Annotated in this window: 51 protein-coding genes, 1 other RNA gene and 1 pseudogene (2 of these 53 only partly in view); 12 read left to right on the forward strand and 41 right to left on the reverse strand. The window is 32.3% G+C overall.

Features of this window, described 5'->3' with window-relative positions; all coding sequences use genetic code 11:
- Window positions 1-1,244: the 5' portion of a fumarylacetoacetase gene (fahA, locus tag CELAL_RS18305; RefSeq protein ID WP_013552381.1), read on the reverse strand. It extends 49 nt beyond the left edge of the window; the window shows 1,244 of its 1,293 coding nt (coding positions 1-1,244); its start codon is at window positions 1,242-1,244; its stop codon lies beyond the left edge, outside the window.
- Window positions 1,245-1,355: 111 nt separating this feature from the next.
- Between fahA and glyA the strand changes: the two genes are divergently transcribed.
- Entirely contained in the window at window positions 1,356-2,633 is a 1,278-nt protein-coding gene (glyA, locus tag CELAL_RS18310) for a serine hydroxymethyltransferase (protein WP_013552382.1), read from the forward strand.
- Between the two features lie 157 nt (window positions 2,634-2,790).
- Here glyA and CELAL_RS18315 read toward each other — a convergent pair whose 3' ends face one another.
- The 9 genes from CELAL_RS18315 to CELAL_RS18350 form a co-directional block, all read right to left on the reverse strand.
- The gene (locus CELAL_RS18315; protein WP_013552383.1) at window positions 2,791-3,456 is read right to left on the reverse strand and encodes a hypothetical protein; all 666 of its coding nucleotides are present in this window, start codon (window positions 3,454-3,456) and stop codon (window positions 2,791-2,793) included.
- Between the two features lie 150 nt (window positions 3,457-3,606).
- Complete coding sequence (locus CELAL_RS18320) at window positions 3,607-4,278, reverse strand: response regulator (protein WP_013552384.1); 672 nt, start codon at window positions 4,276-4,278, stop codon at window positions 3,607-3,609.
- A 17-nt stretch (window positions 4,279-4,295) separates the two neighbouring features.
- Window positions 4,296-6,338, reverse strand: a complete 2,043-nt coding sequence (locus CELAL_RS18325) for a tetratricopeptide repeat-containing sensor histidine kinase (RefSeq protein WP_169311411.1) — start codon at window positions 6,336-6,338, stop codon at window positions 4,296-4,298.
- A gap of 133 nt (window positions 6,339-6,471) precedes the next feature.
- Window positions 6,472-6,624, reverse strand: coding sequence for a hypothetical protein (locus tag CELAL_RS22415; RefSeq protein ID WP_013552386.1), 153 nt, complete (start codon window positions 6,622-6,624; stop codon window positions 6,472-6,474).
- A gap of 137 nt (window positions 6,625-6,761) precedes the next feature.
- Window positions 6,762-7,496 (reverse strand): LytR/AlgR family response regulator transcription factor, encoded by a 735-nt coding sequence (locus CELAL_RS18330; protein ID WP_013552387.1) that lies wholly within the window; start codon window positions 7,494-7,496, stop codon window positions 6,762-6,764.
- 132 nt (window positions 7,497-7,628) lie between these two features.
- Window positions 7,629-8,522, reverse strand: coding sequence for an IS1595-like element ISCal1 family transposase (locus CELAL_RS18335; RefSeq protein WP_013548995.1), 894 nt, complete (start codon window positions 8,520-8,522; stop codon window positions 7,629-7,631).
- 67 nt (window positions 8,523-8,589) lie between these two features.
- The gene (locus CELAL_RS18340; RefSeq protein WP_013552388.1) at window positions 8,590-10,104 is read right to left on the reverse strand and encodes a hypothetical protein; all 1,515 of its coding nucleotides are present in this window, start codon (window positions 10,102-10,104) and stop codon (window positions 8,590-8,592) included.
- Between the two features lie 9 nt (window positions 10,105-10,113).
- Window positions 10,114-10,506, reverse strand: coding sequence for an acyl-CoA thioesterase (locus CELAL_RS18345; protein WP_013552389.1), 393 nt, complete (start codon window positions 10,504-10,506; stop codon window positions 10,114-10,116).
- Window positions 10,506-11,549 (reverse strand): glutaminyl-peptide cyclotransferase, encoded by a 1,044-nt coding sequence (locus CELAL_RS18350; RefSeq protein WP_013552390.1) that lies wholly within the window; start codon window positions 11,547-11,549, stop codon window positions 10,506-10,508. Before CELAL_RS18350 ends, CELAL_RS18345 begins: the two co-directional genes overlap by 1 nt.
- Before the next feature lie 161 nt (window positions 11,550-11,710).
- On the opposite strand from CELAL_RS18350, the gene ffs reads away from it, so the two are divergent.
- The 3 genes from ffs to fsa all read left to right on the forward strand — a co-directional run bounded on the left by ffs (window position 11,711) and on the right by fsa (window position 13,395).
- An RNA gene (ffs, locus tag CELAL_RS21730) (signal recognition particle sRNA small type) lies at window positions 11,711-11,809 on the forward strand.
- 76 nt (window positions 11,810-11,885) lie between these two features.
- Entirely contained in the window at window positions 11,886-12,695 is an 810-nt protein-coding gene (locus tag CELAL_RS18355) for an SDR family oxidoreductase (protein ID WP_013552391.1), read from the forward strand.
- A 46-nt stretch (window positions 12,696-12,741) separates the two neighbouring features.
- Entirely contained in the window at window positions 12,742-13,395 is a 654-nt protein-coding gene (fsa, locus tag CELAL_RS18360) for a fructose-6-phosphate aldolase (protein WP_013552392.1), read from the forward strand.
- A 344-nt stretch (window positions 13,396-13,739) separates the two neighbouring features.
- Here fsa and CELAL_RS18365 read toward each other — a convergent pair whose 3' ends face one another.
- Window positions 13,740-15,119: a transaldolase gene (locus CELAL_RS18365; protein WP_013552393.1), complete on the reverse strand. Its 1,380-nt coding sequence runs from the start codon at window positions 15,117-15,119 to the stop codon at window positions 13,740-13,742.
- A 170-nt stretch (window positions 15,120-15,289) separates the two neighbouring features.
- On the opposite strand from CELAL_RS18365, the gene CELAL_RS18370 reads away from it, so the two are divergent.
- The gene (locus tag CELAL_RS18370; protein ID WP_013552394.1) at window positions 15,290-16,918 is read left to right on the forward strand and encodes an ABC-F family ATP-binding cassette domain-containing protein; all 1,629 of its coding nucleotides are present in this window, start codon (window positions 15,290-15,292) and stop codon (window positions 16,916-16,918) included.
- A gap of 73 nt (window positions 16,919-16,991) precedes the next feature.
- On the opposite strand, the gene leuB is transcribed toward CELAL_RS18370, so the two are convergent.
- The 5 genes from leuB to leuC all read right to left on the reverse strand — a co-directional run bounded on the left by leuB (window position 16,992) and on the right by leuC (window position 22,176).
- Window positions 16,992-18,047 carry a 3-isopropylmalate dehydrogenase gene (leuB, locus tag CELAL_RS18375; RefSeq protein ID WP_013552395.1) on the reverse strand — a complete coding sequence of 352 codons (1,056 nt, stop codon included), beginning with the start codon at window positions 18,045-18,047 and terminating at the stop codon, window positions 16,992-16,994.
- A 134-nt stretch (window positions 18,048-18,181) separates the two neighbouring features.
- Window positions 18,182-19,699, reverse strand: a complete 1,518-nt coding sequence (locus tag CELAL_RS18380) for an alpha-isopropylmalate synthase regulatory domain-containing protein (RefSeq protein WP_013552396.1) — start codon at window positions 19,697-19,699, stop codon at window positions 18,182-18,184.
- A gap of 54 nt (window positions 19,700-19,753) precedes the next feature.
- Window positions 19,754-20,350, reverse strand: a complete 597-nt coding sequence (leuD, locus tag CELAL_RS18385) for a 3-isopropylmalate dehydratase small subunit (RefSeq protein WP_013552397.1) — start codon at window positions 20,348-20,350, stop codon at window positions 19,754-19,756.
- A 43-nt stretch (window positions 20,351-20,393) separates the two neighbouring features.
- Complete coding sequence (locus CELAL_RS18390) at window positions 20,394-20,741, reverse strand: four helix bundle protein (protein WP_013552398.1); 348 nt, start codon at window positions 20,739-20,741, stop codon at window positions 20,394-20,396.
- 28 nt (window positions 20,742-20,769) lie between these two features.
- A complete protein-coding gene (leuC, locus tag CELAL_RS18395) occupies window positions 20,770-22,176 on the reverse strand; it encodes a 3-isopropylmalate dehydratase large subunit (protein ID WP_013552399.1) in 1,407 nt (468 codons plus the stop codon).
- A 375-nt stretch (window positions 22,177-22,551) separates the two neighbouring features.
- Between leuC and CELAL_RS18400 the strand changes: the two genes are divergently transcribed.
- A complete protein-coding gene (locus CELAL_RS18400; RefSeq protein WP_013552400.1) occupies window positions 22,552-23,604 on the forward strand; it encodes a DUF4138 domain-containing protein in 1,053 nt (350 codons plus the stop codon).
- Window positions 23,605-23,647: 43 nt separating this feature from the next.
- Here the strand turns inward: CELAL_RS18400 and CELAL_RS21660 are convergent, their stop codons facing one another.
- From CELAL_RS21660 to CELAL_RS18445, 9 genes are all read right to left on the reverse strand, one after another.
- On the reverse strand, window positions 23,648-24,736 hold the full coding sequence (locus tag CELAL_RS21660) for a TPM domain-containing protein (RefSeq protein ID WP_052304020.1): 1,089 nt from the start codon (window positions 24,734-24,736) through the stop codon (window positions 23,648-23,650).
- Window positions 24,737-25,221: 485 nt separating this feature from the next.
- Complete coding sequence (locus CELAL_RS18410) at window positions 25,222-26,376, reverse strand: TPM domain-containing protein (protein WP_245529703.1); 1,155 nt, start codon at window positions 26,374-26,376, stop codon at window positions 25,222-25,224.
- Window positions 26,370-27,305, reverse strand: a complete 936-nt coding sequence (locus CELAL_RS18415; RefSeq protein WP_013552403.1) for a hypothetical protein — start codon at window positions 27,303-27,305, stop codon at window positions 26,370-26,372. The genes CELAL_RS18410 and CELAL_RS18415 overlap by 7 nt, the downstream gene beginning before the upstream one ends.
- 3 nt (window positions 27,306-27,308) lie before the next feature.
- A complete protein-coding gene (locus CELAL_RS18420) occupies window positions 27,309-28,250 on the reverse strand; it encodes a hypothetical protein (protein WP_148229707.1) in 942 nt (313 codons plus the stop codon).
- Between the two features lie 60 nt (window positions 28,251-28,310).
- Window positions 28,311-29,228 carry a hypothetical protein gene (locus CELAL_RS18425; RefSeq protein ID WP_013552405.1) on the reverse strand — a complete coding sequence of 306 codons (918 nt, stop codon included), beginning with the start codon at window positions 29,226-29,228 and terminating at the stop codon, window positions 28,311-28,313.
- Between the two features lie 58 nt (window positions 29,229-29,286).
- Complete coding sequence (locus CELAL_RS18430) at window positions 29,287-29,652, reverse strand: hypothetical protein (RefSeq protein WP_041557803.1); 366 nt, start codon at window positions 29,650-29,652, stop codon at window positions 29,287-29,289.
- The gene (locus tag CELAL_RS18435; RefSeq protein WP_013552407.1) at window positions 29,633-30,193 is read right to left on the reverse strand and encodes a LemA family protein; all 561 of its coding nucleotides are present in this window, start codon (window positions 30,191-30,193) and stop codon (window positions 29,633-29,635) included. Before CELAL_RS18435 ends, CELAL_RS18430 begins: the two co-directional genes overlap by 20 nt.
- A gap of 10 nt (window positions 30,194-30,203) precedes the next feature.
- Window positions 30,204-31,253, reverse strand: coding sequence for a hypothetical protein (locus CELAL_RS18440; protein ID WP_013552408.1), 1,050 nt, complete (start codon window positions 31,251-31,253; stop codon window positions 30,204-30,206).
- A gap of 167 nt (window positions 31,254-31,420) precedes the next feature.
- Complete coding sequence (locus CELAL_RS18445; RefSeq protein WP_013552409.1) at window positions 31,421-32,470, reverse strand: hypothetical protein; 1,050 nt, start codon at window positions 32,468-32,470, stop codon at window positions 31,421-31,423.
- A 240-nt stretch (window positions 32,471-32,710) separates the two neighbouring features.
- Between CELAL_RS18445 and CELAL_RS18450 the strand changes: the two genes are divergently transcribed.
- On the forward strand, window positions 32,711-33,604 hold the full coding sequence (locus CELAL_RS18450) for an IS1595-like element ISCal1 family transposase (RefSeq protein WP_013552410.1): 894 nt from the start codon (window positions 32,711-32,713) through the stop codon (window positions 33,602-33,604).
- Here CELAL_RS18450 and CELAL_RS18455 read toward each other — a convergent pair.
- The 9 genes from CELAL_RS18455 to CELAL_RS18495 all read right to left on the reverse strand — a co-directional run bounded on the left by CELAL_RS18455 (window position 33,601) and on the right by CELAL_RS18495 (window position 43,587).
- Window positions 33,601-34,611: a hypothetical protein gene (locus tag CELAL_RS18455; RefSeq protein ID WP_218916568.1), complete on the reverse strand. Its 1,011-nt coding sequence runs from the start codon at window positions 34,609-34,611 to the stop codon at window positions 33,601-33,603. The two genes, CELAL_RS18450 and CELAL_RS18455, sit on opposite strands and share 4 nt — an antisense overlap.
- A gap of 414 nt (window positions 34,612-35,025) precedes the next feature.
- The gene (locus CELAL_RS18460) at window positions 35,026-35,928 is read right to left on the reverse strand and encodes a hypothetical protein (RefSeq protein WP_013552412.1); all 903 of its coding nucleotides are present in this window, start codon (window positions 35,926-35,928) and stop codon (window positions 35,026-35,028) included.
- An 84-nt stretch (window positions 35,929-36,012) separates the two neighbouring features.
- On the reverse strand, window positions 36,013-37,056 hold the full coding sequence (locus CELAL_RS18465) for a hypothetical protein (RefSeq protein ID WP_013552413.1): 1,044 nt from the start codon (window positions 37,054-37,056) through the stop codon (window positions 36,013-36,015).
- Between the two features lie 71 nt (window positions 37,057-37,127).
- On the reverse strand, window positions 37,128-38,156 hold the full coding sequence (locus CELAL_RS18470; RefSeq protein ID WP_013552414.1) for a hypothetical protein: 1,029 nt from the start codon (window positions 38,154-38,156) through the stop codon (window positions 37,128-37,130).
- A 71-nt stretch (window positions 38,157-38,227) separates the two neighbouring features.
- Window positions 38,228-39,280: a hypothetical protein gene (locus tag CELAL_RS18475; RefSeq protein ID WP_041557808.1), complete on the reverse strand. Its 1,053-nt coding sequence runs from the start codon at window positions 39,278-39,280 to the stop codon at window positions 38,228-38,230.
- Between the two features lie 329 nt (window positions 39,281-39,609).
- Window positions 39,610-40,521, reverse strand: coding sequence for a hypothetical protein (locus CELAL_RS18480; protein WP_013552416.1), 912 nt, complete (start codon window positions 40,519-40,521; stop codon window positions 39,610-39,612).
- A gap of 60 nt (window positions 40,522-40,581) precedes the next feature.
- Window positions 40,582-41,490: a hypothetical protein gene (locus CELAL_RS18485; protein WP_013552417.1), complete on the reverse strand. Its 909-nt coding sequence runs from the start codon at window positions 41,488-41,490 to the stop codon at window positions 40,582-40,584.
- Between the two features lie 60 nt (window positions 41,491-41,550).
- Entirely contained in the window at window positions 41,551-42,450 is a 900-nt protein-coding gene (locus tag CELAL_RS18490) for a hypothetical protein (protein ID WP_013552418.1), read from the reverse strand.
- 84 nt (window positions 42,451-42,534) lie between these two features.
- Window positions 42,535-43,587, reverse strand: coding sequence for a hypothetical protein (locus CELAL_RS18495; protein WP_041557810.1), 1,053 nt, complete (start codon window positions 43,585-43,587; stop codon window positions 42,535-42,537).
- A gap of 729 nt (window positions 43,588-44,316) precedes the next feature.
- Here CELAL_RS18495 and CELAL_RS18500 point away from each other — a divergent pair.
- The 5 genes from CELAL_RS18500 (at window position 44,317) to CELAL_RS18520 (ending at window position 51,223) form a co-directional block, all read left to right on the forward strand.
- Window positions 44,317-45,207 carry a hypothetical protein gene (locus CELAL_RS18500; protein ID WP_013552420.1) on the forward strand — a complete coding sequence of 297 codons (891 nt, stop codon included), beginning with the start codon at window positions 44,317-44,319 and terminating at the stop codon, window positions 45,205-45,207.
- A 94-nt stretch (window positions 45,208-45,301) separates the two neighbouring features.
- Window positions 45,302-46,942 carry a PAAR-like protein gene (locus CELAL_RS21980; RefSeq protein WP_013552421.1) on the forward strand — a complete coding sequence of 547 codons (1,641 nt, stop codon included), beginning with the start codon at window positions 45,302-45,304 and terminating at the stop codon, window positions 46,940-46,942.
- Window positions 46,943-47,058: 116 nt separating this feature from the next.
- Window positions 47,059-47,328: a hypothetical protein gene (locus CELAL_RS18510; RefSeq protein ID WP_169311412.1), complete on the forward strand. Its 270-nt coding sequence runs from the start codon at window positions 47,059-47,061 to the stop codon at window positions 47,326-47,328.
- 60 nt (window positions 47,329-47,388) lie between these two features.
- On the forward strand, window positions 47,389-50,238 hold the full coding sequence (locus CELAL_RS18515) for a hypothetical protein (protein WP_013552423.1): 2,850 nt from the start codon (window positions 47,389-47,391) through the stop codon (window positions 50,236-50,238).
- A gap of 1 nt (window position 50,239) precedes the next feature.
- Window positions 50,240-51,223 carry a hypothetical protein gene (locus tag CELAL_RS18520; RefSeq protein WP_013552424.1) on the forward strand — a complete coding sequence of 328 codons (984 nt, stop codon included), beginning with the start codon at window positions 50,240-50,242 and terminating at the stop codon, window positions 51,221-51,223.
- Window positions 51,224-51,619: 396 nt separating this feature from the next.
- Here CELAL_RS18520 and CELAL_RS21985 read toward each other — a convergent pair whose 3' ends face one another.
- The 7 genes and pseudogenes from CELAL_RS21985 to CELAL_RS18545 all read right to left on the reverse strand — a co-directional run.
- Window positions 51,620-51,901, reverse strand: a complete 282-nt coding sequence (locus tag CELAL_RS21985; RefSeq protein WP_262481815.1) for a DDE-type integrase/transposase/recombinase — start codon at window positions 51,899-51,901, stop codon at window positions 51,620-51,622.
- 295 nt (window positions 51,902-52,196) lie between these two features.
- Window positions 52,197-52,373 (reverse strand): transposase, encoded by a 177-nt coding sequence (locus CELAL_RS22220; protein WP_148229708.1) that lies wholly within the window; start codon window positions 52,371-52,373, stop codon window positions 52,197-52,199.
- Window positions 52,374-52,926: 553 nt separating this feature from the next.
- Window positions 52,927-54,738 carry a type VI secretion system Vgr family protein gene (locus CELAL_RS18535; protein ID WP_013552425.1) on the reverse strand — a complete coding sequence of 604 codons (1,812 nt, stop codon included), beginning with the start codon at window positions 54,736-54,738 and terminating at the stop codon, window positions 52,927-52,929.
- Between the two features lie 845 nt (window positions 54,739-55,583).
- Entirely contained in the window at window positions 55,584-55,937 is a 354-nt protein-coding gene (locus CELAL_RS18540) for a hypothetical protein (protein ID WP_013552426.1), read from the reverse strand.
- A gap of 325 nt (window positions 55,938-56,262) precedes the next feature.
- Window positions 56,263-56,445 (reverse strand): annotated as a pseudogene (locus tag CELAL_RS21990) (RHS repeat-associated core domain-containing protein); the annotation flags it as partial.
- A gap of 485 nt (window positions 56,446-56,930) precedes the next feature.
- A complete protein-coding gene (locus CELAL_RS22420) occupies window positions 56,931-57,071 on the reverse strand; it encodes a hypothetical protein (protein ID WP_013552427.1) in 141 nt (46 codons plus the stop codon).
- Between the two features lie 17 nt (window positions 57,072-57,088).
- Window positions 57,089-57,671, reverse strand: partial view of a hypothetical protein gene (locus tag CELAL_RS18545; RefSeq protein ID WP_013552428.1) — the 3' portion only. 47 nt of this gene lie beyond the right edge of the window; 583 of the gene's 630 nt are visible here — the last part of the coding sequence; its start codon lies off the right edge, out of view — the gene reads right to left on this strand; it ends in the stop codon at window positions 57,089-57,091.

Consider the following 57,671-nt stretch of genomic DNA (forward strand, 5'->3'; position numbering starts at 1 on the left):
CCAAAACCAATTCTTATAGCATCATTTTTACAGAATCCTTTAATAACTACAGTATCATTATCTTCTATAAATTTTCTTGTTGAACCGTCATTTAAAGGAACTGTATTTTTACCACCCCAACTTAACTCTAGCATAGAACCATAAGAATCTGGTGTGGGTCCAGATATTGTTCCGCTTCCCATTAGATCACCACTATTTACATTACAACCATTAATGGTATGGTGTGCTAATTGTTGAGACATGGTCCAATACATGTATTTAAAATTAGATTTTGTGACCGTAGTCGCTGTACTATTTTCTGGTATAATATCTACTTCTAAGTGAATGTCATAACTTTTATTACCATTTTCTTGAACTAAATAGGGTAGTGGCTTAGGATCTTGTGCTGGGCTGTCTACTTTAAAAGGTTGTAAAGCATCCATAGTTACAATCCATGGTGATATTGATGATGCAAAGTTTTTAGCTAAAAACGGACCTAACGGTACATATTCCCATTTTTGAATATCTCTAGCACTCCAATCATTAAATAAAACCATTCCGAAGATATATTCTTCAGCTTCGTCTACAGGAATTGGTTCTCCTAAAACATTGGCATCTGTAGTAATAAAAGCCATTTCTAGCTCAAAATCTACTAATTTTGAAGGCCCAAATACAGGAGTTTCTGCGCCCGCAGGCATTGTTTGTCCCATAGGTCTCCTAACCGGTGTATCACTCGTTACAATAGAAGAACTTCTACCGTGATACCCTACTGGAATATGAAGCCAGTTTGGTAATAAGGCATTGTTTGGGTCTCTAAACATAGTACCCACATTAGTTGCGTGTTCTTTGCTAGAATAGAAATCAGTATAATCACCAATGAGTACTGGCAGTTGCATTTCAATTTCTTCCATGGTAAAAAGAACTACTTTTTTATGGTCGTCATTATCTCTTAAAGACCCGTTATCTTTATCAAAAATATCAGATATACGGTTCCGAACCAAACGCCATGTTTTTTGGCCGTCAGAGATAAAATCATTCAATGTATCTTGTAAAAAAATATCATCTGTTAAGGGAATATCTTTAAAATACCCCAATTGATGCAACGCTCCTAAATCTATGGCATGGTTCCCTATACGAGTACCAATAGTTATTACATCGTCTCTAGTCAAAAAGACACCAAATGGAATATTTTGAATAGGAAAATCAGAGTTTTCGGGTACAGGTATCCATGTTTTTTTATTTGGATCGTTAGTTTTTATGGGCATATCAAAATTGTTAATTAGTGTTTAATAAGTTCTATAATCAAATATATTATTTTCTTCCAATTAACGAGGGTCAATTCGTATTTTTGCATCTCATTTAACAGTTTATTTATTATGCAACGCGACAATCAAATTTTTGAACTAATTGCTGAAGAGAAACAGCGCCAAATTAATGGAATAGAACTTATTGCTTCTGAGAACTTTGTAAGTGATCAAGTAATGGAAGCTGCAGGTTCTGTATTAACCAATAAATATGCTGAAGGCTATCCAGGAAAACGGTATTATGGTGGTTGTGAGGTTGTAGATGTTGTGGAGCAAATTGCAATTGACAGAGCTAAACAATTATTTGGTGCAGCCTATGCAAATGTGCAACCACATTCTGGTTCACAAGCTAATGCATCTGTTTACCATGCGTGTTTAAAACCTGGGGATACTATTTTAGGATTTGACCTTTCTCACGGAGGGCACTTAACACATGGATCACCTGTAAATTTTTCAGGTAGAATATACAACCCTGTATTTTACGGTGTTGAAAAAGAAACTGGAGTTTTAAATTATGATAAAATTCAGGAAATAGCAGAAAAAGAACAACCAAAAATGATTATTGCTGGTGCTTCTGCATATTCTAGAGATATAGATTTTGAACGTTTTAGAGTAATTGCAGATAGTGTTGGTGCACTTTTATTAGCTGATATCTCTCACCCTTCTGGCTTAATAGCTAAAGGAATTTTAAATGACCCAATTCCTCATTGTCATATTGTTACGACAACAACACATAAAACATTAAGAGGACCTAGAGGTGGACTAATATTAATGGGGAAAGATTTTGACAATCCTTTCGGAATTAAATTAAAAAATGGTACGCTTAGAAAAATGTCTGCTTTATTAGATTTAGCGGTATTTCCTGGAAATCAAGGAGGACCTTTAGAACACATCATTGCAGCTAAAGCTATTGCTTTTGGTGAAGCATTAACAGATGAATATTTGACATATATTTTACAAGTGAAGAAAAATGCTGATGCTATGGCTAAGGCATTCATTAAAAAAGGATATGAAATTATTTCTGGAGGAACAGATAATCATATGATGTTAATTGATCTGAGAAATAAAGACATTACGGGTAAAGATGCAGAAAACACTTTAGTTAAAGCAGATATTACCGCAAATAAAAATATGGTTCCTTTTGATGATAAATCACCATTTATAACTTCAGGAATTCGTTTTGGTACAGCTGCAATTACAACCAGAGGCTTAAAAGAAGATGATATGTCTACAATTGTTGACTTTATAGATGAAGTACTAATGAATGCTGATAATGAGGATGTTATAGAAGAAGTAAGAACTAAAGTAAATGAATTGATGAGTCATAGAGAACTTTTCTATGCTTGTTAATTAAAAATTAATATACTTATATTCAAAAAGCCATTAAAAATTAATTTAATGGCTTTTCTCTTAGGTTTCAAACTAAAAAACACTAGTCCCCGAAAATCTTGTTATTTATAAATATACTACAGCGTATATTTCAACAACTTGACTTAAGCCCTAGGTATTACTCTAACATGGTTAATTTACCATATATAATTTCTTTTGATTGAGAGTCATAAATCTCACTATCTACGATGCTATCAAAATATAAGCCCCAAAAACCATTATAGTTCTTTTGGTCTATTTCTTTAGTATTACAATTCAATAACGTTTTTTTATTTAAAAAATTACTTTTCTCTAAAACAGGAATATGTATTTCATAAGGTAGTTGTGATAAACCTTTAGTGTAATAAATATAGTTTTTATGTAATTCTAAAATAAGCTTATCAATTTCTAATGGAATGCTATTTTCAAAAATCCTATAAATTATTATAGTACAATCCTCAAAAATTAAGTTCAATTCCTTAATATCAAAAGTATTTCTTGATGCATTACGCAATTTTTCAAGAGCTGTAAAAAAGAAATGACCATCTTCATTTTTAAGCATTAAATCATGCCCCTCTAATTTACCTTCGGCTAGAATAGAAAGTCCTTGTTTGATATTAAAATTAAAGTTGATGTCTAGAACCAAATCATTTTTTGTTACAGAAGTATCTTCACTAACGATAGATACATTACAAAAAAAATATTTTTCAATTTTCAACATAAAGGCATCTAAACCAAGAATTTTATTCTCCTCGGATCCGAAAGCCAGTATTTTTTTTCGAGGTTTATTATTTTTAGACGACATTTTTCTCTTTATAAGCTATAAAACAAAATTAGTTTATAATCTGAAGCTTAGACTGCACGAAAACCTTTGACTTTCAAAGGTTTTCGTTTAGGAAAATATAATTATTTGATTGTAAGTGATTTATAATGCTAAAATTTTATTTTTTAGAGGTTAAATAAATCCTTTTTCTTTAGCAGAGGCGATTAAGGCATTGTCATTTTCATTTTCAACGCTAAAAATCTCTTTAATTTGACGCTTTCTATTTTCAATAGCACTAATAGATAGTGGTACGTATTCTACCATATCTTTAGTACGTGTACCTATAGATAAATAATATAAAATCTTAATGTCTGTATCGTCTAAATGTATATTAGTCGACATTTTATTTCGAATAGCAATCAATGCTTTTTTTGTATAATAAGGGGGAGAAGTAAGGACAGTTTCTACCATTTCTTTTAATACAAACTCATTGATTTCTGTTTTAACCATGTATCCTTCAGGATTTACAGTTCTTAGGATGCTATTAATTCTATAGTTATCACTAAAAGAAGATAGAAATACAATCTTAGAAGAAGGTGCAATATTACGTGCGATAACGCCTAAATCTTGACCTGTACTAGGTACACCATCAACTACTGGAGATAACTGTATATCTAATAGAATTAAATCATATAAATTATTACTAGTTACCGAAAGTTCAATTTTTTCTTTTCCTTCTTTAAAGGTTGTTGCCATGTCCATTTCAACAACAAAGTCATCAAATTCAGCATCTTCAAGAATATATTTGTATCCTATCATCGTCATTTGATGATCATCTACGGCTAAGATTTTTAGGGTCTTCATTTAATTACTATTTTAAGCTATGCTATTTTATCAATTTCATTTTGGTACGGAATCTTTAAAACTAATTTTGTTCCGGAACCCATAACACTGTCCACAACTAATGAACCATTTAATTTTTTCAATCTAGAAGAAATATTACGGAATCCAATTCCTTTTTTAGATCTTTTACTATCAAAACCTTTGCCATTATCTTCTATAGTAACCATTAACGAACTATCTACTACATCAAAATTAACGAAAATAGTACTTGCTTCCGCATGTTTGATACAGTTTTGAATACTTTCTTGAACAATTCTATATAGATTAATTTTTAAAGTACTATCAAGGCTATCCCAGTCCAGATCTGTATTGAATTTAAAGGAGTATTTAAGTGTCTCTGATCCTGTTTGAAACGTTTTTATCAAAGATTTAATAGCTTCCATAAAGTTTTGCATTTTTTGAAAAGCGGCCTCATTTAGCTCATGAGAAATACTTCTAATCTCTTCTGATAAATCTGCTAACTGTGTTATAACTTCGGCTCTCTGGGCTATAGATGTCTCGTCCTGCCTTTTATTAAGACCGAGTAAAACCAGTCGTATTCCTAAAATTTTATTTAAGAACCCATCATGTAATTCTTGTGAAATGCGTTCTTGTTCTATTTTTTTTCCTTCATCAAATTTACTTTGCTGTACTAATAACAGATTAAATATTTCAAGATTACTCTCTTGCTGTTGCTGTTTAAAACGAAGATTGTTATTCTTTATCCGTTGTATTACAATAATTAATATAGCTACAATACCAATTAAACCTAGTACAGCTAGTGCGCTCCATAAGCGTTTTTCTCGGGTTAATAATACATTTTGTTTTGCTAGAAGTTCATTACGTTCTATAAATTCATCTGTTTGAAAACGTATACGAGCAAATTTATCTCGTAATTTTCGTTCATCTTCTTGTAGCTTTTTATCAATAACAAAGTATTCTTGTGCGTAGGTAGATGCATTTTTTTTATCTACTAATGTTAAGAAATTTAGCGTTCTAAGTAAGCTTTCAAAATTTTCTGCTTTCTCAGAAAACACCAATGCAATTTTGGCCATTTTCACAGCTTTTATCGTGTCTTTTTTGTAAGCTAAATATTGTGCATAGTGACCTGTGGAAGTGGCTTCGCTAAAGATATTATTGTATTCTTTGGTTATTTCTAGAGCTGCTAAATACTGAGGTTCTAAGTCTTCTGTACTAAATTGCTTTTTTTTGGCATTGGCCAAGTTAACCATCGCTTTTGCTAAGAATTCAGGATTTGTAGCTCTTAAATTTTCAAAATTAACTACTTTTTCAAAACTATTTTCGGCTTCTCTATATTGGTTTAACAACATATTAGAGACACCGATGTTGTTAGTGATATAAACTCTATTAATAGACACGTCTTCCGGTATAGAATCTAAATAACTACTAGCTTTTTGATAATATTGAATCGCCTTTTCGATGTCTCCTAAAGAATGGGTGATAGATCCTAAACTATTATAGCTATTAGACATTCCTAAAAAATTTTTAGACTTTTTAAAAATTTCTAAAGCTTTAATTGTGGTTTGCTCAGCACCTGCATAGTCCCCTAATTTTCGTTGAATAGTACTAATCGAATTAAAGAGGAAAGCCATTTTCTTTTGATTCTTCAGTTTTGAATATATCGTTAATGCTTCATTATAATAATAATAGGTACTATCTATTAATTTAGTGTTCTCTAAATAGATCCCCAGATCCCAGTACGCTTCTGCCATGGCCACAGAATCTTTTTGTTTTTTGGCTAATTCAATCGTTTCTTTGTTAATTGTTCTGAAAAAGATAGAATCTTTTAACTGAATGGAATTATAAGATAAGTTAGTTAAATGTTTTAATTTGATGGAATCTGTGCGAAGTAGGTTAACTTTATAAAAAGCTTCTTGGATTATTTTCTTTCTTTCTTCAAGATTAAGGTTGGTATCTGAGCTACTATTTACGAGGGTAAATAAAGAATCTTGAATAATTTCAGTACTACTATTTTCTTGTGTTGAAGAATCATTTTTAGTGCAAGAAAAAAGAAAGAGCACTAAAAGTATATATATAGGTGTCTTAAAGTATATAAATTTGCTTGTTTGCATTTAAATAATTGAGCGTACAAGATAAAAAAAAGCTTTAAATAAATGATTTATTTAAAGCTTCAATTATTGGTAATTGCATAACTTAATTTCCTTTTGTGGTAACATGTCCACAATCATCACAGGCAATTGGTGAGTTTACATACAATTGATCTTCATCTTGACTAGCTTCAGATGTACAAGAAAACATCCCTAAACTTAAAACTACTACTGCGAATACTGCTACTAATTTTTTCATACTATCTTTGATTTAAATTGGTTATCTAATTTGAAATCAAAAGTATAGCGCAACTATATTTTTTATAGTATCCTGAAATTTGTTGAAGTAAACAGGCTTATTCCGTGAGTATTCACCTATATTTTGTAAGAATTTACTTAATTTAAAGCGTTAATTGTCGTTTTGGTTAGTATTTTCTTTACTTCATCTATATTTGACTTGTAAGATTTAGAGAAGGGGAGTGTGGTGTTATTATTCTTTATAGTACAGATTGATTTACCATAGTTAATTCTAGAAATATAATCGGTGTTGAGAATATAGCTTTGATGAATCCTTATAAAATTACTGGGCAGTCTATCTTCAAATGTTTTTAAAGTTTTAAAAGCACTAATAATAGTACCGTCATTTAAAAAAACATCTGTGGTGTTATTGTCTGCTTTTAAATAAAGAATTTCACTTGTATTTATATACCGGTAATCTTTGTAAGATTTTAAGCATAGTGTTGTATTTATACACTCGTTTTTTAAATCTCTTTTCTGTAATTTTAATACCGATTTTCGAATATCAAATTCATTCAAGGGTTGCAACCAGTAATCAAAAAATCCATTTTTAATTGCTTTATAGGCATAATCTTTACTCTTTGAAATGCCAATAAATACAGGGATATATTTTAAATATTGGTGTAATTCCATCACCATCATAAAACAAGCTTCTGCCTTATCATTTAAATTTATAAAAACAATCTCGGGTAATTCTTTCAGGATAATATTCAATCCTTCTGAACAATTTTCAGCTACCCCTGCACAGTTAAACTCTTTAAAGTTTACTAACTGAGTTCTAAGTGTATGGCTAAACGTATTGTCGGAATTTATAATGGTATAATTGTATTCCATGAAATTGAATTTGTTCGCAAATTACTATATGTTACGAACAACAGACTGCACGAAAACCTTTGACTTTCAAGGGTTTTGGTTCTAAAACAGCAGAAAAACAATGCGATTTAATAAAATTTTAGAGGTCAGTAGTTAATTACTTATTAATTCAGCTTGATTGATTTTATCATTATTGACCATTTTAACAATAAGATTATTGAATATTGTAGCTTTACTTTGAGATCTGTTTATTCTAAAACAAAATTCATTGAAATATCTATTTAAATTATTGTCACTAACCCAAGAATAAGTTGTTCTTATCCAAGATTTAACCTGATGTATCATTGTATGAAGCGCTTTAAAATTTAACCCTCCATTACTTTCTATTTGTGTGATGTCGTAAGCCTTTGCAATAGGACTATAGCCTCTCCATTTATCTGTAGTAATCTTTGCGTTTCGGCTGATATGGTTGACAAAAATATATTGTAAGGATTGTGCTGAAAAATCATCTATTTTCATAGCATACATTCTTTTTACCTTTCCATCTTCTGTAAGCTGAACAGCTGTAACCGCCTTCTTTTTCTTAGCATTGTAGCTTCTGCCAACTTTTGTTTCTTCTCTGCCCCCTAAAACAAATTCATCTACATGAACAACTCCGTCCATAGGATTATTCCCACTCGAAGACATAGCTTCTCTGACCTTAAGCATAAAAAGTCTAGCTGTTTTTTCTGTTACTCCGTAACGTACTCCCATATAACTTGCAGATAAGCTTTTCGTGCTTGTAGCCATCTCAAAACAAATAAAAAATGCTTTGCGAACACCAAACTTTACCTTGTGAAATAATGTATCTGCTGTTGCGGATTCTGTATGTCTACAAATATTACATTGCCTAGAGAAATCAGCACGTGTTTGACAGGCTATATGATTGCATCTAGAACATTTAAAAGGGGTTTTAGACTTAATATTTGCTAAATATTCTTTGCAATCATTGTCCGTTTTGAAGCAATCAGAGAACTCTAGAAGATTTTGACCCTTGAAAATATCCATAATTTAATATATTTACTGAGTATCAAGATACGAAGTTAGCTACTGACCTCTATAAAATTTATCTACTTTATTTAAAAGTATACTGATACGCTCCAATATCGGGAGCTGTAGTACGATCTACTTCATTTATAGCTAAGGGAACTTGATTAGCTATGGTGGCATCTCCCTTGCCAAGAGCAAATGAACTAGATTTTAATGAGAAATTATTTGTGGTAGGACTTACAAATTCAGAAGCCTCATTAAAAAAGACATTGGTGTAGCGGTTACTATTCTGAAAATCATATAAGGGATTAGCTACAAAGCGCTCTTTGTTTATTTTTAAGATACAGTTGGTTAAACTAAATTTTAAAGAATCTGTACTGCTATCAAAATTTAATAAAGATAATTCTGTAGTGCTATTTCCATCAATAATACAATTTCCTAAACTAGCAAAACTTGTTTCGTTCTCTTCGTTTGTTATTTGTAATGCATATCCAGAACTACTGCCACTTGACCAGTAGTTAGCAATAGTTGCATGCGTAAGTTGCATAGTTCCTCCTGTCATAAGTACAGAAGAAGCACCCGAGTTTGCCAGAACTACATTTTCTGCATTTATAAAAGCTCCTTTAACCCATAAATTAATAGAAGAACTATTGTAAACTTGAGTGTTTTTTAGCGTTAAATTTAGAGTGGTATTCGTGTGATCTCCGTTGACTACTAATCCTATGTTTGCATTTTTAACCGTCAGATAATTTATATGGTTGCCAAGACTACGAGCATTAAACCAAATGGTACCCCATTGTCCAGCTGTCGTAGCATACTCAGGTTCTAATCGGTCTCCCTCAAAAATGACTTCATTTTCTAGTGCTATAGAGTCCTTGCTTTTCTGCCCCTCTATATGGAGGTTACTATTTTCCTGAATATATAAGCCAGAATTTTCATGAAAAAATACTCTTGATCCTGCAGCAATAGTCAGTGTTTTGTTTTTTGGTACCGTTGCATACCCATAGATAACATAAGCTTTTTCATTTGTAAAATTCAATTGATCATCACTCAATTCAAAACTAGCTACTTTTATTTCTTCTCCATTACGGTCTGTACCTAGTACTAAATTTTCTTCATGACCTGCCGCTGGGAATAGAAATATAGCGTCTTTGACAAGGGTGACTACGGGAACTTTCTGTTCGTATATACCTGTATCAAAACGTAAGGCATCTATGTATAAAAATTCATTTTGGTTGGTTGCGGCACTATCAAATGTAGCTTCTATAAAGATATATAAGCTATCCTTTGCCAAAAGAGGTACATTCAAAAATTCAGTTCCAGCTTGCCCATCTACATTTATGCGGTAAGCACTCTCTAATCCGTTTTCTAGTGTTATAGATGGAATTTGAAGGTCTTTATTGCTTCTATTATATACTTTTAATGAATAGGTACTGCTCCCTATATTTGCAAAAACAGTATCTAGATAGACTGTGTCTTTAGAAAAAGATAGATTTCCAGTAGTGTTTTCGTAATCAAAATCTTTTCGGCAAGAACTCCATAATAGAATTAGAACAAAAAGTGTTAGAAAATAGAAAATACGAAACTGGATGGTTTTCATAAATATGATTTACTTGAAAATTGCAATAATAGCCTCAGAAACTCTGATTGGTCTATTACTTTTAGTATCTAATAGAACCCATTCTGTTTTCGATTTTAAAAGTAATTGCTTAGATTCTTTATCATGCATTTCTACCACACGAACAGACAGCGCTCCTTTAGATTCTTTTATGTACGTTTTTATCTCAATACTATCATTAAGAAAAGCGGCTTTTTTATATTCAATATAATGGCTTTTTACCACCCATATGCACTGTTCTAAAAGCTCTATTGGTGCTTTTTCTTGCCAATGTTCTTTAGCTATATCCTGAATCCACTGTACATAACGTACATTATTTACATGATTCAAATCGTCTAAATCATCTGCTGTAACCTGTATCGTTTTATGAAAAGATTTTGGCATTATTTTTTAATTATTTTTACTTCAAATAATTTATCCCAATTTTTTCCAGTAACAAAAAAAGTCCCTCTTTTAGGGTTATAAGCAACACCATTTAAAACATCTAAATCTGCATGCTTTGTTACTTTATCTTTTAAACCTCCAAAGTTTATTACACCAATTATTGCACCACTAACAGCATCAATAATCATCATGCTCTCTTTTTGCCATACATTGGCATATATGAGTCCGTCTACATATTCTAACTCATTTGTTTTATTAAATATAGATTTATTCGTTACGGTTTCTATGTGATCCTCTTCTACCAATGTTTCAGGATTAAGCAACCATATTTTTTCACTTCCATCGCTCTTATACAATCGTTCTCCATCATTAGTAAGACCCCAACCTTCTTTACTAGCTCCATATTTAAAGCTATCAATTTTTTCTAAAGTATTTACATCATATATAAAACCTAAACCGCTTTGCCAAGTAAGCATGTAAATTTTATCATTCAATATGGTAAGTCCTTCCCCAAAATACTGCTTATCTAAATCTGCCTGCTTAAAAACCTTACCTGTTTTAAAATCTAATTTTCGTAAAAATGATTGTCCTTTCCTACCTGTACTTTCATAAAGTGTATCCTTATAAAATTCTAAGCCTTGGGTAAATGCTTTTTGGTCATGAGGATATTCATTAATAATTTCATAGGTATATACTTCAGGACCTTTTGCTGCTAATATTTTAATGTTTTTTTGAATATTACCTGTCTTACCCTCGTATGCTATGGTAGCGGTAATGGTTTTTTCGCCCAAATGTGGCATATCAAAAACTATTTGATCATTTTCTACCTTTAAGGGCTGGTCATTAATTGAGTACAAAATACTCTCTACTTCGAGACCTTTTTTATTTTTCAAAGAAATGCCAACAGCTTCATTTTGCTGAAATTCTGTTTTATTACCTGTCAATTGTATTTCAAATAAATCTGCAGGAACAGCATTACTGCTTCCACAAGCATTCAAAATAATGATTAATAGGAGTGAAGTAATAGAAAAAATAGATTTCATTTAGTGATTTTTAAATTTTTTTTAGGCTGTAAAGAAAAAATTAATTGTTCAAGAATTTGGCTTTCAATTAGATAGCTATAATTCTATTTACTGGCAAGGTATTTATTTAAATTTAGAATCTAAAATGATTGTGAAAAAATTAAAACATTGTATATTTGCAGCGGCAAGTCCTACGCGACCAGCTCCTGCAGAATCCCCCAGGGTGGGAACGCAGCAAGGGTATGTAGTCGTAGCGGTGCGACGTAGGTAGCTTGCCATTTTTTATTCTTCATTAATTTACTACTCCTTTTTTCTCCTTATTTATTATTCGTTTCTTTGTATCCATTAAAATTTGTTATGGAACAAAAAGTTGTTTTAATTACTGGTGGTTCATCAGGTATAGGTAAATCTATTGGTATTTTTCTTAAGTCGAAAGGTTTTAAAGTATACGGTACTACCAGAAGTAAAATTAAATATCCTGATTTTGATGCATTTGATTTATTAGAATTAGATGTAAAAAAAGAAGAGACCATAACTGCTGCCATTTTAGAATTAATAAAACGTGAGGGTAGAATTGATGTTTTAGTAAATAATGCAGGAATAGGGATTACAGGACCTATAGAAGAAACTCCTAATGCTGAAATTGTTAAAGCATTTGACACTAATTTTCATGGCCCTATCCGAATGATAAAAGCGGTATTGCCACAAATGCGAATTCAGAAATCGGGACTTGTTATTAATATTACTTCTATTGCAGGGTTTATGGGACTGCCTTACCGCGGTATTTATTCGGCCACAAAAGGAGCTTTAGAGTTAGTAACTGAAGCCATGCGCATGGAAATTAAAGATTTTGGTGTTCAAATGACTAATTTAGCTCCAGGAGATTTTGCTACGAATATTGCTTCTGGACGTTATCATGCACCCGTAATAAAAGACTCCCCCTATGAGAAACCGTATCGCACAACTTTAGATGCTATAAACAATGATGTAGATAGCGGTGGCAACCCCATGCAGGTAGCGCATAAGGTATTTGCTATTATAAATAAGGCTAATCCAAAAGTACATTATAAGGTGGGAGATTTTATGCAGAAATTTTCTCTTTTACTAAAAAATATTCTTCCAGATAAAGTGTACGAGAAATTACTCATAAACCATTATAAATTGTAGCTTTGTAACTCATAGATTTTCAATTAATAATACTAAAAATAGAAGCATGAAATTTTTTATAGATACAGCAAATCTTGCTCAAATTAAAGAAGCTCAAGAATTAGGTGTTTTAGATGGTGTTACCACAAACCCATCTTTAATGGCAAAAGAAGGCATTACAGGTAGAGATAACATCCTAAAGCACTATGTAGACATTTGCAATATTGTTGATGGTGATGTTTCTGCAGAAGTAATTGCTACCGATTATGCAGGAATGGTTAAAGAAGGTGAAGAGCTTGCTGAATTACACGAACAAATCGTGGTAAAATTACCAATGATTAAAGAAGGTATTAAAGCGTGTAAGTATTTTAGCGATAAAGGGATTAGAACAAATCTAACTTTAGTATTCTCTCCTGGTCAAGCTTTATTGGCTGCAAAAGCAGGTGCTACTTATGTTTCTCCTTTCATCGGTCGTCTAGATGATATTTCTACAGATGGTTTAAACCTTATTGCAGAAATTCGTTTAATTTATGACAACTATGGTTATGAAACTCAAATTTTAGCCGCTTCTGTTAGACACACAATGCATGTTATTGATTGTGCTAAATTAGGTGCAGATGTAATGACCGGTCCTTTATCTTCTATTGAAGGTTTATTAAAGCACCCACTTACTGATATTGGCCTAGCTAAATTCTTAGAAGATTACAAAAAAGGAAACTAATTAATAGTACTCCTTATAGCATAAGAAAGCCGCTAAACAATGTTTAGCGGCTTTCTGCTTTCTTATTCTAAATATATTGAGTACATCTTCTTATAAGCTAAAGGATGCTAGCATCTCTTTTAATATGAAAACGAGATAGTTACTTCTTTTTTAATTGCGGGTAAAGAGTCCTTTAAAAATGTAGAATTTTAATGTACAGCATATTACTAAAATTAAAGAAATAGATTATGCTCCAAAAGCATAAATAACGTAGTGAACAGACTATTCATTATGTCTTAAAGCTAACTAGGGGAGGGTTAGCAGTTTTTTTTGTACCCTAAAGTTCTATAGTCACTACAAAGTTATTACAGCGCATACATATCTTTATAAGCGTCTACAATAATCCCGTCTGTAACCAAAATAGCTTTATTAAGACCATCAATAATTAAGGTTGCTCTTAATTTTTTATCTTCTTCTGATCTGTATTGATTTTTAAAACCAATACCTGAAGTACCAATCATACTTTTCCAATTTTCATCTAATTCGCTAAGGCTAATTCCTATAAATTTAGTTTCAGGATAAATTTTCTCAAGCTTAGATACTTGTCGGGTAATATTTTCAAAATGCCTAGGATTATTAACGGTCCAGAAATAAAAGATTACATTTTCTTTGCCTTCTGCCAAAGAAGTTAATGAAACAGAATTGCCAACACTATCAATAACATTTACAAGAGGCAATTCATGATTAGGTTGCATTTTTATAACACTCTCATATAAGCTATGTATTTCTGCTATATGATCATTGTTATTAGATAGTTTATGAAAATTTTCTAAAAAAAGCTTATTGTTTTCCACATTATCATGAACCTTTAGGAAGTAGGTCATTGCAACATTTCTAAATAAATTATCTCTTAATTTCTTCTCTTTAACGATACTGTCTATTAACTTTAATTTATGCTGATTAAAATGTAATTGATCTTTTATAACTCTTCCTCCATCAGAGCAATCTTCCGAACAATGTGTAAAAGCAACATTGTCAAAATGACGCTTCATATAATCATAATAAGGGGTATAAAATGTCAGATCCTTATCATCAAAATTTAAATCGTCACGATAGTCATAAAATTCATCAGAAATATCTGTTACTAAATTGTCTCTGTTCTTTTTTAAGTGTTTAAAAGGATATTTTTCTTTATTAATATAAGCACTATAATCTATACTGGCTTTCGCCATTTCTATAGACTTAGGGGTTAATTCAATATCTTTACGTAACTCTTCTAAAAGTGAAATTTTAGTCTCTCGAAGGGAATCTATTTTTGCAGAAAAAATTTCAGGACTCAAATTAAAATAAGAGTTCACAGCTTTTTCTTCTTCTTCCGTATTAAGAAAGACTTCAATTAAAAAGTTATTAATTTCTTCTCCTTTACCCGAAAATACTAAAGATTCATCAAAATATATGGTATTTAAACGTACTAATAAACTGTCTCCCTTAGATAAATATACATATTGATATTGAGGAGCATGTCTAAAATTATATAAGCCTTCTTCTAGATTTTTTAGCTTAATAGAAAATCTATTATGCATATCTAACTGGGCAGAATCTACAACAACATCATCTTTATATAAGATTACAGTTTGACTCGTAGGATTAATAATTTCTCCAGCAAAAATAGTAGGGGAGTCTTTATCATCTGAAAAACAAGCAGTTAAACTCAACAATAAGAGACAAAAAGAATATTTATACATATATATCAACAATTCTTAGGGAAGCGAATTTAATAAACACCATATGTATATGCTGTTAACGCACCGTTAAAATTATTATTCGATAAATTTTCCTTACTATTTCATAAGCGTTAATACTAGTTTTAAGGGTAAATTTTATCTATTTTTGCACAAATTTTAAACTACTGTATATGTTATCTGTATCCAATTTATCGGTACAATTTGGAAAAAGAGTTCTTTTTGATGATGTGAATATTTCTTTCACTCAGGGGAACTGTTATGGTGTTATTGGTGCCAATGGCGCAGGGAAATCTACATTATTAAGAATTATGGCGGGTCAAATAGACCCAACTTCTGGCCATGTTTCTCTAGAGCCTACAAAACGTATGTCTATTCTGGAGCAGAACCACAATGAATATGATGCTATTACTGTTTTAGAAACTGTAGTGATGGGTAACAAGCCTTTAGCTGCAATTAAAACAGAAATGGATGCCTTATATGCTGATTATGATGATAAAAATGCAGATCGAATAGGGGAGCTTCAGGTTCAGTTTGAAGAAATGAACGGTTGGAATGCAGATAGTGATGCTGCAGCCTTATTATCTAACCTAGGGATTGATGCAGATTTGCATTATACCAATATGGGCGATATGGATTCTAAACTTAAAGTTAGGGTTTTATTAGCACAAGCTCTTTTTGGTAATCCTGATGTGTTGATTATGGATGAACCTACCAATGATTTGGATTATGAAACGATTAGTTGGTTAGAACATTTCTTAGCTAATTATGAAAATACCGTAATCGTTGTTTCGCATGACCGTCACTTTTTAGATTCTGTTTGTACGCATATTGCCGATATTGATTTTGGAAAACTTAATCTATATTCTGGTAACTACACCTTCTGGTATGAAAGTAGCCAGTTAGCTGCAAGACAACGTGCACAACAAAATAAAAAGTCTGAAGAGAAAGCTAAAGAATTACAAGAATTTATTATGCGTTTTAGTGCTAACGTTGCAAAAAGTAAGCAAGCAACATCACGTAAAAAAATGCTTTCTAAATTAAAGATAGACGATATTAAACCTTCTAGCCGAAGGTATCCTGCGATTATATTTGAACGTGAAAGAGAGGCTGGAGATCAGATTTTAAATGTAGAAAAACTATCTGCAACTTCTGAAGACGGAGATTTATTATTTAAAGATGTAAATATTAACCTTGCAAAAGGAGATAAAGTAGCGGTATTCTCTAAAGACTCTAGAGCAACAACCGCTTTTTATGAAATAATAAACGGTAATAGATTGCCAGGTAGTGGAGAATTCCAATGGGGAATTACTACAAACCAGTCTTATTTACCTGCAGACAACCATTCTTTTTTTGAAAGCAGCGATAGTTTAGTAGATTGGTTAAGACAGTATGCGACTACGGAGGAAGAACGTGAAGAAGTTTATGTTCGTGGTTTCTTAGGAAAAATGTTGTTTAGTGGTGAAGAGGCCCTAAAAAAATGTTCTGTTTTATCTGGTGGTGAAAAGGTACGTTGTATGTTGAGTAGAATGATGATGATTCGTGCTAATGTTCTTATGTTAGATGAACCAACAAACCATTTAGACCTTGAAAGTATTACGGCGTTCAACAATTCACTGAAGAATTTTAAAGGAACTATTTTACTTACGACGCATGATCATGAATTTGCACAAACGGTAGCGAATAGAATAATTGAACTAACACCAAGTGGAGCAATTGACCGTTACTTGTCATTTGATGACTATATGTCTGATAAAAGTATTAAGGAACAAAGAGCTAAAATGTATGCTGTAAAGGCATAAAGAAGTTTTTAATCCTAAAAGAAAAGCCTCTGAAAACTAATTCAGAGGCTTTTTTATTATTTAAAAGTTGGGCCTAGATGTTTTTAGCTAACCAATCTCCAACTTCACTCGTTTTATACGCTTTTTTATCTTCAGATAAATCTTCTGTTACAATACCTTCCGCAAGAGATTTATTTACTACATCTCTAATATCTTGTGCTTCTTGTGTTAATCCAAAATCTTCAAACATCATAGCAGCAGAAAGTACTGTTGCTAATGGGTTTGCAATATCTTTTCCTGCAGCCTGTGGGTATGAACCATGAATTGGCTCGTATAACCTTGCTTTTTCACCTACAGATGCCGATGGCATTAAGCCCATAGACCCAGAAATTACAGATGCTTCATCGGTAAGAATGTCTCCGAATAAATTTTCTGTAATCATCACATCATATGAATTTGGCCATTGTACCAAACGCATAGCAACAGCATCTACAAACTCATAAGACACTGTAACTTCCGGATAGTCTTTTTCCATTGCTTGTACGGTTTCTCTCCAAAGCCTTGAAGATTCTAATACGTTAGCTTTATCTACACAACATAATTTCTTGCTACGTGTCATCGCTAATTCAAAACCTTTCTTAGCTAAGCGGGTAACTTCAGCACGCGTATATGTACAGGTATCAAAAGCCGTATTTCCATTGTCTTTACGACCTCTTTCACCAAAGTAAATTCCACCTGTTAATTCCCGTAGAATTATTAAATCTGTTCCTTCAATACGTTCTCTTTTTAAAGGCGATTTATCAATTAAAGAAGGAAAGGTAAAGGTTGGTCTTACATTAGCAAACAACCCAAGTTTCTGACGCATTTTAAGCAATCCTTGTTCAGGACGAACTTTAGCAGAAGGATCATTATCATATTTAGGGTGCCCAATAGCACCAAATAATACTGCATCTGCAGCCACACAAACAGCATGTGTACTATCTGGATAAGGTTCTCCACAATCATCAATTGCAGCTGCACCGGTTAAAGCTGGCGTCCAACTTAAATCATGACCGTATTTTTTAGCGATGGCATCTGATACTTTTACTGCTTGATCTATAACTTCTGGGCCGATTCCGTCTCCAGCTAATAAGGCAATATTTAATTTCATAATTCTAGGTTACTTTAAGCTTAAGACTTAAACATTAAGTCTTAATTAATTCTATCTATTTTAAAATATATACTCCAAAAATAAAACTCCTAATCTTGAAACTCTCAAGTTTACAAATTTAAGAACAGTTCTTCTTATATAATATTCAACATTTTTTCTGTGGCTTTAATGGCCGATACGGTTTGATCAGAATCTAGGCCACGTGTAATATATTCTTTTCCTTGATTATCCCAAGTAATAATTGTTTCGCACAATGCATCAGAATTACTTCCAGGAGGGATACGAACCGCATAATCTATCAACTTAGGTAATTCTATTTGCTTTGTTTTATACACTCTTTTTAAAGCATTCATAAACGCATCAAACTGACCATCTCCTTGTGCATGTTCTTCGTATAATTCTCCTTCAATCTCTACCGAAACTGCTGCAGAAGGTTGTAAGCCTTTTGCATGTGATAATAAATAGGAAGTTATTTTTGCTTTACTTTGGTAGCCTTCGCTATCTAAAACATCAGAAATAATATAGGGTAGATCATCTTTAGTGACCCGTTCTTTCTTGTCGCCCAACTCTATAATACGTTGGGTAACTTTCTTTAATTCATCGTTGTTTAAAGTAAGCCCTAATTCTTGTAAATTCTTTTGAATATTGGCTTTACCAGATGTTTTTCCTAAAGCATATTGGCGTTTACGACCAAAGCGCTCCGGTAATAAATCATTAAAGTAAAGGTTATTTTTACTGTCTCCATCTGCATGAATCCCTGCAGTTTGTGTAAAAACATTAGCGCCAACAATAGGTTTATTAGCAGGAATACCAAAACCTGTAAATGCAGAAACCAACTTACTAACTTTATATAGCGCAGACTCCTTAACACCAGTTTCTATCTCTGGCATAAAATCATTAATAACCGCCACGACACTTGCAAGAGGTGCATTACCGGCGCGTTCTCCCATACCGTTTACAGTTAGGTGCAAGCCATGGCATCCTGCTCTAAGCGCCTCCATAACGTTGGCAACACTTAAATCATAATCATTATGGCCATGAAAATCAAAATGAAGTTCAGGATATTTGTCCACAATAGCCTTTACAAAGTCAAAGGTTTCATTATGCGTTAATACGCCTAAGGTGTCTGGCAATAAAATACGCTTCACAGGTTGCGTTGCTAAAAAGTCTAAAAACTGAAATACATAGTATTTAGAGTTCCGCATGCCATTACTCCAATCTTCAAGGTATACATTCGTTTCAATTCCATTTTGAGTAGCTAATGCAATTACCGAAGCAATTTCTTCAAAATGTTCTGTAGGCGTTTTTTTAAGTTGATGCGTTAAATGATTTAGAGATCCTTTGGTTAAAAGGTTTTGAACCTTTGCTCCAGCTTCAAGCATCCAATCTATTGAAACTCCTTTATCTACAAATGAAAGTACTTCTACTTTATTAATGTATTTATTATCTTTTGCCCAGCTTGTAATTTGTTTTACAGCAAGCAATTCGCCATCAGAAACACGAGCAGAAGCCACTTCTATGCGGTCTACCTTTAGCTCTTCTAGTAATAACTTTGCTAGACTTAATTTTTCTGAAACTGAAAACGACACTCCCGAGGTTTGTTCACCATCGCGGAGTGTAGTATCCATTATTTCAATCTTTCTTTTTTTCATTATTGAGTAAACGCTAGTGCGAATCTTTATACTTCACTAAAGAAATATAGATTCCTATAAAGGGGTGTGTTTTGCAAATTCTATGATATCTGTCTTAACATTCATTAAGTAATCAATATCATCAAAACCGTTTAACATGTTGTCTTTTTTATAGCCATTGATGTCAAAAGATTCTTTTGCTCCAGTGGCTAAAAGTGTAACCGTTTGTTCTTGTAAATTCACCTCAATTTGGGTGTTCGGATCTTTCTCTATTTCAGAAAATAGTGTGTTAGAAAAGTCTGCGCTTACTTGTACAGGTAATACCCCAATATTTAAACAGTTTCCTTTAAAAATATCAGCAAAAAAGCTAGAAATTACACAACGGAATCCATAATCATAAACGGCCCATGCTGCGTGCTCTCTAGACGATCCTGAACCAAAGTTACGACCGCCAACTAATATTTTCCCTGAATAAGTACTATCGTTCAGTACAAAATCTGCCTTTGGAGAATCATCAGTATTATAACGCCAATCTCTAAAAAGATTATCGCCGAACCCTTTACGCTCTGTTGCTTTTAAAAAACGAGCAGGTATTATTTGATCTGTATCTACGTTCTCTATCGCTAAAGGAACCGCAGTACTTGTTAATATTTCGAATTTATCGTATGCCATTATATTTGTTGCTTTACGTAAGACGCTGAACGCCGCACGCTTATTATATTTTATTAATTAGGTTGTTAAGACAGCGTTTAACTCTATTCACATTTTCATTTACCTTGTCAAAATCATTTTGATTTATAATTCCTAAATCTTTCACTAGAAATAAAAAATATTCTAATTCAGTTGCAGAACCTCTGGTAATAGTTAAATATCGTTTAAACTCTTGGTCTGTTTCTCTACCACAACCTTCTACAATATTAGAAGGTATTGAATATGATGCTCTGCGCATTTGGCTTGTAAGAGAATAAATTTCTTCTTTAGGAAAAACTGATGTTAGCTTATAAATCATACTACTAATTTTATGACCTAATTCCCAAACTTTATATTTTTTATAATCTCTTATTTAAGCGGTCTGCGCAAAGCAGTTAGCATTAAGCCAACTGTTCCATTAATTCACGTGGATCGGTAACTTTTCCGGTAACTGCAGCAGCTGCTGCAACAAGTGGAGAAGCTAACAATGTTCTTGATCCTGGGCCTTGACGACCTTCAAAGTTTCTGTTTGATGTACTTACGGCTAATTTACCTGCAGGTACCTTATCATCATTCATAGCTAAACAAGCAGAACAACCGGGTTCTCTAAGTTCAAAACCAGCTTCGTGAATGATCGCTAACAAACCTTCTTCTTTAATAGCCGCTTCTACTTGGTGAGAACCTGGAACTAACCAAGCCGTAACATTTGGCGCTTTCTTGCGGCCTTTAATAATAGAAGCAAAAGCTCTAAAATCTTCGATACGCCCGTTGGTACAACTTCCAATAAATACGAAATCGATTGGTTTCCCGATCATGCTATCCCCTTCATTAAAAGACATATAGCCTAGAGATTTTTTATAGGTACTTACGCCACCTTCAACTTGTTCTGCTTTAGGAATATTCTTAGAAATACCCATACCCATACCTGGATTGGTACCATAAGTAATCATCGGTTCAATATCAGAAGCATCGAAACTTAATTCTTTGTCAAATTCTGCATCAGGATCTGTATGCAAGGTTTCCCAATAGGCCATTGCTTTATCCCAAGCGGCACCTGTTGGTGTAAACTCACGTCCTTTTATATACTCAAATGTTTTTTCATCAGGAGCAATCATACCACCACGAGCGCCCATTTCTATACTTAGGTTACAAACAGTCATACGCCCTTCCATGGTCATATCCTCAAATGCATCTCCTGCATATTCTACAAAATATCCTGTAGCTCCTGAAGTTGTTAATTTAGAAATAACGTATAAGGCAACATCTTTAGGCGTTACACCAAAATTAAGTTTCCCAGCTACATTAATTCTCATTTTTTTAGGCTTAGGCTGCATAATACATTGTGTAGCCAATACCATTTCTACCTCAGAAGTACCTATACCAAAAGCAATAGCGCCAAAAGCACCATGCGTAGAGGTATGCGAATCTCCACATACGATAGTTGCTCCAGGTTGTGTAATACCGTACTCAGGGCCTACAACGTGAACAATACCATTTTTTTTATGTCCAAGTCCCCAGTGAGAGATGCCATATTCTTTTGCATTCTCTTCTAGAGCTCTTAATTGATTTGCCGATAGCGGATCTGCTACAGGTAAATGTTGATTGATTGTTGGTGTGTTATGATCTGCCGTTGCAAAAGTTCGCTCTGGATGAAGTACACGAATACCTCTATTTTTAAGTCCTAAAAATGCCACAGGACTAGTAACTTCATGCACTAAATGGCGGTCTATAAACAATACATCTGGTCCGTCTTCTACATGTTTAACTACATGCGAATCCCATACTTTGTCAAATAATGTCTTTTTCATTTCTTAAATAAACTTTGAATTTTTTTGCTCCTAAAAAGAGCAATTACAAATTTAAAAAAGTATACCATCTATAGCTACCACTTGTTAGAAGAATTACGATGTTCAACAAGAATTTACTGCAAATTAATTCTTACTTAAACCTAAAATTTATACTATAGCGTTAATTTGCGCAGTGCATTACATCGAATTAAATTTCATTTAGACTTTTTACGCTAACATTCAACGAGTATATTTTTTATACTCTAAAGCTTTAGCTACTTTTGCCGTCCCAGATTGTAGGAAATAAGTGCCATAAGGCATGATTTTTGTAAACCAACAATTACGAAAAGTACCCTTTAAAGGTTCACTTATTTTTTTACGCTAATTACTAACATTATGATTACTACATATTTGAAGTACATTTTATTTTTTTTACTTCTTTCTACTCAGATGGGATACGCTCATTCGGGGGAACCAATTTCAATAGCTTTAAATGAAGCGAATATTATAACATTTATATTTCCCAATCAGATTTTAAATGTTACAGAACCTTCTTCAGATTTTATGTTCAGTTATGAAGAACAGAGTAACTTGGGAGTTTTAAAAGCTAAAAAAACCAAACAACTTAGTAATTTAACGGTTACCACAAAAGATGGGTACATTTATTCCTTTGTTTTAGTCCCCACTAAAGATGTTACTAATTTTGTATTTGTAATGACGACATCCAACGCTATTGGAAGAATAAATGTTGGTCAAAATGGGACAACTACGCCAGTACCTTCTTCAGAAACCCCTCCGGAGGTAGCTTCTAATGCTACTATAACTGAAGGTAGTGCAACAAGTACCTCTGAATCTGTTTCTGATCCAAAACCTGCAGTCGTCACGAGTACCGCTACGACACCACAACCAGTGAATCAATTCATTACAGGAACTAATCCTAAAGGTGAGGCAGCAAACGTAAAATCAGAAGAAGGTAATACTTTGCCTATAACTGCACCAACTAAGTCCATTCATGAAATAGACTTGTATACCTCTGAGCCTCAAACCTATTATAATATTTTTTGTGAAAATATACATATTGAAAAGCCTACGATTAAAAATGTTTCTCGTAAAGTAGGGGTACTAGAAATAAGATTAAATGATATTACCCTAGACAAGAATGAGATGTATTTTAGTTTACAAATTTTGAATGAATCGGGAAAGGCTTATACTGTAAAAGACATGGAGTTTTTTGTAATGAGTAAGGGATCTAAAAAACAATTTAAAATTGAGCCTTTATATGTCTATAATTTCAGAAATGATTTAGGGGTAAATTCTGAAGTGAATGCCGTTTACGTTCTAAAAAATATTAGACTCAGCGAAAAGCAGCAGATGTTTATCATTTTGGAAGGCTTAGATCATGACCGTTATATGATGTTAGCACCCCCTAATGAAGTTGTGAATCGGTAGTAAAGATGGTACTTACTCATTTAAGCAAATAATGATTTAGCGGCTACCAACTGCCACTAGCGCCACCGCCGCCAGATCTTCCTCCTCCTCCAGCATACGAATTGGAGTTACTGTTGGAGTCTTCTTCGTTTCCTGAATCATAGGTATAACTTCGTCCAGATGAACTGTAGTGGTACCCATCACTGTTAGAATTTGAATTGACCATTCCAATTAAATCCAGTATACTTTCAATCTCTTTTCTGATAAAATAGGTGTCATTATTAGCAAGGGCAAAATTCAGTTTTAAGCCATAATACTTTACATGCATTAAGGCGAAAATTAAAGGAGTTATAAGTAGCAGTATGGGGATAGCAAGCCACTTGTAATCTTCCATTAAAAATAAAAACTGATTAGGATAGACATCAAACAATAATGCTAAAAGCGTAAAAACCATAAAAGTGAATATAATAAGGCCTAAGAAAAATAGGCGTCCAGTTTTATAAGCGAAACCAAACACTCTAGAAAAGCTAACTTTATTTGTAAATGCTCCGACTAAGGTCATCACCCAAGCATCAAAAGAAACCTTAATAAAGCATAGACTCAATACCAAGAAAGCCATAAGTACCGTAGAAAAAACATACTTGCCGAAAGTGGTTTTTAAAGAATCTTTACGCACAGCGGAAGATATATCCGTCTCCATAGTGGAAGGGGCCATAGGTTCTGTTGGTGGCGGAGTCTCATAATTTTGTCTGCTTGCTGGCTGAGCCGGACTTAATTCATGGATAAGCGAATTTATAGCGGCATCAGCACCCAAAAAGTAATTACCATTTTTAAATTCAGGAGTTAATTCATTTCTTATAATTCGCGATGCGATCACATCCGTGATTATAGGTTCTAGTCCATACCCCACTTCAATACGTACCTTTTTGTCTTCTTTAGCTATTAATAAAAGGATACCATTGTCCTTGTTTTTCTGGCCAATTTTATTGACTTCAAAAGTTTTATAGGCATAGTCTTCTATAGGTTCATTATTTAAATCTTCTATAGTGAGTATTACAAGTTGATTGGAAGTTTCCTTCTGAAATGATTTTAGTTTAATGGATAACTGTTTTAGCTCTTCTCCGTTGAAAATTTGAGCATTATCAGTCACCATCCTATCTAATACAGGATAATGATCTTGAGCTACACCAATGGTTGCTAAGAAGAGTAGGAGCGTGGTGAGTAGATTTTTAATGGAGATACGTATTAAGAGGTTAGTAGCTTGAAGTTTTTTAAAAATATCAAAAGAAATAGGTAGCTTATTTTTGTTGTTGCCTTTTTACCACATATGCCAAGTACCTGTTTTTTTATGTTAAAAATATAATAAGGCTGTCTAGACATAGCACCTGTATTTGGATTCTTAAACCAAATGGCAGGCTGTTTCTTTTATATTTTGGCTAATGTAGCTATTTTATTCTATAACTTTCTACCTAGGCCTTTTTCATATTTTAACCAACAGCATGGATGAAATAACCCTAGAACAAATAGTAATTTAAAATAGTTCATCATTATTTTAATACTTATGAATTAACAACGGTCTTGTTTATTATCGAGAATATTCATAACCGTTTTTTATCAATTTTATTTCAAAACCTTGAATTACCAGCTACCGCTAGCGCCACCACCACCAGATCTTCCGCCACCGCCGGAGAAACTTGATGAGCTACTTTTGAAATTTCCTGAACTTGAATAACTAGAGGAACTAGAGTTTGAAGATCCCCGAGCTGAATTACCAAAAATATTTGATTTGAAGGCCTCGTCGCTCGCATAAATATTTAATCTATACGATTCATTAAGACGATTTATTTTGAGCATGGAAAATACTATAGCTGGAATAAATAGGAAGCCTAAAAACACATACAACCAGTATAGATAATTTAAAAAATATTCTAATCTTTCATAATCAAAATCAATAGTAATGACAGCAATTGTTATCAAGGGGATGCAAATAAAGGCTAAATTACAAATTAGAGGGACTAAAATTTGTAGAATTTCGATTAGAAAATCTTTAGGGTTTAATTTACCGATAAAAAGACCTCTGAAAGCCTCAATAATAAATTGATAAATAAATTTAAAAATGATAGATGCAATAACTACAATTATAAGCAAAACAAGACTTATCAGAATTTTAAAAATAGGAGATAAGTTTGATTCCTGTTCGTTCTCAAGACCTTGTCCTTGGGCTTTATCTTGGTTCTTAAGAACAGTTATAATTGTTTCAATAGTATTATTAATACCCGTATAATAATTTTCCTTTCTAAATTCAGGTACTATTTGTTCTCTTATTATACGTGAGGCTAAAGCATCTGTTAAGTATTCTTCTAAACCATAACCTACTTCAATTCTAACTTTCTTATCTTCTTTAGCTATTAATAAAAGGATACCATTGTCTTTGTTTTTCTGGCCAATTTTATTGACTTCAAAAGTTTTATAGGCATAGTCTTCTATAGGTTCATTATTCAAATCTTCTATAGTGAGTATTATAAGTTGATTGGAAGTTTCAGTTTCTAGTGCCTCTAAATTAAATGATAATAACTGTACCTGTGCCTCTGTGAGAATTTGAGCATTATCAGTCACTATCCTATCTAATACTGGATAATGATCTTGAGCGACACCAATGGTTGCTAAGAAGAGTAGGAGCGTCGTGAGTAGATTTTTAATAGAGATACGTTTTAAGAGGTTAATAGCTTGAAGTTTTTTAAAAATATCAAATGAAATAGGTAGCCTTTTTTTATATTGTAGCCTTCTTACCACATATGCCAAGTACCTGTTTTTTTATGTTTGAAGATGTAATAAGGTTGATATGATTTCTCTTTTTTTGATGGATTATTAAACCAAATGGCAGGTTGTTTATTTTCTTTACGGACTAGAGTAGCAATCTTATAATTATAATAAAATCGAATTTCATAATCGTCTAAAGGTTGTAACTCCATACCTTTTTCAACAGTCAGCATGTCATCCACCGTTTTTGTTAATAATTCATTATCCGGATAAATTTGAACAAAAGCTCGATTCAAATGACGTATTAAATAATCTCTATCTTGTGTTTTATCAACTATTTTTTTTTGTTTTAACTGAAATTCTTTTAAAACTTGATCAAGCACAACTTTTTCATCTAATACTGATAAGTCTGTAGCGTATACATCTAAAACTTCAAGTTTGAAAGGTACGTTTGCTTCAAAAGTTGATTGAAAAACAAAAATTGGTAATTTATGTTCACCTACAATTGGCATTTCCCATTCCCATATAACTCTACTTTTTCCAAATTCATTTTCTATGTCCGTTATATCTGCATAACGTATTAAACGCAGTTGTATTTCAGCTTTTTCACTTATCATATCTCCTTTAGAGGGAAATACTTTTACACTTAACTTTTGCTTTCCACTTTTTAAAATATTTAAGTTCAATGGTAATTTTACAGAATACATGGGATATTGATCATAATACTCTCCACAGGATAAATCATTCACATCAATCTCATAATGACAATTCTGGTTGTTAATTTGAAGATAATACCCAGGTCTTTTTTTATTCGAGTATTTATAATCTTTATAATGGTCCGTAATTTCTGTATCTATTACTGTGTAATCTGTTGTAGTCGTCTGTGTGAAACCAATTATAGCAAATAGATTAAGTACTACGGTCATTAATATCTTTGAATTTATTCCTTTTAATAGGTGCATAACTTACTTTCTTATAACTTTAAAACTATCTGAGCCTTTAGGCTTATGAAGAAAACCACCAGTACTAAAATATTCCGTTTCGCTCTCACCAATCAATACGTCCCAATTTTTAAATATGCCCTCATCATTCCTTACTAATTTAACCAACCTTCCATTACCATATAATTCCAATTTATAATTTTCAATAGGTAACATCGTATTTATGTATTTTGAAAACCCATCAATTGATTCTTCGGTGTAGTACCAATTTGGATCATCATAGGTCGCTGTCGCTAGTTCTATATTTTTTTGTTTTTCTTCTATTAATAATTGCTTTATTTTTCCATCGTTTAATAAACCACGAAAATATTCATAATAGATTACCACTTCTTTTAAAAGCTCATCTTGATCCATTTTAGAAAGATCTTGACTCTCCGTCCAGCCAGTTAGTTCAAACGGAAGGTTTTCAACTTCAAATTCTCCAGAAAACTCCCAAAAAGGTACTTTTTCAGTAGGGACTGGTACTTCAAAGAAGATACTTTCATAATCTTCTGCTCCAGAATGGGGGCGTAATATCGAATTCTCAACATAGTTCCAATGATCTATTGTCACCCTAGTTTCTGTCAACAAATAGGGTTCTACAAATTCCTTTCCTGTCTGAGGTAAATAACGTACTCTAAAATGATGTGTTCCGTTCTTTAAGACCCATTCGTTTAATTCTACCCCTGATGATATAATACCTGCCGTTTCTTCTTTTGCCACTAAAATATCATCTATATAAAGTTCAAATGATGCAAAGCATGATATACCTACACCATAATGTATTTGTTTATCGTGAGTGTATGTATAGGCTTGTATTTTTTGAATAGTATCAGAAGGTACACCATTGGTTTCAAATACTTTCTTCTCTTGTCCTTTGCAATTAAAAAACAAGAGCAATACACACAAAATTAAAATTGGTTTCATAATCGGGGTCATTGTATTTTTATTGTGTTTATATTTTTTTTAAAATAGGTGTATCAGAAATTACCACATATGCCAAGTGCCTGTTTCTTTATGTTTAAAAATATAATAAGGCTGTCTAGACATAGCACCTGTATTTGGATTCTTAAACCAAATGGCAGGCCGTTGATCACTTCTTCTTACCAATGTTACCACCTTATTGTTGTAATAATATTTAATTTCAAAATCCTCCAAGGGTTGTGGCTCCATCCCATCCTTAATATTAATCATACCATCAATAGTTTTGTCAGATAATTTTTTACCCTTATAAAGTTGAACCAGTGCTCTTTTTAAATGTCTTTCTAGATGATCTCTATCTTGAGTTTTATTTATTATTGTTTGCCGCTTTATCGTAAAATGCTCGATAACTTCCTTAAGCACGTCTTCCTCTCTTAATTCAGAAAGATCTTGAGCATAGAGATCCAAAGTTTCTAGGGTATAGGGTACTTTGGCATCAAATTCTGTTTCCACAGCAAATAATGGTAGTTTTTGATCACCCACCTTAGGCATTTCCCATTCCCATAGGACTGTAAATCTACCGAATCCATGGTCTGGATCCGTCATATCACTATACCGTACCAGCTGTAATTGTAGGCCTGCTTTTTCAGATAATTCCTCTCCAATAAAAGGAAATACTTTCACAGAATTTTTTTGTTCTCCACTCTTTAAAATCATAAGGTTAAGTGGCGTTTTTACCGAATAAGCGGGATGCTCACGAAAATAATTGCTAGCAGGTAAATCGTTAACTCTTATATCATAATAACAATTCTGGTTATTAATTTGAAGATAATACCCAGGCCTTTTTTTATTCGAGTATTTATAATCTTTATAATGGTCTGTAATTTCTGTATCAACTTGTTCATAATTTACTTTATCCTGTCCGTTGGCTACGAGTGCTAAAAGTAGAATAGAGCATAAACTTAAAATTGTCTTTAACGTCATATGGAAAAATTAATAATAAATACTATAGGATAAAAGAATCCTAATTTAAATTTTTGGCTTATTTTTTATAAAACCCCTTGCTTAATTGCTGCTCGTATATTTTATATAATCTTGAGTGATTAGCTACGGTAAAAGCAAGAACAGTGCATATAACCGCTAGCCAAGCTAAAAATAGCTTTAATCCGCCAGGAATAAAAGAGGCCATAACGCCAACCACCAAAGATCCGAATATCCATGTGGCTATGACCACTACAAAAACCAACCATAGAAACTTTTTCTTTACTTCTGCACTCATAAAAATAGCACAAATTCTAGCCGGAACAATAAGCAGTAGCACACCAAAAAATGCTACGGACTTCATAATACTTGTGTTGTTATTGATTTCTTTTAACCAATCATAATACTCAAAACTGAATGCCATCATACTTTTTTTCTGCTGGAGTTATTTGTAATAATTCTTTGTTTTTAAATCCTAAAGGTTTTGCAATTAACAAATCTGGAAATTCATTAATGCCAATATTGTATAGATTAATACTGTCATTATAAAGCTCTCTGCGGTCTGCAAGATGGTTTTCTAATTCTGATACTCTAGATTGCAGAGCGGAAAAAGAAGCGTTCGCTTTTAACTCCGGATAATTTTCTGAAACTACCATTATAGAGCCTAAGGCACTATTTAATGCATTAGATTTTAATACTTTTTCTTCATTAGTTTTAGCATCTAAATATTGGGTTCTTAATTCCGTTACCTTAGTCAATAGATTTTCTTCATATTCCATATACCTCTTTACTATTTTTACCAATTCCGGAACTTCATCCGCACGTTGTTTTAGCAGCACATCAATATTCGCGAAGTTTTTATCCGTATTAGCCCTTAATAGAATTAAGCGGTTGTAGAGCGATACAATTCCTCTTACAAAAAACAGGACTATAAGCGCTATAATGATGATAAACAAATAAGGTTTCATTTTTTAGTGTTTAAAGATTAAAGGGTAATATTTCTTTTAAATTAAAAAGTTCGGTCAGCGATGTGAAAGAAAAGAATAGTTCATTTTCTTGGATGGTAATTTCACAGGTTAGGATAACGCTAATACAGGCGATCAAAATTAAAAGGTATTTTACAAATGATTGTTGCAAGGGTCGCATTAAATTCCACTGTTGTACATGCGCATACGTAGCAACGCCAAATACATCTTTTGAAGGGTCTTTTTCAATGAATACCTGTTGGTTTCTATTCGTAGCTTTACCAATAAGAAGTACCTTCATGTTTTCTTCTAATAAAAACAATTGAAAACGTCTATCGCCGGCGGAATACGAGTATTTAGATTCTGGTAAATCTATCAATTCAAGAGCATCTCCCGATATATTCATAATACCCGTTCCGTCATTAATTTGAAACGGATTGCAGACCGTTTCCTTGGAAATAGTACTATAACTTATTTTACCATTTTTATCAGAATTTATGGCATCTATTTTATAGAGGTACCCAATGCAAGGCTCTTTTTTTATGGCAGAATAAACGGGTTCTAAAAGTATTGTTTTACCCGAAATTTCTACTAAGCCCATAGCTAAAGATCTAATTTTTGAGGTGGGTAAAACACCCTGTAACTCATAAAAGGTATTTTTTGAACTGGGAGTTAGTATTTCTCTAAGGATAACAAATGCAATTATGGCTATTACCCCATAGGGCCAAGTAATCATGATAAGCGGCATGGCTACGATAAAGGCTAAGAAGCCCCAAACAGAATTCTTATCCCTAATGGCTTTTACAAAACCTCCTACAAGCATTAATACAAATAGCATAGGGAAGTTTACCAAACAGGCAAAAGGTACATAACCGAGATCTAAAATAGCTGTTATCACCACCATAAAGGGCGGAATAATAAATAAGGGCCAGATTACGGGAAATTTGACTCCGTATAGACTTTTTAATACTAAGTAATAAAAAAGACCAAAAGCACTAGAAAATATAGTCAGAAAGACCATAAAAACAGTGTCCATATTATCTACTCTGAAGGTTTCTAGCACGTAATTAATGGGATGTTGATTATGATGAACCGGTTAGCTTATAAACCTTTATAGTTTAAGTCCTCTAAGTTACTTAATAATTGAAAATAAAAGTGAGCCTCCCTTAAATTATCCAGACCGGATAAATGGAATAGGTAAGGGGTTCCATTATTTTCATAAATAAATACCTAATAAAATCTATCATCGTTTTCGTTAATAATAAATCCTTGATCTGTTTTATGCACTATTTCTATTTCATGGAAAATGCTTAAATCTCTTAACGATTGTTTCAACGTTTTATGAGTAGCATCTTTCTTTAAATTGATTTTTGTGTTTACGGGAACAGCATTTAACCCATTAAACACTTTTTTTACGGTACTATCCCGAACAATTAATGCGTTAAGCCTATAATCTTTGAGTTCAAAATCGAACCTTATAGCTTCAGAAAATTCCGTACTAAATTCTGGTATTAAATCTCTTATAGTTGCAAAAAGTTTTCTTTGATGGCGCGAGATTAAATTTTCAAAATTAGTCCAATCAATTTCTTTGGGAGCATTTTCCGTATTGTGGAAGTTTTTTGCCAATCGTAATTTAGCCAAAGAGTTCGAAAATAAATCTTGCTCTGGGAGCTTCCAAAATGGATTTTCTTTCTGAACACTATGGAAAACTTCTAAACGTTTTATAGCTTCTAAATAGGTGATATGTAATACGTGGTGTTCTCCTCTTTCACCATAAATGATACTGTTTTCATCTACATAAAAAATAGTGCAGTCATCCATAGTATTACTAATATCTTGGGCTATTAATTTTATATCATAAGACCGTGACTTTTCCCAGGGAATGTAATAGAAGAAATCCATAGCTACAAAAGTCAGGGTATGGGGAACATACCTATCGTCAACTTCTATTCTAGAAAACCCTGGTAGCCTGCCGTCAATAACAATGGAGCCAAAAGTCATTCTGTCTAGGCTGCCTTCTAAACTTTCCCTAAATTTATATCGAATAGAGGCAAGTGCATCAAAATTTTCTAATTTGATAAGCTCGTTTACTGTTTCTCTATTTAAAAACGCAATAATTTTTGTACTGTCATAAATTTCTTCAAAGGATTGCAGGTTATCATATTCGTATAGATTTTCGGCTTCAATAGGCACAAAATGCGTATCCATTTTTAATAGATCGCCACAGCTTACACTGAAGATAAAAAGGAATAAGAAAATTAGTTTATAAAGTAGTTTCATGCTTGTTTGATTTCTAGTATACACACCATCATTTAAATGTAATTCTTAAGACAGAATTTAGCAGAAGATATTAACGTGCATACTCAAAATTAAACTCTCCCTCTTTGTGTTTGTCTTTAGGAATAGATAAGGCAATGCCTTGAAAACGAACTTTTTTTCTATCATCCTTGTTTGTAAATAAAAAATAATAGAGGTCAGTAGCTAACTTCGTATCTTGATACTCAGTAAATATATTAAATTATGGATATTTTCAAGGGTCAAAATCTTCTAGAGTTCTCTGATTGCTTCAAAACGGACAATGATTGCAAAGAATATTTAACAAATATTAAGTCTAAAACCCCTTTTAAATGTTCTAGATGCAATCATATAGCCTGTCAAACACGTGCTGATTTCTCTAGGCAATGTAATATTTGTAGACATACAGAATCCGCAACAGCAGATACTTTATTTCACAAGGTAAAGTTTGGTGTTCGCAAAGCATTTTTTATTTGTTTTGAGATGGCTACAAGCACGAAAAGCTTATCTGCAAGTTATATGGGAGTACGTTACGGAGTAACAGAAAAAACAGCTAGACTTTTTATGCTTAAGGTCAGAGAAGCTATGTCTTCGAGTGGGAATAATCCTATGGACGGAGTTGTTCATGTAGATGAATTTGTTTTAGGGGGCAGAGAAGAAACAAAAGTTGGCAGAAGCTACAATGCTAAGAAAAAGAAGGCGGTTACAGCTGTTCAGCTTACAGAAGATGGAAAGGTAAAAAGAATGTATGCTATGAAAATAGATGATTTTTCAGCACAATCCTTACAATATATTTTTGTCAACCATATCAGCCGAAACGCAAAGATTACTACAGATAAATGGATAGGCTATAGTCCTATTGCAAAGGCTTACGACATCACACAAATAGAAAGTAATGGAGGGTTAAATTTTAAAGCGCTTCATACAATGATACATCAGGTTAAATCTTGGATAAGAACAACTTATTCTTGGGTTAGTGACAATAATTTAAATAGATATTTCAATGAATTTTGTTTTAGAATAAACAGATCTCAAAGTAAAGCTACAATATTCAATAATCTTATTGTTAAAATGGTCAATAATGATAAAATCAATCAAGCTGAATTAATAAGTAATTAACTACTGACCTCTAAAAAATAAAATGCGGACGTCCTATTTAAGCGTGGGTCAAGATCCGGTTTTTCGAAAATAGAAGGGTGCCATAGTCTTACAATTCTTCCATCTCCAAAAAATTGTATTTTATAATCTTTGATTGGTTGAAAATCTTTATTATCTATTAAAATTGGTTTATAAATTTCCTGTACCATCTCTTTAATATAGGCGATATCTCGATATTCATTGACCGCTAATCGTTCAAACATGGGGTATTGCATAGTCATGATACTCGCCGCATCATTAGCTTTGTAAAGCTGTTGTATTTCTTTGTAATAATTTACTATAGCCAATTCTAATTTTTCTTGATCTAGTTTTCTTAAATCAATAGCATTTGTCCAACCTTCAATTTCATAAGGCACTTGAGCATCAAATGTAAACGTATACTCGTAATATGGAAGACCAGAACCCATAAACTCATCAGTATTTTTATTCTTTTTACTTTCGTGTCTCAGGATCAATTTTTCGTCATCTACAATACTTTTATAAGTGTTTATGTCAGCTACCCGAATCACTTCTATAGTAATTTCGGTATTATCCAATAAGGTAGTTACTGTTTCACCTTCGCCATATTCCTCCTTGATTAGATCTCCAATGGGATACAACCTATAAGTAACTTTTTGAGGACCCGATTTTAAAATAGATGAATTAATAGCTTTAGCGGTAGCATATTGCTTTAGGCTATAATTTCTATCTACAAGTCTATCATTTACTAAGACCTCATAAATGCAGTTCAATTGGTTAATACGCAAATAATACATCGGTTCTTTTGGATAGTGCTTAACTTCAGAGGCAATGCTATCTATATATTGATCTAAATTAAAAGTTTTTGTTTCTTCCTTTTTGTTTTGCGCACAACTCAAAAACGTTATAAGACCTACAGCTAATAGTACTAATTTGTTTAATAATCCCATATTGGTCATTAAAAAATTAAATATACTGAAAATATATTCTCCACTATAGACCATCTGCAAGTAATAGCTTTTTAATTGCTTTTAATTCTGTGAAAACAATCTTGTTACTATTAGGTGTTTTATGATCTTTAATATAGTTCTTGATAGTAGACCATTTCTAGTTTATAGCGTTACTAATAGGATAATAAAATAATCTTGTTTAGTAACTACGTCTATCTAGAATGTAATAGAAAAGTAAACAAAATATATACTCATGGATTATGAAATTTAGGATTTTTACTTACAACTAAAAAGAACAAAAGCTATCTGAATGGATAGCTTTTGTAGTTGTTTCTTAGGCTGTTGGGTACTTTTTAGAAATGAGTGTTAGCGTAATGCAGTTCGTAGATTTTTTACAGGTTAATAATATTGAAAATAACAACTAAAATAATCCAGCAAAATTAAATGGCAGCTTATTCTGTTTTTTCAACTTTATTACCACATATGCCAAGTGCCTGTTTTTTTATTTTTAAAAATATAATAAGGTTGCCATGATCTGGCGCCTGTTTCTGGATTCGTAAAAAATATTGCAGGCATTTTATTTTCACTATTGACTAAGGTTACTACTTTATTGTCATATAATAATTTTAAATTAAAATTTTCGAGAGGCTGTGCATCTTTTCCTTTTGAAATAGAAATCATGCCATCTGCTAAATCTTTATCCTCTTCATTAGTCGCATATATTTGGATTGAACTCCTTTTGATATGAGAAATTAAATATGATTTGCTTTCATTTTTATTAATGATATTTTCACGTTTTTTGACAAATTCAGTTAGCACTTCTTTTAGAAGATCCTCTCTATCCATTTTAGATAAATCTTCCGCATAATCATCTAAAACATTAATTTCATAAGGTACTTCTGCTTTAAAAACCGTATCCAATTCAAAATAGGGTAATTTTAAGGTTTCTGATTTTGGCATTTCCCATTTCCATAAAATTGTACTACCTCCAAAATCGTTTTCTAAGTCCGTAATGTCCGGATAATGTATTAAGGTTACATCTATGTTGGCTTTATTAGTTAAAGTGTCACCTTTGAATGGAAATACTTTAATTGATAACTTTTGATCTCCACTTTTTAAAATTTGCATATTTAAAGGTAATCGTACTGAATAAGAAGGGAATTCTAAAAAGTAACTTCCAGTAACTAATTCATTAGTTTGAATCTCATAATAACAGTTTTGATTATTTACTTGTAGGTAATATCCTGAACGGGAATCATTCAAATATTTGTAATTTTCATAATGTGAAGTTATTTCCATATCGATAGTGTCCTTTCTGTTTTGCGCACAACTCAACAGACTTAACAAAGCCATTAGTATAAAAAGTTTGTATTTCATAGGATTAAAGCGCTTCTTTTTGAAAGCATTTTTAAAATAGGAATTGAAAATAACATCAGCGCTCATCATAATATAAATCTCACACTAAGACATGATTAGCGTAAACTCTTTTTTAGTAAACCCCTTTTTAGGAGCATAGAGGTAGAGCCCGAAGAACATACCCTTTTCAACATCATCCTTAAAATATCTAACCCAACCTGCACATCTATTCCTATAATAAAAGTCTTCTTTAGTTTTATGGCGTAAAAAGGCCACCCCACCCTGTGCATAAAATACCAGTTCATAATCCTTTACAGGTTGGGGCTTCACAGTAGGGTTATTGAGTAACTCCAACTCTTCGTCCCACATTTCTTGTATTTCATTTTTACTTTTATAATAGGCTTGTGCTTGTACGTAAAAAGATTGGTAATATTTTTGCGCAATAAAATCTTTATTCCCTTTTTTATATTCCTTTAAAAAAGATTTATAATAGTTTATCATTTTCTTCTCTAAAATATCTTGATCTACAGTACTAAGGTCCGCAGCATCTCCCCAAGAGTTTTCACTAAGGTCATACGGTACTTTTGCATAAAACTCAAAAGTATATTCATAAAAAGGTAAACCAGTTCCAGCAAATACTTCGCCATTAGCATCTGTAGTGGGGCTTTGGTGTTCCAATAGTTCTACTTCATCATTTAAGCCCATGGCTCCTTTTTTGTCTAGTTGAATCACCCTAATGCTTACAGTAGAGGCATCTCCTAATTGGGTTATGGTTTCCCCGTATTCATACTCTTCTTTGATCAAATCGCCAACGGGGTACATCCGTACGGTAACGGTTTGGGTACCTGTTTTTAAGATATTATGATTTATTTCTAAAGGACTAGCTAAATTAGAAAGTTCATAGCTTTTATACACCGGCATATCGTTGACCAATACTTCAATGATGCAATTTTCCTTTCCAATCCTTAAATAGTATAAAGGTTCTTCGTCATATCGTTTTACTTTGGCACTAATGGCCGACACCATGTTACCCGAATTAATATCTTCGATAGCTGTGGGTAGGGAAGTAGTTTCTTTAGTACCTTTTGGTTGTTGGGCACAACTAAACAGACTTAAAAGCGCCACTAGAAAAACAAGTTTATATTTCATAAGGTTAAAGCTCATCTTTTTAAAAGTATTTTCAAAATAACAATAGCGCTCATCATAATATAAGTCTCACACTAGGACATAATTAGTGTAAACTCTTTTTTACTAAACCCCTTTTTAGGAGCATAGAGGTAGAGCCCGAAAAATCTCCCTCTTTCATCATCACCTCTAAAGTACTCTACGTAACCAGCGCATTTATTTCTATAGTAGATATCTTCTTTGTTTTTATGACGTAAAAAGGCCACCCCTCCCTGTGCATAAAACACCAGTTCATAATCTTTTATGGGTTGTGCCATAATAGTATTATTATTCAATAACTCCAAATGTTCATCCCACATTTCCTGTATTTCATTTTTACTTTTATAATAAGCTTGTGCTTGTACATAAAAAGATTGGTAATATTTTTGCGCAATAAAATCTTTATTCCCTTTCTTATATTCCTTTAAGAAGGTTTTATAATAGTCTAGCATTTTCTGCTCTAAAACATCTTGGTCTACAGTATTAAGGTCCGCAGCATCTCCCCAAGAGTTTTCACTAAGGTCATACGATACTTTTGCATAAAACTCAAACGTATATTCATAAAAAGGAAGACCAGTACCTGCAAATACTTCGCCATTGGCATCTGTAGTTGGGCTTTGGTGTTGCAATACTTCCACTTCGTCATTTAAGCCCATGTTTCCTTTTTTGTCTAGTTGAATCACCCTAATGCTTACAGTAGAGGCATCTCCTAATTGGGTTATGGTTTCCCCGTATTCATACTCTTCTTTGATCAAATCGCCAACGGGGTACATCCGTACGGTAACGGTTTGGGTACCTGATTTTAATATATTATGATTTATTTCTAAAGGACTAGCCAAATTAGAAAGTTCATAGCTTTTATACACCGGCATATCGTTCACCAGTACTTCAATGATACAATTTTCCTTTCCTATCCTTAAATAGTATAAAGGTTCATCATCATAGCGTTTTACTTTGGCACTAATGGCCGATACCATGTTACCCGAATTAATATCTTCGATAGCTGTGGGTTTAAGGTCTTTTGGTTGTTGGGCACAACTAAACAGACTTAAAAGCGCCACTAGAAAAACAAGTTTATATTTCATAAGGTTAAAGCTCATCTTTTTAAAAGTATTTTCAAAATAGAAATAGCGCTCATCATAATATAAGTCTCACACTAAGACATGATTAGTGTAAACTCTTTTTTACTAAACCCCTTTTTAGGAGCATAGAGGTAGAGCCCGAAAAATGTTTCATATTCTTCACCGTATTCAATTGCCTTTACCTTACCCGCACATTCATTTCTATAAAAGAGGTCATCTTTAGTCTTAAGGCGTAAAAAAGCTATTTCGCCATGTGCATAAAATACCAGTTCATAATCCTTTACAGGTTGGGGCTTCACAGTAGGGTTATTGAGTAACTCCAACTCTTCGTCCCACATTTCCTGTATCTCTTCTTTACTCTTATAGTACGCCTGCGCTTGTACATAAAATGATTGGTAATATTTTCGCGCAATAAAATCTTTGTTCCCTTTTTTATATTCCTTTAAAAAAGATTTATAATAGTCTAGCATTTTCTGCTCCAAAATATCTTGGTCTACAGTACTAAGGTCCGCAGCATCTCCCCAAGAGTTTTCACTAAGGTCATACGGTACTTTTGCATAAAACTCAAACGTATATTCATAAAAAGGTAAGCCGGTACCCGCAAATACTTCGCCATTGGCATCTGTAGTAGGGCTTTTGTGTTCCAATACTTCCAATTCATCGTTTAAACCCATAGCTCCTTGTTTGTCTAGTTGAATCACCCTAATGCTTACATTAGAGGCATCTCCCAACTGGGTAATGGTTTCCCCGTATTCATACGCTTCTTTAATCAAATCGCCCACGGGATACATACGGACAGTAACGGTTTGGGTTCCAGATTTTAAGATCGAACCATTTATTCGCAAAGGGCTTGCCAAATTTGAGAGTTCATAGCTTTTATACACCGGCATATCGTTCACCAGTACTTCAATAATACAATTTTCTCTTCCTATCCTTAAATAGTACAAAGGTTCTTCATCAAAGTGTTTTACTTTGGCACTAATGGCCGCTACCATATTTTCTGAGTTAATCTCTTCTACCGCTGTGGGTAGGGCAGTAGTTGCTTTAGCATCTTTTGGTTGTTGCGCACATGCTAAAAGTGTACCAAAACCTACTGTTAGAAAGACTAATTTATCTATTATCTTCATCCTTATTATTAAAAAAATAAATATACTGAAAATATATTCTCCACTATAGACCATCTGCAAGTAATATTTTTTCTAATTTCTTTTAATAATGTGAAAATAATCTTGTTTAGTAACTACGTCTATTCAGAATGTCATGGAAAAGGAAACAAAATATACAGCGGCTGGAATATTTAATTTAGGATTTTCACTTACTACTTAAAAGTCCAAAAGCTATCTAATTAAATAGATAGCTTTTGTGTTTTAACTTTTTTTTATCTTATTGTGTACCTACTGCATCAAAGGCTAACGGAGGGAGGGTCCAAAAATAATGAGACTATTAAAGTTTATAGTTACCACACATGCCATTCTCCTGTGTCTTTATTTTTAAATAAATAAAAAGGCTGCCAACTTATAGGTTTCCCTGAATCTTTATCTGCCCACCAAAGAGCAGAATCATAATCAATGGTATTAAGTAAAGTTATTATTTTACCATTGCCGTAAAGTTGAAGTTTATAATTTTCTAAAGGTTGTAAGATTTCATTCGGTTCTTGAGAAGGTGGTGCGGATACAATTTTTTTAAGTCTTTCTTCGGAATAATAAGTTTGTACATGAAACCGCTGATAAAAATCAGTACCTAACTTTTCATCATATAATATATTATTTAAAAGTTCATGATGTCTTTGTTCAAATAACGGAAGTACTTCTTTTAATAATTGATCAGTATCCATTTTCGATAAATCTAATGCGTACTTATCTAATATATCTAATTTATAGGGTACTTTCGCTTCAAAAACAGTATCCATTGCAAATAAAGGAAGGTCTTGTTCAATAGCTGGCATTTCCCAATCCCATAGGGTAATACTACCACCATAATCATTTTCTTTATCTGTCATGTCAGGATACATCATTAAGCGTAATTGCAAATTTGCCTTTTTACTTAATACATCTCCATTTAATGGTAATACTTTTACTGACAATGATTGCTCTCCGCTTTTCAAAATCATTAAATTAAGCGGTATTCTAACAGAGTAGCTTGAGTAAGGATCGAAGAAACTAGCCGTATCTAAATCATTCGTTTTAATTTCATAATGGCAATTTTGATTATTTATTTGCAAGTAATACCCAGGTCTTGAGTCATTAATAAATTTATAGTTTCTTAATTCTTTAGCGATTGAGGTATTATTTATAGTCATCTTTTTTTTTTGTGAACAACCTGTTGTTACAGATAAAATTGCAATAAGCGCTACTAGGTATATTTTCATTTTTAAAACTTTTAAGAACTACTCAATTTTTTTGATCAATTAGATTTAGTACATTAGAAATTACCAAACATGCCATTCTCCTGTATCTTTATTTTTGAATAGATATACTGGCTGCCAACCTATAGGTTCTCCAGTATCTTTATCTGCCCACCAAATTGCGGAGTCATTGTCAATAGTATTAAGTAAAGTAGCAATTTTACCGTTACCATATAATTGAAGCCTATAATTTTCTAAAGGTTGTAAAATTTCATTAGGCTTTTGAGAAATAGGTTCCTCTGCAGATTTACTTAACATTTCTTGAGTCATGTAAATTTGTATACCTGCTCTTTGTAGAATATTCAGCCAATCATCTTTATCATGTTTATGATTCTCAATATCTTTAATTTTTGTTGCAAACAAAGCTATCACTTCTTCTAATAAAATGTCTTTATCCATTTTTGACAGATCCAATGCATATTTATCTAATATATTTAATTTATAGGGTACTTTTGCTTCAAAAACAGTATCGAATTCAAATAAGGGCAGGGCTTCTTCAATAGCAGGCATTTCCCAATCCCATAGCGTAATACCACCCCCATAATCATTTTCTTTATCTGTCATGTCAGGATACATCATTAAGCGTAATTGCAAATCCGCTTTTTCACTTAAAGTATTGCCTTGTAATGGTAATACTTTAATAGATAGTGACTGCTCTCCACTTTTTAAAATATTCAAATTTAAGGGTACACGGACAGAATAGCTTGAATAGGCATCAAAAAATCTAGCCGTACTTAAATCATTCGTTTTAATTTCATAATGACAGTTTTGATTATTTATTTGCAAGTAATAACCCGGTCTTGAATCATCAATAAATTTATAGCTTTTAAATTCTTTAGCGATTAAACTATTATCTGTTTTCATTTTTTTTGGCTGTGAACAGCCTGTTGTTAAAGATAAAATTGCAATAAGCGCTACTAGGTATATTTTCATTTTTAAAACTTTTAAGAACTACTTAATTTTTGTGATCAATTAGATTTAGTACATTAGAAATTACCACACATGCCATTCTCCTGTGTCTTTATTTTTAAATAGATATACTGGTTGCCAACCTATAGGTTCTCCTGTATGTTTATCTGCCCACCAAATTGCAGAGTCATGATCAATAGTATTAAGTAAAGTTGCAATTCTGCCATTACCATATAATTTTAGAACAAAATTTTCCAAAGGTTGTAATACCTCATTTGGCTTAGCTATTAATATAGATTCTACAGTTTTATCTAATTTTTCTTTACTACCATATATTTGAACCATGTGCGGTGCAAAAGAATATTTAAGCGCATTGACATCTTGACTATTATTTTTAATACTAGCGTGTTTAATTTTAAACTGATTTATTACCTCTTTCAAAAGAATATTATTATCAATTTTTGAAAGATCTGAAGCATATTTGTTTAATATGTCTATCTCAAATGGAACTTTAGCTTCAAAGACAGTATCCATCGCATAAAAAGGAAAGTCCTCTTCTAAATTAGGCATCTTCCATTCCCATAAATCAGTGCTTCCTCCATAATCATTTTCCAAATCAGTCATATCTGAATAACTAATCAATCTTAATTGTAAACTAGCCTGTTTGCTCAAAGTTTTACCTTGGAATGGTAAAATTTTAACTGAAATTGGCTGTTCTCCACTTTTAAAAATCCTAAGGTTTAATGGAATACGTACTGAATAGCTGGAATAGGGATCAAAATATTTACCGGTATCTAAATCATTTACTTTTATCTCATAATGACAATTTTGACTGTTTACTTGTAAGTAATAACCAGGCCTTGAATCGTCTAAATATTGATAATTTATAAGTTCGCTAAAAATCATATTTTGTTTGTTATTTTTCTCTTGAGAACAACTCAACAGACTTAACAAAGCCAATAGTATAAAAAGTTTGTATTTCATAGGATTAAAGCGCTTCTTTTTGAAAGCATTTTTAAAATAGGAATTGAAAATAACATCAGCGCTCAGCATAATATAAGTCTCAAACTAAGACATGATTAGCGTAAACTCTTTTCTACTAAACCCCTTTTTAGGAGCATAGAGGTAGAGCCCGAAAAATGTTTCATATTCTGTTCCAGCTTCTGTTGTCTCTATATATGCAGCACAGTTGTTTCTATAATATAGTTCATCTTTAGTCTTAAGGCGTAAAAAAGCCACCCCATTATGTGCATAAAAGACCAGTTCATAATCTTTAATTGATTGGAGCTTAACTGTAGGGTCATTGAGCAATTCTAACTCTTCGTCCCACATTTCCTGTATTTCTTTTATACTTTTATAGTAGGCTTGAGCCTGCACGGAAAAAGATTGGTAATATTTTTGCGCAATAAAATCTTTATTGCCTTTTTTATATTCCTTTAAAAAAGATTTATAATAGTCTAGCATTTTCTGCTCTAAAACATCTTGGTCTACAGTATTAAGGTCCGCAGCATCTCCCCAAGAGTTTTCACTAAGGTCATACGGTACTTTTGCATAAAACTCAAACGTATATTCATAAAAAGGAAGGCCAGTACCTGCAAATACTTCGCCATTGGCATCTGTAGTAGGGCTTTGGTGTTGCAATACTTCCACTTCGTCATTTAAGCCCATGGCTCCTTTTTTGTCTAGTTGAATCACCCTAATGCTTACAGTAGAGGCATCTCCCAACTGGGTTATGGTTTCCCCGTATTCATACTCTTCTTTAATCAAATCACCCACGGGATACATACGTACCGTAACGGTTTGGATTCCTGTTCTTAAGATATTATGATTTATTTCTAAAGGACTTGCCAAATTAGAGAGTTCATAACTTTTATAGACTGGCATATCGTTGACCAATACTTCAATAATACAATTTTCCTTTCCTATTCTCAAATAGTATAAAGGTTCTTCATCAAAGTGCTTTACTTTGGCACTAATGGCCGATACCATGTTTTCTGAGTTAATCTCTTCGATAGCTGTGGGTAGGGCAGTGGTTGCTTTAGCATCTTTTGGTTGTTGGGCACATGCTAAAAGCGTACAAAAACCTACTGTTAGAAAAACTAATTTATCTATTATCTTCATCCTTATCATTAAAAAATTAAATATACTGAAAATATATTCTCGACTATTGTCCGTTTGCAAGTAATAGCTTTTAATTCTGTGAAAACAATCTTGTTACTATTAGGTGTTTTATGATGTATTCTAAAGTTAGTGATTCTAGACTATTTCTAAGCAATAGCATTCTTAATAGGATAATCCTGTTTAGTGTATACTTTTATCTAATATTCAGGGACCAAAAAACAATTTATACAGCGGCTGGATTATGAAATTTATCTTCATAATGATTATTTTATTTTTTTTTGCAGAACGTACTAAACACAGTATAAAAGATCATATAAAGCCTATGCACATCTAATCTTTTACTTAAAATTCACTTAAAAGTTATACTAGTTCACTTAAGTTTTATCACGTTTTTAGCAGTTGTAAAATAACTACTTCTATACGGCAAAATTTGAACATAATACTCAGTACTAATCTGGATTTTAAAGTCTTTATTAAATTTAAACTTACAACACTTTATCGAAAAAAAAGCGAAAATCATCTATATGTAAAATATTTATGTATTTTTAATTTTCAAAAGATGTTTTAAAAGGCCAAACAATAATTTTGATTTTGAAAACGTTGGCTTATTTTAAGAAGTTATAATCTCAAATACAACTTATTCGTACTGGAGAAAATTTTAGAGTTGATGAATGGCTAAAGTTTTACGAGTAAAATAAATACGCATTAGGTAAAAAGAAAATTGAAGTTATGAGTAATGAATATTATGAAGAAGTTCAATCTAAGAGTTCTTCATCTTATATACAGTTTACACCGAAAAGTTTATCAAGAACTTATGGAGTGATTTTAAAATTTGAAGATGAGAAAGTTAAACAATTTCAAGTGCACTTTGAAATTGAAGTTATTTGTATGGAACAGTTAAATCTTAAAGAATACAAATTTGAAATTTTTAAAAAGCAAGTCTATTTTAACCAAAAAGCTCCTGAAACCGTTATAGATGAGTTAGCAGAACGTTGCGGAAACACTGTTTATCCTTTACAATTAAAAATTAATCGAATTGGTCAGGCTCTTGAAATTCTCAATCATGATGATATCAAGACTCGTTGGAAGAAAGAAAAATTAAATTTGACACAATGTTACTCAGGTAATCCATATGATAAAATGATTGATAGTATGGATAAAATATTAGATAACCCAAGGGAGACGGAGCATATTTTACTAGAACATGATTGGTTTATAAAACTATTTTTTGCTCCAATATATGATTTTAATGGATCCTTAAAAGTAGATCAAGTTTTTTCTTTGCCATTAATTCCATATAAGTTACCTGTAAAATATCAAATAATACAATCGATTAAAAATCATCCTACTAGAGGTGGCGTCATACAAATTACAAGGAAAGGAAATTGCATAGATACGCGTAGTGAAAATGATATCAAAAAAGGAAATATAATTTCAATTACAAAAGATAAAAAATTAACGATGGGTACTGTTAATTTAGAATATCTTCTTTATAAAAATTCTCCAATGGTAGATTCTATAGTAGGAGAGTGTACTTTGAATTTTGCTTCTAATAATTATAAAAAATTAAAAATTGAAATTTATAATTTAAAAGAAAAATTACCAAAGCCTCGAATTTAAAACAATTCAAAGGGGATACCAAAAATTAAAAAGCTTCTAAACATAATTATCCCTATTAACAATAGGTATTAGAACTTTGAATAATTAAATAGTTATGAGTACAGGTCATGTAGTAGTAGACGGCGCAATTTGTAAATGTCAGTTTGGAGATGTACCAGATGTTCTTGTTGTGCAATCACAGCAAAAAGGATATATTAATGATAATGCCGCTAAAAAACTAATAGCCAATACAATGGATTTAGGTAGCCCATTTAAGGCTAAAACGTTTGGACAGTGTAAACTACAGCCTATGGGTAGTAGTTTTAAGCCTTGTATGCCTATGATAACACAATGGCAAGAGTTCTATGATAAAGTTATACTATCTAATCAAGGGCAAATTTTAACTGAAAAAAGCAAGGCAACCTGTGCTATTGCTGGAGCTCCATGTGTTGAGTTTACATGGCATGGACAAACTGCTGAGGGAGGTGGTGTTGGCAATACAGAGGAAGAAGCAGATGAAGAAATACAAAGCCAATTAAATCCGTTGGTAAATCCTAATGAAGAACCATTTTTGGCACAAGAATTAAATGGTGGCTCTTTCGATGATACAGGAAAACCAATAGAAAAACGAAAGATAAATGTTCAGATAGAAACTATTAAGACAACTTTTGTCCCTTTAGGGATAGCTGACTTTGATGGAAATGAGGAAAATGAATATTTAAAGTTTAAAATAAAAATATCAGAAAACTCTGCTGATAAGATGAAAATTAAAGTTTTTCAAGACGGAGAACCATATTATAATAATGACATTAAGGAAAGTTCAATGTTAAGTCTTGGTGAGCACGAATGGGAATGGGATGGATTTGGGGATTATGGCGATTATGATAGCAAATCGTTTAAAGATAAAGATATTGCAGTTGAAGTTACAGTTTGGTTAGATGGTCAAGAAAAATCACATAGAATTAGTCTTGAAAAGAAAAAATCAATTGGAAAGGAATGGGTAGATGTTTCCATTCAAAGGAATATTAAAGAAATGATTGTTACTTTACGTGTTAATTTAAGAGACGGTGGAGAAAAAGGACTTAATAGCGCTTCTAAAATTCCATTACAAGCAATTTCAAATTATGGAGAACAGCCAATTACTTCTCGTGAAGTCTCTTTTGAGAAATTGAAAAATGAAGTTGTAAAAGGAATTAATAAGCATTGGAGTAGAGATAAAACTAATTCAAATCAAGTTTCATTAAAAGGAGAGTTATGGAATATCAAAACGATAGCAGAAATTTCTAAAAATGGAATGGTAGCTCCAGAAATAATTTTTATTACTAATTCAAAAGTTAAAAGATCAAGAAATTTTATACTATCAAGGAAATTGTACTATCAAATTGGATATAATTACAATAAGCCATGGACGAACTTTCCAGTTAATCATCCAGTTTTTATAAATAAAGGGTGGAGTTTTGATAGCAAATCAACAATTGCTTTAGACTTCCAATTTACATCTGCCCATGAAATAGGCCATGAGTTATTAACCGAATACGGTGGTGGTTTTGGTCATTCATATAATCATAAAAATACTTCTACAACTTTAAGTCAAGAAACGTTGAGCTCGCAAGGCAATTTTCCAACAAATGGAGAAATAGATTTAATGAAATATTATAAAAATTATCCAAAATCGAAATTAGATGTTGATAGAGTTGTAGCATCAGAAGATGATTTAAAGGGTTTAATCTGGTTATCAAAAATTATAATAGAATGAATGTAGCCTTGAAAATTAAGTTTTTGTTCTTTTTATTGTTTGTTTGTATTAGTTGTAGTACTTATACAATTTTACCTGAAGTAGTATTGCATATAAATAATATTAAAAATAAACCATTGTCAGAAGTGGAAATTGGGGGTTACAATCCATATGACTCTACTTATGCAAGCTATAACAAATCTGATAGTATGGGAATTATTAAAATTAAAGGAATAAAATCAAAGCAAGCCTTTATACCATTTGCAGAAAAACCTAACTTTAAGAATCTAGAGTTTAATTTTGTTTTAAAAAAAGAAGGGTATAAAGATTATTCGCTTAAACTTTACCCAAATTCTGCCGATTTTCTTACAGATACTATTTATATGGAAAAATTAATTAAAGAATAATATTCTAAAGATTGATACAATTTTCTTGAAATTAAAATAAAAGTAATTCAAACAAAAATTATGGCATCTGAAAGTAAATTTATCATAACATCAAAGCACACATTTAATCCAGAAAATTATTTGGTAACTGTGGATGCTGGATCTGATTTAATTATTGAGATTAAAGACAAAGAGAAATATGATAAAAATATTTTAGATAATGTTGAATGGATTGCCCAGATGATTTGGAAAAAGCCAACATTTAAGAGAGAACATTTGCATGAAGGCCTTAAAGGTTCCAAAATATATTTTAATTTTCCAGAACCTTATGACGGTGGAGGTCTTGCCTGGATAGAACCCGTTTTTCCGGGAGAAGAACCAACAAATACTGCTCCAAATGGTTATTTTATAAATAGTAAAGGATTACCAAGGGGTATAGCAAAGATTGAATGGAGAGAATATCAGGAGGATGGCTTAGGTAAACTAATAGATTCTTCAGAAAAAAAGTTTGGTGAAGCAGTGCAATTACATGTATATACAAGAGGGTTGTATGGGCATAACATTAAGGTTAAGTTAAGGGATTACAATAACTATGATTATGATTTAAACTTTGAAGAGGCAGAAAAACCAGAGGTATTCTTTAAAGAGATTACGAGTGAAGTAAGACTTTTCAAAGATGTAACGAATACTTCTGCTAAAGTACAGAAAGCAATTATAAATATTCAAATAGAACCTCGGTGGGACTATGCTGGAAATTATTTAAAAATAGGAACTCTTGTGACTTCTGAACTTTCCAAACCTTTTGATTCAGTATCTGGTGATCATGAAGTTTATCTCAGAGTTAGACAACCTGAACCAAATGAAGAAATAAAGCCTAGTCCGCTCGCTAAATCAGGTAACAAACCTACTGTAATTGAGAATATACCAACAGATCCTGCGGAATATCATCCATGTCGATATGAAAAAATTACAGTGGACTGTAAAAAAGAAAGATGGGACGCACCTTTTGACATTTATAGTAAAACCGACACAAGTGTAAATGGAGAAATACATATACCTATTGTTGTTGGAGTTGATAAAAATAGAAAATCATTAAAATTTATAATAGAAAAATTAAAGACTGATGATTGTATTTATAATAAAACTAAGGAGTCTCATGAATTTGTTGCTATAAATGATATAAATATAAGGAACACTATAAAATCATATAATGGCAACTCTGAAAAATTGACTAATCCAGAATCTAAGAGTACACTAACACTAACTAATGGAATATCAAAAATTTCAGTAGGAGATGCATGGTCAATTGTTCAAAAAAGTAGACCACCAATTATAATTACTTCAGATTATGAAAATTTTGAATTAGAATTAGTATATGATTATTCGCGAGGTGGTACTTCTTATTTACTAACTGGTTTTGCAGAAACTTTGATACCAACTTTGACAAGCAATATACAAAAATACTTTTTATCTTTTAATAGCTGTGCCATAAAAAGAAATATTGTGATTGAGGTATATCCAGACACGAAAAGCACATTACAGCTAGGATTTAACTATTCCAAAAGTAAATTTAATGATCTTACTAATATCTACCATAAAACGTGGGAGTTAAAAAAAATTGAAGCTGAAGAAGAACGGGCTAAGTTAAAACCTGTAATTGAAAGTGCTAAATATTATAATGTACCGGATGAAGCAAATCGAAAAGATAAAGAGCAAGAAGATATAATTAATGTGGCTGATAATAACTTATCTTTAGTAGCTAAAACTAAAAATAAAGCAAAAGAACTTTCTGCAAAAAATGCGCTAAAAAATGAATTAATTAGTTGCGATTTTGCAATGATGGCTGAATTTGATTTAGAGGGTAAAATTGATTTAAGTAGTGAAGCGGAAGAAGTTGTTGATTTTATAAAAACTTTAGTAAAATTAAAAGATAAAATTGAAGGTATATTTAATGGGAAAGATTCGGATACTAACAAAAAAGCACCTAAAGATGAGGGAAAATTATCAGATAGATTAAAAAGTTTAGATGATATTTTATCAAAAAAAAAGAAATCAAAAAAAGCCAAAAAAAAATACTCATTTAATTTTATCCCACCTTCAATAGCATTATCAGTTAGTTTAAGTGCTAAACAACCCGAAGACGTGATTATTCCAACCGTGGGTACTGAAATAAAAGCAGTTTTAGACTTTAATCCTCTCTTTGGTTTCGAAATAACTTACGATATTTATGCATTATTATATAAAATAAAGCACCCTGCGGTTTTAGCTGTAGTTGCTACTCTAGATGTTTTAGATGATGTATTAGGAGATAATTTCGATATTGATATTGATTTAGTAATCACTTCTAAAATTGACATCAAATTACAAGGTATTATCAATACTGCTAGTGAAGACAATATGATACAAAAAACGGGTACTGATGCTAAGGTCGGTGGTAGTATTGCTGGAGTTTTAACAGCAAAAACTCAAGTTAATGGGTCTACTAATATCTTAGGTTTTGGTCAATATGATGCATATGCAGAGTTAAGTGGTACAGGTCAAATAGGAATAGGAATAGATTTTATAATTAAAGCAGATAAAACCGGAATATATTTAGAACCCATTTTTAAATTTGATGGACTAATTTTTAAAGGCACCGCCAAATTTGGTGTTTCTAAAGCGGAAACTGAAAAAGCGGATACAAAGAAAAAGGCTTCTCTAGATAAATATAAAAAAGCAAAACAGATAATAAACGGTACTTCTGAAGAAGACTGGAAAGGAGCTGATAGAGAACTTGAAACTAGAGGTGTAAAAATTGCAGAAACAAAAGCCCAGTCAGGTATCCATTATAAAGTTGAAGGAGAAATGATAGTTCTAGAAAAAGGACAATGGCCCAAAGAGGGAGAACCTAGCCCTTATCGTTGGTATATGAAAAAATTTAATACAAATTAAAATGAAAAAGAAGCTATTACTGATTAGTTTACTATTTACTCTTGTAAGTTGCGGGCAAAAAACAAATGATAATGTAGTAAAAAATAAATCACGCATGGATAATAACGATATATTAGATAATGATCCCAATTTAAAAAAATTAAAAAATTACAAATATGAACCTGAGTATCAAATAGAGGTTGAAAGTTATTATTCTTATGAAATTAGAGTAAATGATATGCCTTTGGCAGTCCAAAGTCCACCATTTACAAAAAGCATGCTTTTTTTGGCTAATTCATCTATTTTACAAAGCGGAATACAATCTCTAACCATTACTATTAAACCACGTTATAATAGCGAAGAGACTGAACAAAAAGAGTTTCTTGAAGATCCCGAGCATATAGATTTTAAATTAAAAGTTCAAAAAACTGCTTGGGTTAATGGCATATTAGAAGAGCCTGAAATTATATTGACATATAAATTATCTGACGAAAAAATTAAGGATATTACAGAGCAAAAAAAAATCCATAAAGAGTTATCATTTAATGCCACTGTACCCTTCAAACTGAAAGGCTGGACTAATAGTAAAGTGTTTGACCTTAAAGATAGCATTGCTTTAGAAAAAAAAGTATTTCAAAAATATGCAGAGTACAGACAATTAATGTTAGACCGCAAGGGAGATGTTATCATAAGAAGTTCGCTAAATCAGAGATATGAGCTTATGCAGAGCTTTTATTTTAAAAGAGAGAAAGTAATACAAAATAGAAAGAAATATTTAAAGGAATTCTCTAATGAAAACTTTACAATGGCTGAGATATTAGACTATAAACTTGTATTTTATGGAAATAATAGAGTATTAGGTTTAGTATTTAACGATGAAATTGAGCAAGGTCAGTCTTGTTTAAATCAAATTACTGTTGATGAGAATGATAATTTAAATCTGTCATATATAAAATACTTAGTTCATCTGCCTGAGGGAAGTACAGAATTAGAACAAATTCGATAAATTACCGTAGTTTCCATTATAAAGTATAAAAAAATAGCTGAGTTTTAAAACTCAGCTATTTTTTTATCTCGTCCTGATGTAGGCTTCCCCTTTTTAGGACACCTCTAATTTCGATAAATAATTATTATTCATGCCCAGATTTGATGAAGAATTTAAATTCTTGATCAAATCTGGGCATGAATTCTTTAGGAGATGTATTGCCTAATGATTTATGAGGATGGTTAAAATTGTAATCCTCCCTCTAGTTATCGCTTATCTTTTGAAGTTGATAAATGTCATTGAAATAATAAGCATCTAATCTATCCTACCTAAAGAAACGATTAAAACGTTCTATATATCCGTTTTACATTGGCTTTCCCGGTTGTGTATATTTAATTTTTATAAAGTTCTTTTAAATTAGTTCATAAAAGTCTTGGAGGTAAACTCCGGACTATTATCGCACCTCATATATTTAGGTGTTCCTATTTCGTCTTTTAAATTATCCAATGTTTCGATTACGGCTCTCGCTGGATAAGAAAGTCCTGCATCTATTGCTAGAACTTCACGGTTACAATCATCCAGAACATTAAATACACACAACTTTCTACCATCAGTAAGGGCATCGCTCATAAAATCCATACTCCAACACTCATTTAATGTTAAAGGTGTTTCTAAAGGTTGTTTTATACTTTTAACCAAACGTTTTTTATGCTTTGGGCGTAGACAGAGTGTTTCATCTCACGGTACACACGTAACACTCGTTTTCTGTTTCATTTTGAGCCTTCATGACGGATCTTGTAATAATATTCATCAAAACCTTTAGTTAGGTATGATTCCGCTAATGCTGTTAGCTTATCAATAACCGCGCTATCATCTTTCTTACTTTGGTAATACCACATCGACCTACTCAGGCCTACAACTTTACAGGCACGGAGGATAGGAACTACAAACGTTTTGATAAGATATTTTACACGAACTCTCTTGTCGGAAGGCTTTAGAATTTTTTTGACAATAAGTCCTTTAGCATTTTATTATCAAGACTCACATCGGCATACATCTGTTTGAGCTTATTGTTTTCTTCTTCAAGCTCTTCTAAACGCTTAAGTTGCTGTTGTTCCATGCCTCCGTACTTCTTACGCCTATAGTAGAAAGTGCTTTTATCAATCCCTATTCTCTAGATAAATTACCTACGCATCTTCCTTGTTCGTTCTCCTTAAGAGCATTAATAATCTGGCTCTCGCTAAATTTGCTGTTTTTCATCGTGACAGTTTGAATTTAAAGTTAGTAAATTCGAGTTATTATCTGTCCTATTTTTAGGGAAACCCATCGGTTACAGTACTGTTCTTATGAACATCAATAATAGTATGACTACAAAAAATGACCCGTATGAAAATGCAATTTCTTAAATAATTAAGGGAATATTGAAACAATAATTTTTAAATACATTATCAGTGTTTATGTCCACAAATTTTTAACTAAAAAATGTAAAGAAGTATCTAACCAAAAAAATCATAATTATCAAATAATATGTTAACTCATTACAAATTCATCAAAAAGATTAACTTTAAAGAGAACAGCATAGATCTAAAAAAAAGCTGAACAATGATATCATAATTCAACTTTAAATAATTATTCAATTCGTATAATAATTTTTATCGCCTATTTAATACTAGTCAAAATATAATATCAAATATAACCTAATACCATTACTAATATTATATACTTTAAAATAGTTTAACCTTTTCATTACTTTGAATATCCACAGACTTTTGAGAAAATAGCAGTAAATCTTTTGAAGTACTACTCATCTTTATTTCTTCAGAAATATTTTCTTGAGACTTTGAGCGTACAGTGATCGATTCATCAACAATCTCATTTTTGTTTTTTGCTTGAATGTTATAATTCTCAGAAGCACTTGCACTAACACTTTTACCTGCGAGTACAATTACATCTTCAATGGCGTCTAATTCTATATTTTTAGCAGATAATTTTATACTTTCTACCGCATTGATATTTACATTATTATTAGCATTAATGGTAACATCATTATTCACTGTATCAATCTGAAAGACATTTTCATGTTTATCCTTAATCGTAATCATCTCTCCACCATCCGTATCATTTAGTTCAATGATATGACCGCTGCGGGTCATGATGGCTTTTATATTGTTTTCAGCATCAGCAACACCACTTTTGGCACTGCTATTAAAGCCAGCACTCAATATATAGGGTTTCTCTGGGTTGTTGTTTTCAAAACCTACGAGTACCTCTTCGTCTAGCTCAGGAATAAAGTAAAAGCCTTTACCGCTACCGCCATATGGGGTATTCATTTTTATCCATGGGGTAGAGGTGCCCATTCTACGCTGCCAACCAAACTGTACTTTTATACGTCCTAAACCATCAGGATCATTATTGTCTAACACCACACCACGTTGTTCTTCTGCAGAAGGGGTTGCGAATACCGCACTGTAATGTGGGTGTTCTGTGCCTTCGGGTACGCCTTCAAAATGATTCTCATAATTACCACTATGATCAAAACGATGCGCTACTTTGGTAACCATATAGGATCCAAAAGCATCTCTACGTGTTTTATCAGAAAAACTAACGCCTTCAATGGTTAAATTATCGCCTACGCGCAAGCCTACAATTTCTGAAGATCCGTTGGCAATAATCATATTAGCGGCTTTAGATAAGGTATCTACTTTTGCTACGTGGTCTAAACCTTGTTGTCCGCTATATTCATTCTGGTTGTGATTCCAAGAGTAGTTTTCTTTCTTAGCAAATAAACCTTCTGATTCTCTTTTTACATTCCCTGCATACATATGTCCGCTTTGCGCACTATAGGATGATGAAACCGATTCTAGCTCACTATCATTGACCCAATCTTTAGAGGTAAAGCCGCTATTTTGGGACTGTAGGGTAGTGGAGAGGCCAAAGGTCTGAATATCTTGCCCGTATACCCCATTAAATTGTTTATCTCCCGTACGGCCTACACAAAAGGTTCTGCCGTTGTCATACATCCACACGCCATAACGTGCACACATACGTTGTAAGAAGGAAAAATCGGATTCGTTATATTGTACGGTATACGGCAAACGAATGTTGGTTCCGTTACCAATACTCATTTTCAAAAGATCTTTAGAATGCCCATTAAAAGTATCACTCACTACTTGGCTAAAAGAAGAACCTTCTTCATAGCTAAAGCATTGTACAGAGCGAGAGAGTAAAATACTAGCTCCTTGCCCTGAAAGTACAATAGCGCCCGAAGCGCCAATCCCTTTTTGTAGGGCTACCGATGTAATGATTCCCACATATTCTAATTCGCCATCATTAACTCCTATAGAAATCTTCTTTCCAGAATAGCTGATTGAATTATTCATTAAAGTTCCGCCATAGCCTTCGGTAGCATTGGTTTGAAATACCACACTAAAAGAGCTGTGCGTGCCCATAGACTGTTCTATAGAAACTTTATAACCAGATTTAGGAAGAAAACGTTCTCCATCGATAATAAGCACTGGGGTAATCATTTTAGGCATGGCAGTAGAATTTTAAAACGTTAATGTAAACACAATCGACGAGCTTAACAAAAATTATCTCCATAATTCGATGAGTTACCGAGTTAATTATAGATTATTAGCTATTAATCAAATATATTCACTTTAATGTAAATTATAATTAATATTAGAACGAGTAAAATCTGTAGTTATTATTAATGATTCTAAGGAGGAAAGTAATAACGATTAGAATTCTTTAAATTTTATACAATCAAAAAAAAAGAATAGAGTTGTTCAATTATTGAAGGGCTACAGCACATGAATAGGCCAATCTACTAGTATTTTTTAATATACACGGGATATCTACTGGTATATACACTAGTCTATGATAATGGAGTAGGAGTCTTCTGTTTGATTTTTTTGTAAACTTGCTAGGTACGGCACTCGTTAAAATGGACGCTAGTAGGGGAATAACCCCACAAAAAAAACACGATATTTATAGCTTTGGATTTTTAAACTTTTTTATTCTAATTCTATGCGCTTACTCCTAATCGGCACGAGCCAGAGCCATCGCGCTAGCTATTACAGCTTTTGCAGCAGTGTGGGAGACTTTTAATATTTTGGCAGTTCTTCTGCCTAGTTTTTTTTAGGACTTACTGCATAAGGTACTAGTTACAAACGAGCGCTAGCGGGAGAAAAAAAAATATTGTAAAAGAACTCATTGAAGCTTTTGTTTTTAAAGCAGATATACAAAGTAAACTTACCGCATAAAAAAAGCCACAACTTTCGTTGTGGTTTTTTACTTTTGTTTTCTTAATATGTATCGCTTACTCATACTGCTAGAAAGTTACAAACTTCGCAGAGCTGGCTTTGAGTTTTATCTAAATCTAGGATTGTAATTTTATCTTAATTCCAACTGAACTAATATAAAAAGGCTGATTAATCTCTTCAGCATTTATTTTAAATAACGTATAGCCTGATTCTATTGAAAAATCAATATTAACCTTTCTTCTTTCTTCTATGTCTGGAATACTAAATGTGGTTAAATCGGTGTCGGTTTTCCACTCATAATTACATTGAATAAAGAAGACATCTTCAAACGTGATTATAATATCATATCTATCTTCAAAACTTGTTTTTCCACCAATCATCAAATTCCCCTTCAATTCAATTATTTCAAAATCACACCAAGAATGAACTTTAAGAAAGCTATTAATTTCGTCGATTACAGTTTGTAGCATTTATTCGTTTTTAAGGACAGACACTTGGTTTTGACATGTGCGTATCTGCCGCAGCTTGAGCATTGAAATTTGGATTTACTTCTCCAAGTTTATTAAATTCCTTAAGAGTGCTTTCATTATGCCAAACACCGTTTTTACCTAAATAGTCCATCCCTAATCCTTGACCATTTATACCTAAACCTGGTCTTTTTCGTCCAACTCGAAAAATATCGCCCTCAGCATATGCTGGGTTTGCTGGATGTATTCAAACCTCGTATTTAACTCCTGATGGGTCTGTCCATTTCTGTTTAAAATTACTAGGTACGGAATCACCTGAGTTTATGCCTTATTGACCTAAACCTCCGCCTAGCAATGCCAAAGGATCATTTGATAAACCTAGAGGATCAATAAATGAATTACTATCAAATGTATAAGCATAAAAATTAGGATTACTTCCAGCAAGTCTAATCGGATCCTGAGATATATAAATCCCTTCATTGGGCGAGTAATACCTAAATCGATTATAATATAGCCCAGTCTTGCCAGCGCTTCATCTCGCTCCTCACTAAAATTGTCTACTAGACAAATTTTTAATGTTGGCCGCATATTGTCCTTGATAACGAAATGGGCAATCTGCCAATGAACCTATTACAAGTTTACGAACTTTTCCGTAAATATGTTATTTTGTTTGGCTAGTTTTTGACCTCTTAAGCTTGTGCTAGTTGGTGTTTGAAATAAAAAAGCTATCTAAATGTTCAGATAGCTTGTATTGTTATTTCTTACTCGGTATGGCACTCGTTGCAAACGAGCGCTATCACGGGTAAACGTTAATAGCTTTATTTAAAAACAAGGTTTTTGAGCAAGAAAAGCCATAATATTATTAAAATTGTAGTCTCCATTCTTTTCAATTTGAATATTATTCCAAAATTTTTACTTCATTACCATTTTCAGATTTTATGTGCTCTTCAATCTCTTGAAAAGTATATTTCTTCTTTGTTTTTACAGTTAAGTCAATTAGTTTAAATCTAAATCCTCATTGTAACCTGTTGGAATAACAGGAATCTTTACCATATTAGTGCTAAAAAGAGCATTATCAATGGTTGGGTTATTTAAGCCCAACCTTTTTCGCACCTTGAATAAATTGATTAATTCCATTGGAATTAAGCCACTTGTTAAAACTCTTCATTTTCCCATTTTTCGCCACGCTGTAAGCCAATGCCTTTTAAATGGTATTCGCAAAGATTATCCCAATAGCTTGGTTCAATTTTAGAAAAATCATTCCAATTATCAAATAATTTTTGATAAATACCGTAACCATTCCCATAGTTTGAAATTAAGTCCTTTAAGGGGTTATCTCCTAACCATTTTTCAATTAGAAAATGTACCAATTGGGTACTAGCATACACTTTTTGCTTTTTAAAATCTTTGTTAGATAAACTCTCTTTATCTGTTAAATATGATAATGATTTTTCAAAAAGTAGTTTAATTAAATCTTCCCGTTCTACATATAAAACATACTCATAAGCACCTTTTAGATGGTCTATCCATTTATCACTATTATGTCCATACGTCCAAAAAACTGCTGTACGTTCAAAATACTTCCAACATTCTTCGTTTTTTTTAAATAAAAGATTTTTCGCCTTTATATGTGTACAATTAGGATTACCATTTAATACAACATAAATTATATCTGAATGATTTTTAAGAGTATCTTTATCTGTGAAATTTTTATATTTCCTATTAAAATCATTATTA

The organism is Cellulophaga algicola DSM 14237, assembly GCF_000186265.1.
In the GTDB taxonomy this organism is placed as follows: Bacteria; Bacteroidota; Bacteroidia; order Flavobacteriales; family Flavobacteriaceae; genus Cellulophaga; species Cellulophaga algicola.

Coding starts and splice junctions, on each gene's coding strand:
- glyA (WP_013552382.1), top strand. CDS start 1,356: ATGCAACGCGACAATCAAATTTTTGAACTAATTGCTGAAGAGAAACAG.
- CELAL_RS18315 (WP_013552383.1), bottom strand. CDS start 3,456: ATGTCGTCTAAAAATAATAAACCTCGAAAAAAAATACTGGCTTTCGGA.
- CELAL_RS18320 (WP_013552384.1), bottom strand. CDS start 4,278: ATGAAGACCCTAAAAATCTTAGCCGTAGATGATCATCAAATGACGATG.
- CELAL_RS22415 (WP_013552386.1), bottom strand. CDS start 6,624: ATGAAAAAATTAGTAGCAGTATTCGCAGTAGTAGTTTTAAGTTTAGGG.
- CELAL_RS18330 (WP_013552387.1), bottom strand. CDS start 7,496: ATGGAATACAATTATACCATTATAAATTCCGACAATACGTTTAGCCAT.
- CELAL_RS18335 (WP_013548995.1), bottom strand. CDS start 8,522: ATGGATATTTTCAAGGGTCAAAATCTTCTAGAGTTCTCTGATTGCTTC.
- CELAL_RS18340 (WP_013552388.1), bottom strand. CDS start 10,104: ATGAAAACCATCCAGTTTCGTATTTTCTATTTTCTAACACTTTTTGTT.
- CELAL_RS18345 (WP_013552389.1), bottom strand. CDS start 10,506: ATGCCAAAATCTTTTCATAAAACGATACAGGTTACAGCAGATGATTTA.
- CELAL_RS18350 (WP_013552390.1), bottom strand. CDS start 11,549: ATGAAATCTATTTTTTCTATTACTTCACTCCTATTAATCATTATTTTG.
- CELAL_RS18355 (WP_013552391.1), top strand. CDS start 11,886: ATGGAACAAAAAGTTGTTTTAATTACTGGTGGTTCATCAGGTATAGGT.
- fsa (WP_013552392.1), top strand. CDS start 12,742: ATGAAATTTTTTATAGATACAGCAAATCTTGCTCAAATTAAAGAAGCT.
- CELAL_RS18365 (WP_013552393.1), bottom strand. CDS start 15,119: ATGTATAAATATTCTTTTTGTCTCTTATTGTTGAGTTTAACTGCTTGT.
- CELAL_RS18370 (WP_013552394.1), top strand. CDS start 15,290: ATGTTATCTGTATCCAATTTATCGGTACAATTTGGAAAAAGAGTTCTT.
- leuB (WP_013552395.1), bottom strand. CDS start 18,047: ATGAAATTAAATATTGCCTTATTAGCTGGAGACGGAATCGGCCCAGAA.
- CELAL_RS18380 (WP_013552396.1), bottom strand. CDS start 19,699: ATGAAAAAAAGAAAGATTGAAATAATGGATACTACACTCCGCGATGGT.
- leuD (WP_013552397.1), bottom strand. CDS start 20,350: ATGGCATACGATAAATTCGAAATATTAACAAGTACTGCGGTTCCTTTA.
- leuC (WP_013552399.1), bottom strand. CDS start 22,176: ATGAAAAAGACATTATTTGACAAAGTATGGGATTCGCATGTAGTTAAA.
- CELAL_RS18400 (WP_013552400.1), top strand. CDS start 22,552: ATGATTACTACATATTTGAAGTACATTTTATTTTTTTTACTTCTTTCT.
- CELAL_RS21660 (WP_052304020.1), bottom strand. CDS start 24,736: ATGGTGACTGATAATGCTCAAATTTTCAACGGAGAAGAGCTAAAACAG.
- CELAL_RS18415 (WP_013552403.1), bottom strand. CDS start 27,305: ATGCACCTATTAAAAGGAATAAATTCAAAGATATTAATGACCGTAGTA.
- CELAL_RS18420 (WP_148229707.1), bottom strand. CDS start 28,250: ATGAAACCAATTTTAATTTTGTGTGTATTGCTCTTGTTTTTTAATTGC.
- CELAL_RS18425 (WP_013552405.1), bottom strand. CDS start 29,228: ATGACGTTAAAGACAATTTTAAGTTTATGCTCTATTCTACTTTTAGCA.
- CELAL_RS18430 (WP_041557803.1), bottom strand. CDS start 29,652: ATGATGGCATTCAGTTTTGAGTATTATGATTGGTTAAAAGAAATCAAT.
- CELAL_RS18435 (WP_013552407.1), bottom strand. CDS start 30,193: ATGAAACCTTATTTGTTTATCATCATTATAGCGCTTATAGTCCTGTTT.
- CELAL_RS18445 (WP_013552409.1), bottom strand. CDS start 32,470: ATGAAACTACTTTATAAACTAATTTTCTTATTCCTTTTTATCTTCAGT.
- CELAL_RS18450 (WP_013552410.1), top strand. CDS start 32,711: ATGGATATTTTCAAGGGTCAAAATCTTCTAGAGTTCTCTGATTGCTTC.
- CELAL_RS18460 (WP_013552412.1), bottom strand. CDS start 35,928: ATGAAATACAAACTTTTTATACTAATGGCTTTGTTAAGTCTGTTGAGT.
- CELAL_RS18465 (WP_013552413.1), bottom strand. CDS start 37,056: ATGAAATATAAACTTGTTTTTCTAGTGGCGCTTTTAAGTCTGTTTAGT.
- CELAL_RS18470 (WP_013552414.1), bottom strand. CDS start 38,156: ATGAAATATAAACTTGTTTTTCTAGTGGCGCTTTTAAGTCTGTTTAGT.
- CELAL_RS18475 (WP_041557808.1), bottom strand. CDS start 39,280: ATGAAGATAATAGATAAATTAGTCTTTCTAACAGTAGGTTTTGGTACA.
- CELAL_RS18480 (WP_013552416.1), bottom strand. CDS start 40,521: ATGAAAATATACCTAGTAGCGCTTATTGCAATTTTATCTGTAACAACA.
- CELAL_RS18485 (WP_013552417.1), bottom strand. CDS start 41,490: ATGAAAATATACCTAGTAGCGCTTATTGCAATTTTATCTTTAACAACA.
- CELAL_RS18490 (WP_013552418.1), bottom strand. CDS start 42,450: ATGAAATACAAACTTTTTATACTATTGGCTTTGTTAAGTCTGTTGAGT.
- CELAL_RS18495 (WP_041557810.1), bottom strand. CDS start 43,587: ATGAAGATAATAGATAAATTAGTTTTTCTAACAGTAGGTTTTTGTACG.
- CELAL_RS18500 (WP_013552420.1), top strand. CDS start 44,317: ATGAGTAATGAATATTATGAAGAAGTTCAATCTAAGAGTTCTTCATCT.
- CELAL_RS21980 (WP_013552421.1), top strand. CDS start 45,302: ATGAGTACAGGTCATGTAGTAGTAGACGGCGCAATTTGTAAATGTCAG.
- CELAL_RS18515 (WP_013552423.1), top strand. CDS start 47,389: ATGGCATCTGAAAGTAAATTTATCATAACATCAAAGCACACATTTAAT.
- CELAL_RS18520 (WP_013552424.1), top strand. CDS start 50,240: ATGAAAAAGAAGCTATTACTGATTAGTTTACTATTTACTCTTGTAAGT.
- CELAL_RS18535 (WP_013552425.1), bottom strand. CDS start 54,738: ATGCCTAAAATGATTACCCCAGTGCTTATTATCGATGGAGAACGTTTT.
- CELAL_RS18540 (WP_013552426.1), bottom strand. CDS start 55,937: ATGCTACAAACTGTAATCGACGAAATTAATAGCTTTCTTAAAGTTCAT.
- CELAL_RS22420 (WP_013552427.1), bottom strand. CDS start 57,071: ATGGAATTAATCAATTTATTCAAGGTGCGAAAAAGGTTGGGCTTAAAT.